Raw genomic sequence first — 56061 nt, 5'->3', positions numbered from 1 at the left:
GCGCAATGACCAGTACGAGGGCCCGGAAGGTGATGAGTGATGGCTGAGCGCTATTTCTACTACGAGCCTGCCGACTACTTCGCGTGTGAGGAACACATGGCGGAGTCGCTCGGAGCGATGTTCCCGGAAACGGCTGAGGACTGTAAGGGCTCCCTGTGGAACTACCACGGGTGGGACCTTGACGAGTTGGTGACCGCTCTTAAGGCCAGCGGGGAAATTCTCCCCGGTCACTTCACGCGTAAGGGTGTCCGCATGGGGCCCGTAGAGCGCATCTGCATGGCACTGCACTAAGGAGAAACGGAAATGTCGAATCGCGTTGGAATTCACTACAGCAGTTACGCGGCGGCAGAGGGCATCAGGTGTCAGCCGTTCTGTGAGGAACCGGTGACGCACTGGGCCTGTATGGAGCGGCAGGGAGAAAGGCACTTCGCTTGCCAGGCTCGTTGCGAGTCGCACAGGCAGGAAGGTGAATCGAATACGACTTACCGACCCCTGTAGGGGTCCTAGGCCGTAGTCGGCAGCACGGGGACACGGGTTGGGTAGGTCCGTGTCCCCTTCTGTCTACTGCGTTCGGCAGTGGCTTACTGAAAGGCAGAAAGATGGACATCTACGCAGGCGGCGCGGCAGCGGCGAACGACATTCGTGCGGGTTGGGCACTCGCCGGACTTTTCGCGTACGCCAAGGAAACGGGGCAGGACACGGAACCCGGTTGGCAGGAGGACCCGACGGCAATTGTCACGGAGGTTGCCGGGGACCTCATTGCCAGCGTATTCCACGTGGCCCGACGTCTGGACATCGATCCGGACTCTCTCGTGAGTTCTGCATACCTCCACTTCACCGAAGAAGTGGCAGAGGAAGCGCAGGAAGCGGCTATGGAGGAGCTCGAACCGTGTGCTCACGAAGCATCCGCAATGCCGACCGGTGCTTTGCACCGTGTGCGCTGGGCATTCTCTCGGGTCCGTCGGGTGTTCAGCCGTAGCGCATAACTCCCGCGCCGCAGTCGTCAGCACGGGTTCACGGGTCGGGTAGGTCCGTGAGCCCTTCTGTCTACTGCAACCGGCAGTAGGAAGGGGAGGGGAACACATGCGGTATCCGTTGGAGTTGAACGAATTCACCGCCCAGTACATCGCAACCGCTCTCGCGGACCTGAGCGATAGCGAGGAATGGACCAGGGCAGATCCGCCCATGATTGATGACCTGAGTGACGATGTCCGGCGACTCATCATGAACGACTGCCGCGCGTTTCAGTTCGCAGCCTCCGAGTACTTCAAGGGGCGCGAGGCTGACGCGGGACACGATTTCTGGCTTACCCGCAACGGGCACGGTGCCGGTTTCTGGGATGGGGATTGGCCCGAACCTGTGGCCTCCATTCTGACGGTAGCGGCCAAGGTGCGCGGAGAGTTCTGCCTGTACTACGGGGATGACGGACTGATTTACGGCCTGTGAGATGACGTGCTAGCGCGCCTGGTTGGGCACAGCTCGTGAGCCGTGCCTTTCCAAGCCTTGCTAGAGGGTCTAGCGGGTGAGTAAGGGAGTGCCGAACAGAATGAGTCAGAACGTAGAGTGCGCCAACTGCCGTATGGACCTGGGGATTCCTCAGGACGACTACAGCGGGAACGGGTACTGCGGGCACTGCGAGAACGAGCGCCACGTGTGCCCCGTTCCGGAGTCTGCCGCGTCAAAGGTTCTTCGGGACGCTATCCAGCGGATCAAGTTCCACGCGTTCGAGTGGCGTATGAAGGGGAGCGGCCCGGACTCGCTTGCCCTTCTCGGTGAGTTGGTCGAGTCCTTCGAGGAAGCGATTCCGCGGGAGGGTCAGCAGCCCTTCACGGTCGTCATGGACTGGGAATCTGACTTCTGGGAGTCGAGGGCGGACGACGTACGGGAGTACGGCCAGGACGACCCGGTGACCTTCCACGTGTGGGCCGCCAACGCGTCGGACGCGAGCGACGAAGCGGCCGCAAAGGCGGCCGAGATGTTCAAGGAAGCGGCTGAGTACCTCGGTCACATGGCAGTCCTTCACGGACACGCGCCGCTCGTAAGCGGATGCTGAGTGGTCCCGCCGCCCGGTCTGAGTGGAGGGCCGGGCGGGCCGAGCGAGACCAGGAGTTTCACAGGACTACTCAGGGGCTGACACAGCTTCGGTGCGGGTGCTGGACCGATGCCGGCCAGACCCGTCACGCCTACGTGAGGACTGTCTACACAGTCGAGTGTCTCGCCCGCGGGGGCGAGGCCGCTCACGTCCTGGACGTCACGGCTCACACGGAGCAAGGGGCCATGCGGGCGGCCTCGCGTCGCCTGCTGAGGTCCGGAATCGCCACGCGCTACGTGATGCGCGTACGGGGGCACGTTACGGCCCTAAAGGAGTGCTGTAACCCGCGTAAGCCCTGTCGGGCCTGTGACACGCGGGCGCCTTTCTGCTGCTACTGAACGGGTCTGGTGACGCATGGGCTGAAGGTAGGCGGCCCATGCGTTCGCCAAATCTGCTCACGGTGAGTGGAGATCGAAGGGAGCAAAGGTGAAGGACACTACCACGGGAAAGGTCATTCTGACCAAGGCCGTTCAGCGGGTGCGGTTCAACCTGGGCAAGTCGATTGCCCTGGTCGCAAAAGATGTGGCGCTGATGGATGACGGGACCGTACGAGTCACCTCTGTACGCACCCCGGAATACTCCCATCAGGGAGTTCGGGTAGTCACAATCAAGCTCGACAGGGCCGACTACCGGCAAGCGGTGCAGCGTATCCGCGAGTTCGAAGCCCTCTATATCACGGAAGAGCTGCCGCTGATGGTGCGGGAGGGTAAGCGCTGGGTGCCCAGTGAGCACACTAACTACGGCGCGTTCACCGTGGCTGTGCAGCTCGGAAACTTGGACCGTCCAACGTATTTCGTGGTGGACGCTCCCAGCCTTGACGATGCGTATGAAGTCCTTACCGGGCTGTCATTCTATCGGGAGCTCCTCACCGGCTGGGAGGTAGAAGCCTTCCCGTTTCTGCCGGAAGAGTCCTTCACCGGCATCCCTGATGAGCTGCCGCGCTTCGACATGCGGCGCGAGCAGTACGAGCAGGGCCGTGCCCGTTGGGTGGCGGTGACCGCGTGACTGAGAACTGGCGGGACTGGCACGGCGAGACGAAGGCCGGATGCCTTCGACAGGCGGAACGCGCGGAAGTGCACATGCGGGCCGCAGACGCGGCCGGCGACACCTTGACGGCAGAGGCATACGCGAACTTGGCGGACAGGTGGCGCGAGCGCCACAGGCGAATGCACTTCATTGACCGGCGGGAGCACCTGCACCCGCTTCGGACGCTCACCCACTACCTCTAAGGAGGCTGAATGAATCTCTGTCAGGCCCGTACGCGTAAGGGTCTCTGTCTCAAAGAGGCAACCGCGTTCGTCACGTACTTCATGGATGGCTCGGGAGGCAAATACGCCTGCGGCCCGCACATTGAGCGGGCAATGGTGGACGTGGCCACGGGAACGCACGTGGGAGAGATGAGCCTGAAGATCCGGCCGGTTGGTCGGCTCGCGGACCGCATCAGGCGGATATGGGACCTGAGGAATTAGAGACATGAGCACAGGAAAACACTACGCGGTTCTTCGCTGGACCGGTTCCGATGGAGTGACTTACGCAGAAGTCAAGGGTAGTTGGATCAGCCGAGAGAGGGCCGAGGAGGCCGCGCGAAAGTTCGCTCGTGACCTCGCACCCGATGTCAGCTATGAGGTCGAGTACCTCGGATCCAACGGAATTACTCGCTACTAGTCCCGCTCGCTAGCGGCCGGATATCAAGGGCAGGAAGGAGGTTGTACGCGTTCCGTACAGGCTCACCCCTGCCCCTGGTATCGAGCCTCTAGAACACGTCTAGGGCCCGATCAGGGGGTTCACATGAACACCGGAGAATTTAGGTACGGCAACGTAGACAACATGCAGACCTGCTGGAGTGAGGCCACACCGGGCGAGATCCACGCCACGTGGTCCGGATACAGGACTGCGTGCGGGCGGCTCGTCATCGAAGCGAAGCCCTGCCCTGATTCCACCGTGGATGAGATCACGTGTGCTGAGTGTGGAGCAACGGCCGTATTCGACCTGAACACGGCTCGCCGGCATGCACGCATCGTGACGGAAAAGTACGAGGCTACGGGCGCGCTGTCGTGGGGCGACGCGTTCAGGCTCCGCGAAACTGCCATAGAGGGCATCGCCCCGCAGGCATTCGCAGCACGCAGGCGAGGAGACTCCTGGAACGCCATTTCCACTGCGTTCCTCATGAGTACCGGGGCCGCGACAGACAACGACCCCACTTCTCGCTTCGTAGGAAAGGTGGGTCTAGCTGTCATCGACGCACTCAAGGAGTCCGAACACTTCCGCAAGTCTGATCGCTAGTTCTTGAGCTTGGGCCACAGGTATCGGGTAGGCGCCTGTGGCCTTTGTGCTGGGCCTAGAGAGGAGAGGAAGCATGGAATACACGCACATTGCCGTTGGCGTGATCGGTAAGCCTCTGGACCTGAGGGTCTCTGTGGAATGGCGAGCGGGTGAAAAGGGGGTCCGGGTCATCCTGAAGGACCGCGAAACGCTGGAAGAGTTTGGAACCTTCATCGGCCCGACCAACGAGGCGGTTCCTGGCGAGACCCTGCCGGACAAGAAGTTGGATGAGCTCGTATGGCGAACGCTCTTCCCGTATCGCTTGATGGGCCCCGGTTGGACCACGCACCCAATCAGCCTCGCGTCTCACTTCTCGCTTGAGTGGGGCTGGACTTGGACTGACGAGCGCTCCGCGCAGTAACTCGAAACAGAGGAAAGGGCATCCCCGTGAACGCTGCAATAGAGATGCTGATCACGAACACGTATGAGGATGGGACTGAGGTTGTTACGCGACCGACAGCGACGGTTCCGTTGCCGCTACCCGAAGAGGGTACGGAGGAGCGGGAAGAGTGGGAGTACGACCACATCCATCCGCACACCGGCACCGGAAAGACCCAGGGTGACGCTTGGTATGACGTGGAAATCATCGAGTCCAGCGCTGCCGAACTGCTGGGCCTGACATTCGAGTTCGGATACTGACCCGCCCTGGCCGTCCCGCTGTCCCAGTCGTGAGCATGGCCGACCGTACGCGATCCCGCGGCCGGCCGGCTGTGCCCGGTCACTGGGGCCGGACAGGAGAGGGAAGGTCATGGCTGAGAGCGACCGAATCACAATTGAGCAGACGGCCCACGGGCAGTTTCAGACAACGGCTCATCACTTCGATGGTCTCATGGCCCGATACCTGCCCGCATCGGTTGCAGACCTGCGGGCCGTGATTGCGGAAATGTCGCCTGAGATTGACTGGTCCGACGTTTCCACGGTGACGGAATGCCTGATGATTCTGGCCGAACTGCACGGCTACGCCACGAACTAGCCAGGCGAGTTCAGTTCTGCTGAACCAACGGTGCGGAGCTTTGTAACCCCGTATCGTCCTGAGATGAACTACCCAACCAAAGGAGTGCACGAAGTGCCGTACGTGGATAAGCCCGAGCTCGTAGAGATGATTCGGGTGAGCGAGTTCCTGAACGCCAATGAGGCTGTGCTCTCGGACGCGCTGAGGGAGCGTATTCAGGGCTTGGAGAAGACGGCCGCGGAGATGCGTCGGCAGTACGAGGCCGGCCAGGCAGACCCTGAGGTTCTGGCGGAGCAGAACCGCCCCGGATCCATTGTCACGAACGAGGGCTACCAGCAGCTCGCGGACAGCCAGGAGCAGCGGGCCGCGGAGATGCGCCGGGCACTGGAGGGGTTGCACGAAGTGCTGCGGTCGGACGAGTCGGAAGACGAGGAGTAGGCGTGCCTGGGAAGGCCGTAGGGATCGCGATTACCTACAAGTGCGCGGACTGCGGTGAGCAGTTCACGACGTGGCAGGACGCTCCCGCTAGGGCGGAGCAGATCACGTTGCAGTTGGAAGAAGAGCACGAGGACTGTCCGCAGGACTGATCTGAGCTGCTTTGGAGAGGCCGGCCGGGTACACCTGGCCGGCCTTTTCCATGGACGCTCAAAACAGGTGAGCGTATGACACAACTGGAGAGAGAGTGACCGCGGAGAAGACGCGTTTCGACGCAATGGCCTACGGGCCGCTCGGTAAGGCAGTGCGGGACGCGATGCCCCACACGGAGGCAGACCCCATCGGGGTCCTGGCCGCAGTGCTCGCGCTGTACTCGGCCGCACTGAACGGGAACGTCCGACAGCCCAACGGCCGCCCTGTGGTCGTCTGGACGGCCCTTGCAGGCCGCTCCAAGATCGGGCGCAAGGGGTACGCGCTGGGCACGGCTGAGGCGATCCTCTCTGACAGCGTCGGAGACTTCCTCAGTGTCCGCACTCGACAGGGCCTGTCGAGCGGGCCCGCGCTGGTAACGACCCTCTACGAGGCCGTAGAAAGCTCCCGAGCGACCGAGACCGGTCCCGACGGGCGGATCATGGTGGTTGATGAGGAGTGGTCGGCGACCCTCAAGCGCACGAACCGGTGCCCCACCTATTCAAGCGTCTTCCGGACTGCGTGGGACGGCAAGCGCGTGGTGAACACGACCAAGGGCAAGACGCCTGGCGAACGTGACGAGCAGGCTGTAGAGCGGCCGGCGCTGGGATTCCACGCTCACATCCAGCCTGGCGCCTGGGCCAAGTACATCAGCCAAGCTGAGGCGCTCGGCGGTTCGTACAACCGAATTCTTCCCGTGCTCACTGAGCGTTCCAAGCTCCTGCCCACGTCGGACGAAAACCCGCTCGACAGCATCAAGCCGTCCAGTGCGCTGCGTCTCGCCTACGAGTGGGCGTGCAAGCAGGAGCGGGCTATGACCCTGTCCCCCGCGGCTCGACGTCTGTACGACGAGCTTCGGGCGGAGTACGAGGACGAGATGGCAGAGATGCCCGAGTCCCTGTCTTGCTTCGTGGAGCGGTCCGACGAAAACGTCTTGCGGGTGGCCTGTGTCCTCACTGCCGCGTTCCGTAAGACCGTGATCACAAAGGAGGCCATTGAAGCGGCGAAGGCGTTCGTAGAGTTCAGCATCGACTCCGTGAAGCAGCTCGTTACCGAAGCTGCGTCATTCGCCGCCCGTCCCGTGATGGCCCTGGACGATCGGATTCGGAAGGTGCTGAGGGAGAAGGGACCTCTGTCCCGTACCCACCTCTACCGAGCACTCGGATCGGGTCGGTTCAGCGCTGACATGATCATGGCGGAAGTCGAGGCCATGCCGGACGTCGTGGCAGAGAAGCAGGTAGCAGAGGGGCGCTCTGGGCAGAAGCCGGTGATCTTCCGCCTGATCGAGCAGGAGGACCAGGAGCAGGAGATCAATGAGGATCTGACTGCCATCAAGACACCCGCTGCCGCGGCGCGGACTCGCTCCGCGAGGAAGGCCGCCACGAGCAAGGCGCCGGCCAAGCCGGCCACGGCTGCGAAGACACCCGCGGCTCGGAAGAGCGCGGCGAGGCCGCCGGCAAAGAAGACGGCAGCCAAGCGCACGGCGAAGAAGCCGACCACTAAGGAGCGCGAGCATGACAGCTGAGAGACGGGCGGAGGTGACCCCGGCGCTGATGCCGCTCAAGCGGCAAACCCGCCTCCGGTGCGTCCACGGACGGTACTGGAATCTGTGCCGGAAATGGGCCGATGGACAGTGGAAGGAGGGCTGATAGCATCCCCGCAACCGCACTGCTTCCGAGCAGATCCCCGCCCTGATACAGGGCTGTAGAACCCGTGTTTCCCAAGGTTTGGCCGACAGGTAGGCCGCCAAACCTCTTCACACATCCGAGCCCAACCCAAAGCGGTAGCCGGATGTCAGTGCCCTATGGCAGCATGCCAACCACCAGCGGATTTGGAAGCGGAGTTACTCGAATGGCGCAGAAGGTCATCACCCTCCTGACGGACGACATCGACGGCGGGGAGGCCGCCGAGACTGTCACGTTCTCCCTGGACGGGAAGACGTACGAGATCGACCTGAGCGAGAAGAACGCGGGCAAGCTGCGGAAGGCTCTGGACCCGTACGTGAACGCGGGCCGCAAGCAGCCGCGGGCGCAGGGTACGCAGCGCAAGCGCTCGGGGGCGCCGGCCGGCGCCGGCGACACGGCCGAGATTCGCGCGTGGGCCAAGGAGAACGGCTTCAACGTGAACGACCGTGGCCGCGTGCCGGCGGACGTTCGTGAGGCGTACGCCAACGCTCACTGAGCAGCTCGACAGAACGACAGCATGGCATAGGGGCCCCGCCAATTGGGGCCCCTATCTTTGAATTGGGGCTACGTGACCTTTCCGCAACAGGTACGTACGACACCGGTCAAGGCATGGGTGCAGGCTCGTCCCAAACTTCCCTTTCAGGTCTTGGACTCGCACCCAGACATTGAGGAAGCTCAGGTGCTTTTCGAGCGGTGCCGCGCAACGCTAGTGAAGGCTGGCAGTGTGGAGCGCTACGGACTTCACATGTTCAAGAGCCGCGGTGTATATCAAATAGCCCTCGTAGATCGTGGAGACTCCTCGAAGGAGGGGGGATTAGCGTGCAACACCAGCACACGGACGCGTGCCGTCCGACTCGTGAGGGCCGCATCAGAACGGATAGTGAGCTCGCCCATCGAAAGGCACCTTGTAATGAGTGCCCGTGGCGCAAAGACGCTCCAGTGGGGCGCTTCTCGCTGAAGCGCTTTGAGGAGATGCGGCAGACCAGTACGCAGCCTGACGCCCATGACCACGAGGCCATGATTCGTGCCGCTGCCGGAGAGCAAGAGCTCTTTGGGTGCCACAAGGGTGATCCAGCTACCGGTGAGGATCTGGCTTGCGCCGGATGGCTCGCGGTTGAAGGCCACCAGAACCTTGCCGTCCGCCTGGACGTTGCCTTGGGCCGTCTACCCGCTGCCGTTCTGCAAGCAGATGAGAGATGGCCTGAGCTATACGAGTCCTATGACGCCATGGTCGAGGCACAGAAGCCTACCGAGACCAACTGAGTACCCCAGACAACCGAACACCACCGAAGGCCCCGTCAGTCCGGCGGGGCCTTCGTCGTACCCAAGGAGAGACAGACATGGCCCGCATGGTTCAGACGATCTGGATCGATGACCTGGACGGCACCGAGACCACCAAGTCCTACGAGGTGGATACCGTCCGCTTCGGCCTGGACGGAGACGACTACGAGATAGACCTGACCCGCACCAACGAACGAGCGCTTCGTGAGCTCCTGGCGCCGTTCCTCGAAGCCGCTCGGAGCACGGTCATGGCCAAGGCCGGCAGCAGCCGGCGCCGCATGAAGCGCAGCGGAGATCCGGAGGCGGACGCGCGACAGCACTACACGCCCATCGAGGTACCGGAGTACCGCAAGAAGACGTGGCACAAGCGGACGGCTGGTCGAGGGGCCAACCTCTCGCAGCTCGTCCACGAGTGGACGCTGACTGAGCGGATTGCAGCACTGACAGACCACAACATCAAGCTTCTCGGTCAGTACATGGGGGTCCTGCCGACCAGCAGCGGCAGGCCGCCGAAGCTGAGCAGCACGGAAAGCCGATTCCGGAACCTGGAGATCATTGACTTCGACGGGAACGTGACGCCCTTCGGGCGGTACGCATACACAGTTCGTACCGCGTAGGCCGCCAACGCTCGCTAGCCTGAGGACAGTTGCCGAACGGATGGAGTGCAGTGAGCGCCAAGGTGGAGCCCCGACCGGAGACGACTCGGGGAGTGTTACTGAAGGACGCGGCACGGCCCGAGATGCAGGCACTCTTGAAAGTTCTTGAGGGTGCAGGGCTGGACCTGGCAGTCATGGGCGACGGTTCACAGGCTGTGTCCGCTGGCTACCTGGTGCGACCAGTCGGGGGCACCACGGTAGGCGCGTTCGTTGACTGGCTGAACCAGGGAAGCCAACTCGGCCAGCGCTCCAATGAGGAGCAAGAGCGTATGCGTGTCGCTGCGCTCGTTCTACGGCGCGGAAAGTGGCAGTTGCTTCCAGGCACGTGGCACGGCTTGCACGTTGGTCCGCCTGGTGGGTCGTGGTGGCCGGTCCCTGACGAGGATCGCGCACGCCTGTCCCTGGCGGAAGCGCAGGAGTTCGTGACACAGACGTACCCGGGCTGTAGTGACCTCCAGGCCGAACAGGATGATGAAGGGCACGTCATCGGCTTCACCTTCGTCGTGCCGGTGAACAACCGAAGTGAGTTCGGCTGGATCGTTGCGAAGACTCGGCACAGCGGATACACCGAGACCCACCGTGAGACAGCTCGGCGGGCCCTCCGGGCCGTCAACCGTATGCCCCTCTGAGCGAACGACAAAAAGCCCCCTCCCCAACCTGAGTCGGGGAGGGGGCTTTTTGCATTTCTCTCTCAACCCGAGACAGACCCCTCTGTCTCAGATCAGGGGGCTACTCGGCTCGCCGGCCGCGTAGCTCGTCCTCCCATGGGGAGGGGGCGTACAGGGCCTTCAGGGTCTTAGTGTCCTCGTGCCGCTGCACGGCCTCACCGAGGCCCAGGCCGAGGACGGCCGCGGCTACCGCTAGCCACGCCTCATCAGGGAGGCCAGGCCAATAGAGCTTGGCCAGGGAGGCCACAGCGCCGAGTACGGCGTAGATCCGCACAGCGTGCTTGGAAAGGAAGTCAGTCATGGGAGATCACATCCGTTGGTAGTGAGTGGGTAGATCAGGAGAAGAGCCGGCGCCACGTCTCCGGCCCCGGGTAGCCGTCCGCACCGCTGCCGGACCAGCCCTGTGCAACCTGGAAGGCGCGTACGGCCTGGCGGTCACTGTTGGTCCAGGTTGGGCCAGCACCCACGGAGTAGAAGCGGCCGTAACCGCGCTTGATGAGCTGCTGCCCGAGCTGCGTGACGTAGCTGTTTCGGGCCCCTGGGCGGAAGTAGCCGGCACCCGGGAACGGGGGCACCGCCGGCTTCGGCTCCGGCTTTGGCTCGGGCTTCGGCTTGGTTGGGGTGGTCGGCTTGCCGGCGGAAATGGTGGCCTTGATGTCCGCGCGTACCGCGTCCATATCCATCATGGTTCCGGCCTTGATGCCGGGATCCCACTTACCGGGACTGCCCCATTCGCCGTGTCCGATCACAGACCCCTCGGTCCAGTCGTGGAAGTCGCAGATAGCCGCGGCAAGCAGGCGAAGAGTCGCGTACTGCGCGCCACTCATCTTGTGCGTGCCGGAGTACCAAATCTCAACGCCGTAAAAGTGCCGGTTGCCGTCTACGGTGGATTCGTTGTCCGTGGGGATATCGGTTTCGGCCTTTACGGCTTCGAGAACGTCAGGATCACCGGAGCCGGCGTGATTCGCGCGGCCCCAGCCAATCAGATGTACCGTGCCATCCTGAGCTAGGCCGAACTGAGATAGCGGGCCTGGAAGATCCGAGAAGCCGGCATACAGCATCTCGCGCTGATCCTTAGCGTCAGAACCCGTGTGGTGCACCATGAAACCGTGCACCGGACCCCAAGGGCCCTTGTGGTTTCGGTTGTGCGTCGCCCAGTCCTTGTACTCCTGGAAAGGGACGCCAAACTTGGTCAGCTGAGCCTTGATCTGCTCAGCAGTCATCGGAGTTGCCATTAGTCCTCCACGGGGTCAGTTGCCAGCCGTACAACGGCAAGGCGGTTGGGGTCGAGAGAGGTAAGAAGCTTGATCAGCCGCTTATTCTCGGCCTCAATCCGAGAAAGGCGTTCCTTGATCTCGGAGAGAGACCCTTCAAGTCGGTCCGCACGCGCGCGTTGGGCCTCAGCCTCTTCACGCCATACGCGCGCCGAACTTGTTCGAGCGGCTGCCAGGACCACGACGACGGCCGCCACGACTGAGGCGACGGTTCCGCCGAGGGTCAGAATCTGAGTTGGGTTCATGGGCGCCCCTGAAAGGCTCTGGGCAACACAAAGCCGGCCCCTGGTAGTTGGGGGCCGGCTGCGTTGCGGTATCGGTCTAGGAGCCCTACAGGGCGTTCACGGTGAGCTTTCGCCACCGCGGGCGGTTGGCCAGGTTGCTAATGGATCCGCCAGTGAGGTGGATGTACCCGCCTCGGTAAGTCGTGTTTGTACTCGTCACCGTGACATTGGGTGTTACGTCGGTCCTCGTAATCTTCACGTTCGCAGGAGTCACGTCGACCTGAAAGGACATCCACGTATTCGCGACAGGCGCGGCCGTAGCTGCCGTGGCTAGCTGAGTACCACTCGTCACGCCAGCTGTGTGACTGAATATCTGCATGTCCCCGTTTCCACGGAATGCCATGTGATAACCGCCCGCAGAATTCGCGGCTCCGAACTGGTACGAGCTGTCATCGGCCTTGCCGAAGGCGATACCCGCGTGTTCATTCGTCGGTACCGTACCGTCGAACTTCATCTCAAAGGTCACGCGGTACCCGTTGGTCGGGAACTCCGGGATGGAGCACGAGCCAATTAGAACGGCGTCGTTGAGGACATCCATGTATGCCACTCCGGTGCCGTCGTACTTCAGGTCACGAACACCGGAGTAGTACGTGCGGCCCATGTCGCCGGGAGCCTTAACCTGCGTCGCCCAATTGTCCTTCTTCAGGATCTGCTTGGTGGAAGACACCCACTTGTACTGAGCGCACATCATGCCCCAGACACCTAGGCCGACGAGAGTATCTCGCTGGCTTCGGCGGTGTACCTCCCAGCAAATGACCTTCTTCCCATCTGGGCGAGCTACGATCTCCTGTATTCGAGCAGGAGCCATCGTGTGAGGGACGCCCCAAATATCGATGTTCGCGCCGTAGGTCGCTAGATCGGCATCCGACGTAGCATCGTCCACGTACCCCCAGCAGGTGAAGCCTCTGGATCGCATTGTTGCGAACGTCGGGGATTTGTAATACGCCTTCCAAATCACTGACTGTGCAGCGTTCGGGTAATAGGTCTGCAAGATGTTCTGTACGATCGGGGCGGCCTCGTTGCTCTTGGCCTCCAGGAAAATGACCACCTTGCCTAGAAAGCGGTCGAGCACATCACGCAGATTAGGGAGAGGCTGAGGAGCCCAGCCATTTCCAAGGATCTGCTTAGGCTGGACAGTTACCCCGTTGATGAGCGACGGGTAAACCCAGTCGATAACGGGCCCTGTCGCATTGGTCGTACGGTCAAGGGTCTGGTCATGAACACAGACCGGGATGCCCTCGGCCGTTGTATTCACGGATACCTCGATAGCTCGCACGCCAGAGGTAAGCGAAGCGTCATACGCGGTCATCGTGTGTTCTGGGTACTCCATACCCGAACCGCGGTGAGCGATGTAGGCCGGCGCCGGCATCGCAAGGAAGGCCGCCACGCTCGCCGTTGGAGGGCCGGCGCTGGGAATGTACTGGGGCGGGACCAGGCCGTCAGTGCCAAGAGGTACAAGGCCACCCGGAGCGCCAATCCGGCTTTCGAGCTCGGCAAGTGTGGCCGCCTGAGTACCGTGCGGGTCCGCGGCTTCCAGGTGACTGACCAGTCGATCACCCACGTTCGACGGAAGGATCATCGTCTTGACGCCCGAACCGAAATCGACATAGAGGCGCTCAGGCGAGCTCTCAGGCCCGTAGAACGGCGGCAGCATGCCGTAGGTGTCAGCAGTAATGAACGTAATCGGGGCGCCTTCAGTATCAAGAAGATCGGTCACCTGAACGGCACCCTCTGAGGGACCATCCCAAATGGTTCCCGTGATTCCGGGTACCCGAACGCCGGAGGAATCCTCTGCAACGTCCGCAGCGGTACCGCCAAAAAGATTTCGTGCCATTCAGGTACCTCCTAGTAGCTGAAGTTTGCCGCCTCGTAAGTGCCAGTGACGGTCATGTACGCACGCCCCGGGATAACCCCGACACCATCCATGCCCTCTTCCGGAGTCCATTTCGACTGCATGTAGAGCCACATCACGTTACTGTTGGCTCCGCGGTTGACCTTCGCGGTAAGGCTGACAAAGTTCGGCATGTCGCCGCGCTTGCCCTCGTTATTGTCCATGTGCCCGGTAAACACCTGGCCGAACTTGCCGCTAGCGGCCACGGGTAGCGTCAGGCCGCACGTCCAAAAGCCACTCTTGAGCTTCATATCGGTCCACTCAAGGTTGTGCCAATAGAGGGTGAACCACACGACATTTGGCGCGATGTACCGCCAGTGCCCCTCACGCCAGACAGAAGCCGGCGTGTTCATGTTCACGATCGCAGGAGACCATGTGCGAGCCTTTCCGAGATGCCGGGTTAGAACGTATCCATCTCGGCCGTTGAAAGCTTCATACTGACTGTCGCCGCCATTGGCGTCCAGGTCCAGCCCAATGCCGTTCGGCCCCAGGGCCTGAATGGACTCCCGAGCATTCCAGGGAAAAGCAACCTGGTCAGGCATGTTGTACGGGGCTCGCGACCCTACGACTATGGACGCATCCTGAGCAGCTACGTCCACCTCGTGAAGCACCATTTCCCAGATGCCACCCACCACCCGGCGGGCTGCCGGCGCCACTGGAGAGGCCGCGGCCGTCCCCTTCACGACAGCCAGATTGACGGCCGACTTGGCCATGTCGAGCTGAAGAACGATGATGTCCTTCCGCGGCTTCGTTCCCGAGTTGGAGGCAATCGTTACCGTCTGCATTGCGGTGAGCTGATAGAAAAATCCACCCACCCACGCCTTTCCAGGCTTGATCTCCACCTGTCGACCCGCAACCACCTTTGCGGAAAAGGGTAGGTCTCCAGCTACCGCGGAAGTGGGCAGGTTGTAGTCAACGCGGTCCGGCCCCCACATGTGGCTCATGTTCTGCCACTGAGTCTGGGAGACAATGGCCTTCCCGCCATCCGGGTTGTCCGCGTTAAACGGATAGCTGATCTCTGCCATTGCGTCACATCCTCGCTTCGAGTCGACGTAGTTTCTTCTGCATGTCGTAAACGGTCCGGTAGAGGTTCAGCGGATCCCCGGAGCCCTGTTGGCCAATCTTCGGATTCACGTCCTGAGCGTTACCGCCATCGTCAACGGAAATGACAACCTCGCGAACAAGGTCCGTGTATTCCGTGCCATCGACAACCACGGTCACGAGATCCCCAACGAAGTAGTCCCGACCGAACTGGCAGTCGGCCGTATCGATTGGGTAGACCTGGAAATTGCCGCTCTTCTCGCCATCACGTAGGGCTGCGTCTGCGGCATCGGAAACCACCTTGAGGTAGTACGCAACTGCTGTGGGCTTCGCGGCCGTCAGGGCGGCCTTGAGGTTGTTTGTGGCAGTGGTTACCGTTGCTGCCGCGGCAGTTCGCTCTGCGTCGGTATCAGCGTCTGCGTACGCCTGCTGAGCTGCCGCTAGCTCGGTCTTGCGGGTAGTTACGAGACTGGTCCAGTCAGAGCCGTCCGGCTTCTGACCGATGTCCTCGATCCCGTCGCCTCCGGTTGTGGTGACCAGGACAGGACTTCCATCCGGGCCTGTCTTCAGGGGGACATCCCGGCGGTCCACGAAGCCCTCAATTGAGCGGCCCCATTCAGCTTCTGTGGCTGTGTCGATCTTCTGCGAGATGTACCGCTCTTTGCCCTGACCCTGGCAAGCCACAATAACGCGGGTCACCTTGGGGGCGTTGAGGGTGTAGATGTACTCCCGCAAGTTTCCCAAGTCCGTGGAAAAGCGTATGGACTTGGAGCGGTCGCGAGGCTTGTAAAGCTTCAGGTCTACACGCTGATAAGTCGGGTTGTAGATGAAGCGGTAGCCGATGCTCTTCGGCTTACACCACTCCTCAAGCTTGGTGCCGATCACGTCGTACCGGAGAGTGTCTGAGACCTCTTGCCCGATCTCAGGATCAGGGTTCGAGCCGGTGTTTACATGCGGCATCCTGCGGTCAGTGAGAGCAGAGGAGCCAAGGGCATGTTCCAGCTCCCACCACATTGCCAAACTGGCCGCGCCGGCCGCACCGCGGGTATTCCAGCCCTGCCACTGCTGAGGGACTGGAATGGTGGGACTCGGGAAGGCCAGCCGTGAATAAGCAAGCTGGTTGTGGCACTTGCCGCCGATGTAGAGCGAGCCCGGCCCTGTGTGTTGAACCTTGGTCCAGTATTTCTGATAGACGTCAACCTGTCCGCTGAGTACGGGATCGGCTACGCCGTCTTGCCAGATGACGACACCCCCGCCCTTTTCAATCATGTCGGACTGAGGTGTGCCGTCCTTGATGAGGATCTGCCAGGAGCCTTCCTGACTGAAACGTACTGTGAAGTCGAGTGAGATCCACTGGTCTATCTCACCAACCCGCTTCATGTTCTTGTCGAAGACTTCTACGCGGTAGCCCATAAGCCTCCTTAGACGAACGATGCATAACGGGGTTGGAAGGAAAGGGTGACCGCGGCGGCAGCCGTGCCGGCAACAACAGAGATTGCGGCAATGGTGTCTCCGGGATCAACAGGCCAGAACTGGGGAGCGAGGTCGAGCTTCGACCAGTAGTTGACTCCCGTGTTGTCCTTGACCGTCTTCTTTCCCGGACGGGTGTCAATGGTCAGCGTGCGGCCGGCGGGAACGAGGTCAAACCCGTCTTCCGGAGGTGAAGCCTTGATGAGGTCACCGTTCGGCCCCTGAAGCGAGAAGGACTTGATTGGACCAGTCAGCCGCCATATTGGCCAGGCTTCAACGTCCCCAGGGTTAGAGATGAGGTACTCCTCATCAGGCACCCCCATGACGCCGGAGGCCACCTTCACGGGAATGAAGCTTCGGGAAGTGTGCAGGAAGGTGTCTTCAGCGCCAAAACTCCACTTGGTTGACTGGGATCGCTCAGGGTAAAACCACGGATCCATAGCCGTAAAGGTCAGTCCGTACTTTGCCCAGCGGAAGCCGGCTCCATCAACGGACTCAGACCCCTCCATGCCACCCTTGTAATAGGCATCGATATAGCGGATACGGCTCTTGCTCTCCGTGAACTGGATTCGACAGAAGCCGCGGCGCGGGTTGAGGGCCTGAAACAGCATGCGCTTGAGACCGTTAATGGTTTGGCGGTCAATTCCGTGTAGGTAGACCGGCAACATGATTTCGCGGGCCTGAGCCCGAGCTCCTCTGTAGATAGACCCGTCCAGGTTTGGGGAGTCATCTGAGAAGAGCGAATAGGGGGGCATATCAAGGCCGGTGGCCCCCGGTTGAAGAATTACGCCTGGCCAGCGGGGGCCGTCCAGCTCGGTCAGGGGGATCGGCTCCCCCTGACCGTTCTGTCCAAAAAGTGTCACGCGGGTGTGTTCCCAGATTACCGGGGTAGGTGGCACTGGCCACCGAATAGGCGGTACCGGTGCCGTTGGTATAACGGGAATCGGCATATGGCCCCCTTAGAAAGTGGTGTAAAGCGCCTCCGCTGTCTGAAGGGCCCGCATGACTGCATGAGGCGTCGGTTCGTTTCTGGCCTCGTGCACGTGGATCTCGTACCTCTTCCCTAGGAGTGCCTCAGTTTCGGCGTTGTTGTAGACCCGCTCACCTCCACCAAAGTGGACGAGTTCGCGGCCCTTCTCCCCCACCATGGCGAATCCTGGAGAGGCGGACATGGTGCCCGTGGCATAGCCCGTGGTTCCGGCAAGCACTCGCATCCAGTTCGAACCGTACCGATGCAGGGCGTAGTTGAGCCCCGCATAGATGTTGGCTAGCGGATTGACGGACGTGCCGTACATGAATGGCCCGGTGTTCCTAAACGGTCCAGCGTAGGCGGCGTAGGTTGGTCCAATTACCTGAGCGAGGCCAACCGAGGGAGTGCGATTCTGCCAGTTGATATCCCACTTGTTAACCGCGTACGGATCTCCACCGCTCTCCATGTTGATTCGGTACAGAACCGTCTGAAGAGCCGTGCTAGGGATTCCGAGCAGGGACATGGCCTGAAGAGCGACAGTGGCCCACTGGCCAGCCCCGCCGGCTCCCGCCTTGGGAGCAAGTCCCGCAGCGAAATCCGGCATAGGCGCCTGAACCTTGGAGCCGTTCTTGAAGTCGAACAACCCCTTCGTGTTTGGCATAGACTCCTGTGCGTTGCTCATGAACTCGCCGTAGACGCGCGAGGCGTATGCCATAGGCGCATCCTTGATCTCCTTGACGGTCTCAACCATGCCAATCAGGTTGTTGTAGCTTCCCGAGAGGATGTCTCCGATATCGCCAAAGGCCCCGGTGAAGGTGTCGATGGGATTCGTTACCAGATCCCAAATGGCACCTAGGGAATCGCCCACGCCCGAATACAGGTTGTCCCACACCTTGCCGAGGGTCTCCATGCTGAACAGGTGAGACATGTAGCGCTTACCGCGCTGGACGATGTTTCCATCGCCCTTCCACACGTCATTCCAGAAGTAGTCAGCCTGTACGGGGCCGAGAGCACCACCAAGAACACCGGCTGCCTGTCCGACGAGTGTTGGCACCTTCCGAAGAAGGCTGAAAACGTCGTCGGTCATCCAGTCGTACATTCCTCGGAATTTCTCGGCCGCGGCTCCACCGCCGAAGCGGGCGGCCCCGTCACCGGTTCGCAGAATGCCGCCCTGAACGTGGCCGCCAAGCCGGTCTGAAGTTCCGTCCAGCTTCATCGTCTTCAATCCGGCAGTACCGATTGGGGCGATGTTCTGGAGGCTGATCAGTTCCTTGATGGCGTCAAGGTCGAGCTTGCCGCCACCACCGCTTGTACCGCGAGCGTGCCGGGAAAGCTGACCGCGGATGGCCATTGCGTTCCACGTGTTGATGGTCTCCTCGCCAAGGTGATTGGTCACCTCTGGTCGAAGTACCGCCTCACCAGGGCTGAGGATTGCAGGGATATTGTCGACCCACGGGGAGTACCCCGGCATGACGCCGGCAAAGCTGACGTCGGACTGGCGCATCACGCCACCACGAGCCCGCTTCTTTCCGCTGCTGCTTCCTCCGCCACCACCAGGAGACTTCTTGCCGATCCGGTCAAGAGCCCCGTCCAGTCCGTCACCCTCGTCTCTCGCATTCTTCAGAGCGCGAGCGAGATCATCCACGTGCCCCTTGACGTCCTTGAGAGAGCGCTGATTAAGGAGACCGATACGGCCGGCGACGGAGCCGGCGCCGGTTCCCTGGCCTACCTTTTCGTAGACGTCGTTAGCGGCATTCAGGAGGTTCCTGAACTCCTGGATAACGTCGGTTAGTCGACGCTTGTTCAGGTTGGCGGTACGGCCGGAGGCAGACGAGGACATAGCCCCGTCTCCGATCTGGTCCGCGGCCTGTCGGGCAGCCTGAGTCAGCTCGTCAACCGACTGACGGACGTTCGTAACTCGCTTGCCGTCGAGGTTGCCGACCCTGGTATTGACCGAGGTGACTTCCTTGCCGGCAGCTTCAGCGGCAGAGCGGAGATTGTTGGCCTCGCCCGTAACCGCGTTGAGGTTCACCGCGTCCAGAGCTCGAACCTTGTCGGCCGCCTGGCCAAGCTCGGTCACAGCCTTGCGGGCGGCCTGCTCCACCTGGTCCAGCTCCTGACGGAGTTGACCGACCGAAGTCCGATTGAGCTGCTGTGCCTGCTGCTGAACGTTGTTCACGGCCTGGCCGGCCTGGTTGGCCGTCCCCTGTACGGAGTTAGCCCCGTTGCCGCCCATGGCGTCAGCGATCTGCCGGAGGGTCTGAGAGTTCAGCTCGCGCAGTTCCGTGCGTAGACGCGTGGTCTCGTCACGAGCCTCGCGGGCCTGGCGCTCAAGCTCGGCCAGTTCCTGACGCTGGGAGGCGTCTGGGCCAGACCTGCCGAGTGCACTGTCTAGGACCCGACGACCAACAGAGCGGGTGTCTCCGCCGTTGCGGTCCGCACGCCGGCGCTCATACGCCTCACGGCCAGCTCGGCGCTGGGCAGCCTCGGAGCCTCCGAAACGACGAACCTCCGCCTCGGCCTGGCGCCGGGCTTGCCTCTGGGAACGAAGATTTCCAACGCCTTCGGCACCACGGGCTACCCCGCGTGCGAGTGTCCCCAGTGGAGCGAGGGCCCGGCCGAAGAGACCGGTGACCTTGCCGAGAACCTTGGAGAGCAGTCCTACCGCGAGGATGAGTGGGCCCCACTGAATGAGGAACTCGGCTACCTTGACTACGACTTCCTTAATAGCCGGGTGCTTGTCTATGTACTCAGCAATGCCCTTGAGCGTGGACGCGAAGGTCTCTATGCCCTCGAAGAAGAGATCGAGTGCAGCGGGGATCTTGTCTCCGTACTGCTTGGCAAAGTCTTCGGCCTCGTTGAGTAGACCGCCCTCGTACGTGGTGACTTCCTGACCCCAGTGGTCTTTGCGGGTGACCTTCTTACCCATAAGACGCTGACCGAGAGCCGTGTACTCGATCTCACCAGTCTCGGAATTCTCCTTGGCGAAGAGATTGCCTAGCGCAAGCTGGGCACCTTCCCGCATCTGCTGAAGACGGCCGGTGATGGTGGCAGAGGTGACCTTGGAGGCAAAACCCTTGGTTCCGTTCTTCGCCCACGCGTCAAGGAGCGTGTCAATCATGGCCGGCCCCTGAAGGCCGCCGGTCTCCTTGGCATTAGCCATCAGCTCAAGAATCTGAGCCGCGGCCGTGTGCTTCGTCTTCTTGCCGTCCTTGCCAGTGACTACCTTGTCTTGGTAGCCCATGAGCTGTGCTAGCTCCTGGACCGGAATACCGGCCGCAGCAGTAAACTGCTTCAGGTTTCGGGTCGGCACGCGCTCTAGGTCAAGGATCATGTCAATGGCGTACATGGCGCGGGCAACCATCTGAGGATCGAGGTTACCGGCCTTGGCCGCATTGTCACCGATCATCATGACGATATCGGCAGCCTTGAGAGACGCCTTTCTACCGGCCGCCTGGCGTACGTTCGGATCCTTGGACTGAGAGCCTTCCTCGTGTGAGAAGAGGGAGCGGATGTATCGAGTCATATACATCTGCATGTCTTCGATGGAGAAAGGCGTGTCGACACCGTACTGACGGATCTTCTTCAGAGCCTCAGCCGAGTCCTTAGAGGAAACGTTGGAGCCCATAAGGCCGAGCTGTCCGAGGATCAGAGAGTCAGCACTCTTAACACCGATGGTGGTCAGCAGTCCGCCGGCCATAGCAAGTGGTGCCAGGAACTTGGTAGCGAGGATGTTGCCGGTTTCCGTGATGGAGGTGCCGACATTCTCAAAGTTCGTACCGAGCTTCCTGAGCCCACCCTCAGCACGGCTGAAAAAATTCTGCGTGCTGGTCGTGGTTGCAGTCATCTGCCGCTGAAGGTCCCGCATTCGGTCCCGCGTCTGCGTCATGATGCTCTGCTGCGAGGCTATGCCGGCGTGCAGCTGCTCGCGCTGGGCCTGAGCCTCGGACCGGATGAGTGCGATGCGCTCGCGAGTGGCCTCGCGCTGGGCCTGGACCTGAAGGCGCTGCTGGCGGTCGGCCTCGCGGGTCATCTCCCGCTGTGTGCGCTCATGGTCGCGCTGCTGCTGGCGGGCCAGACGCTCAGCTTCTCGTACACGGAAGCGCTCCGCCTCAATGCGGTCGAGTGCGGCCCGCTCCTCCTGGCGCACGGTCTCCCGTAGAGCCTGCCTCGTGGTCTGAGACGCACCCTCGGTAAGCCGCTCGTAGGACGCATAGAACTGGCGGAGCTCACGCAGCCTCTTCGCGGCCTCCTGGCCGTACTGCTGCGTGACGTGCCGCTCCAGCTCCTGAAGGGTCTGAGCGGTGTCCCTGGCTTCAGACTCAACGGCCTGCTTAGCCTTCTTAGCCTGCTTGGCCGCCTCACGAGGAAGGCCGGCGAGGCCCTGCGTCACCGCACGGTTGATGTCCTGTGCCGCGGAAACGCCGAGCTTCTGCATCTCCGCCTGAACCTTGGTGCGGAGCTCCTTCATGTCCTCGGAGGTGACCTTAGGCACGATCTCGATATAGCCCGTGCCAACCTTAATTGCCCCGCGTTCAGACGCCATGAGACCCCCTAAAGGCTGCTGATCTGCCCCAGGAAGTTCGACAGCTCCTGTGCGGAACTGAACTGCTCTACGGGCTGTTCTTCTGGCTCGGGCTGTCCCGGCCGTGGAATCGGAAGAGGTTCGTCAAGGTCATCAGAGTCTTGAGCGTTGGCCTTGAAGAAGAGGTAGTTACTTACCTCAAGAGCGTCAGAGATTCGGGCGAGGAGATACTCAGACTCGCCCCAACGGGTCCGCTCGTCCATCGCCTCAAGGAGCGTGGATCGGCCCGGCTTTTTCATGAGTGAGTTGATCAGAACACCAACTCGACGGATCGATAGCCGTCCGCGCCACAGGTCCAAGAGATCCACGCCGAAGAACTCCAAGAGGTCAGCCTCTAGTTCATCGTGGAAGTCCTGGATGACGCGGACGACTGAGATCAGTTTCCCGTGTCGGTGTCCCGGCCCTGCGCCTTAGAGAGCTTCTCAGCGAAGACGCCAAAGTCCCGGATAGTCGGGCGAGTTGCCTTGTAGGCCGCCCACTGGGCCTCACCAACGATCAGTCGGCAAGCCTCAAACTCGTCGTCGGTCTCCAGGACCTCAAGCGGGAAGTCCAGCGGGTGAGGAACTTCGAAGGTGATACCCGCGTGCTCGAAGGTAACCGGGCCCTCTTCGAGAGCCTCCGCCTTAGCCGCGGTGGTCTTGCGAGTGGTCTTGGGAGCAGTCATAGGGGTCTCCTGCAATGGGGTTGGGTGAGAGAGACTGCCGGGGACTTAGCCCGCCCCGGCTCGGGTAACTACTTACGGAGTGACGGCCTCAACGATGTCGTCATTCGTCAGCACGTAACCAAGCTGGCCGTTGAAGTCCAGGGCCTCAAGCGTAAGTTCGTACTTTCCGTTCTCGGTGCGGTTAAGCTGGATCGCACCGCGGTCAGAAATCATGGCTCGGGGGATGACGCAGCGGTATCGAATGTCACCGTGCTGCCAGTCCACGACAATGCTGATTTCCTTGAAGTCTGGGGTGCTGGACAGGTTCAGCCGGTAGTCACCAGTCGGAGTCTGTCCCGCCATAACCGGCTCCCAGGAACTTCCCCAGAAAAGCTCGGTCGTGAGCTCGTTGGTCTCCTGAAGCGTGGCCTTGAGGCTGAACGAAGCCTTAGTCACGTTGTAAAGAACCGGTACTGCTGACTGCCAGGCTTCAACCGGCTGGGTCTCCACGGCAGGGGTTAGCGTGATACCGGCAGGGTCCACATAACCAAGGGACTTGTAGCCAGTTGGAGCGGTTGCACCATCACCGACAGCAGTAGGCGGGGTAGTACCACCTCCACCTTCGACCGGTGCCGGAGCAATGTAGAGGGCACCATTGGGCGCGAACCTGATCTTGCGAGCGTCATTGGCCATACGCGGCCTCCTGAGGGCATGAAAAAAGCCCCCAAGAGGGGGCGTGACGGTTAGGGTTGGGGGGTGCGAAACGTATACGCCCTACACGGAGGAGCAGCTTCAGCAAGCCTGTTTCTCGACCCAACCGGTAATCGCCCGGCCATCCTGTCTGAGGTGGCCGTGCGGCAAGAGGATCAGGGAAAGGGCTGGGGAAGCGAGATCCTAAGGCTGGTCTGTACTGAGGCTGATGCAGCAGGCGTCACGCTGATGCTGTCTGTGGACCCAGGGCCTTACGGGCTTTCCTACGGAGACCTAAGAGACTGGTATGGCCGTCATGGCTTCGTCGGAGACTCCACCGACGACGTCATGATCCGCTTGCCTTACTGAGAGGTAAGGAAGACGGCCACCTCGCCGCCGTACATGTGCTCTCGACTGGAGTCGTCTGGGAAGTAAGCCGGAGAAGCGATGTCTTCGACATCAAGCACCAGGGCGCCGGCCACGGTCCGGCCGGGAAGATCTTCGAGGAGCTTTTCCCGTACCAGCATGGCGAGATCAATGCACACCTTGCGGTCCAGGGAGTACACCGAATATTCGATGTCTGCCCGGTCCGCGGAGTCTCGGACAATACGGAATCCTCCGCTGTGTTCCAGGTACACCGTGGTGTCTCCTGCAACATGCTCCGTCATGTCGCCCTTAGGGGCGCCGACAGGAACATCAGGAAGGGAGCGGAGATAGGTCACCAGGACCTGAACGGGATCTAGTCTCATTCCACCCTCGCCTTCAGCAGGGCGGACTTGAGGAAGCGCCGGCCTGGGTGTCGCCGGCCGGCTGGGTCAGTGAAGCCCCGTTCCTGAAGCATGGCGTGCCGTGCACGGGGGTTCGCCTCGATGACAATGCCGCCGTACCAGCCATCACGGTCCATGTTGACCACTGCATCAATCTGTTCCCGGATGCTGTTCCAGGACGTTCGGGTGCCAACACCGCGGCGGGGAGCGTCGCCCTTGGCGTACGCGTCGATGCGCTTCACGGCCAGGCGGACAGCATCACGAACTTCGGGGCCGGTAAAAACTTGGCGCTGCCAGTCCCGGTGTATGACGAGCTTCGTGCGTGCAGTCATCGAATCGACCTCCACGCCGAAAGCCGGATGTGCCGGCGGGACGTCTGCGTGTGCCGGCGGGGGTCTCCGTCGACCTCGAACCAGAGGCCATCCAGGCGGAGCCTGTCCCCGTCGGCCACGACGGCCGAGAGGGGAAGGAATACGGCCCGCCGTTCCTGGGAGATGTCGCGGGCAGGAGAGAAGGATTCGAAAGCCTTGTCAGGCTGGACGCTGCCGTGACCGGACCAGACCTTGACGGCCTGGCCCCAGTCAGGGCGGGAGGTGTAGGCCGACTCCACCTTGCGGGAGGCTCTCCAGACCTCCACTGGATCAGTCATGGAGTACATGAGGCCCCCTCAGGTCGAGGCAGGGGCCTTCACGGAGGAGCGTCATAGAGCCAGCACCGCGGCGCCGGTACGGCTTCAAGGCCGCCTTCGAAATGGGAGAGAGTGCCTGCGCCGACGAGGCTCCAGAGAAGGACACCTCTACCTCTCCAACTCGCTCCGACTCAACGCCAGGAGAGAGCGCCATCCACCGAATGACTTCAGAGCAGGAGACTGCTCGGAGCGAGGCCGGCGGAGCCTCGTAGCCCCAGGAGCCGGTAACAGTGATGGGGGCCAGGCCCCAGCCTTCGTTACGTACGAGCTGCCGACCGGTGAAGGTCCAACCGCTCAGCTCCTGGCCGTCCTGGTGGACGGAGGTGATGGTGAGGAAGGTGCAGAGCCGAGCTGGTACCGCGAGGCGGTAAGCCCCCTCCGGGTAGAGGGTGAAGGACTGCCCGGTACGCCGGTCCATGTCCCGGCCGCAGTGGTCCTCAATGAGGCCAGTCACGTCCTCAAGGAACGCCTGAATACGCGGGTGTTCGTCTGGGGTGACAGGCCGCCCTATGCGGGCGGCCACGTCATCCACGGAAGCCAGAGGCATATAGGCTGCCTCCTTGCTTACGGCGCGTCGTTTGCGGTGTTGTGGGTCGAGATCATCGCCTCAACGCCCTGAGCCACGATTAGCTGCTCTGGGCGGATTACCTTGGCGTCGTAGATGACCCGGGACTTAACCGCGTGGGTGAACTTCTTCTCTGGCTTGTACGCCTCCATCTCCGCGAACGGGATGATGAGCGAAACGGCAGAGGTCGAGCCCATGAACATGTCGACGCTGGAGAAGTCCGTGTGACGGTTCTTAACGAGCTTCTCGTTCGGGCGGGTGTGAGAGCCGAGGGTGTTTGCCACTCGGACAGGGACACCCAGGATGGTGCCGATAACGCCAGTCGGCATTACGGCCCCACCACCAAAGTGGCTCGCGTCGATGAACTTCGGGTCACGCAGAAGCGCGCTACGAAGCTTCGGGGAGATGAAGAGGTAGCGATCCTGTGGAGCACCCTTGATGTCGAGCTTCTCAAGCATGGATACAACGAAGTCGTAAACGCTGATGTCCTGAGCGGCAGAGAAGTCACCATCAACGAGCTTGGTGACAGAACCGTGCAGGGCCGGCAGACCGGAGACGGTTGCGTTCCGGTCCTCAGTACCATTCAGGTCCTTGCCGGCCACAGCCGCAAGAATGGTCTTCGCAATCAGCGAGTCAAGAGTGTTGGCCAGAGTCCGGGCACGCTGAGAAACCAGGTTGGTCATCAGGTCAATACCGGACTTCGTCTGAAGCTGGTGGAGGTTGTCAAGCTCCAGGTGGAAGGACGAGCCCTTGCCTACAGTCATCTTGATGTACTCAAGCTGAGCGTGGTCCGCGGTGCCGATGTCGCCGTACGCCTTCACGATGCCCTTGTCGGTCACGGTGTCAACGAAGTGCGGGATTCGGATTACGTCGCCCTCGCGCCGGAACTCGCCCTCATACTGGCGGTTCACGATTTCGGGAGAGCCGAGGACGAGATTGTCATCCAGGTCCTCAAGGAGCTGGGAGACCCAAATCTCTGGGATGAACTGACCGCCGGTCGTCTGAAGAGCGCCGGCGCCAGTGTTGTTACCTGGCTGGGTTACAAAGGTCATAGGCTACCTCGTGATTCAGAGGTCCCCCCTCATAAGTGCGTCGAGCCGGCCCGACTTGCGGGCAGCGTTGATCTCACTGGGGGACATACGGGAAAGGGAGTCAGCGCCGATCTGGCCGGCTGAGTAAGAGCCGGAGTCGCTCTGACGGCCAAGGCCGATCCCCTGGGCAAATTCAGGGGCCGTGGACGGCTTGGGAAGGGACTGAACGAACGCAGTGATTGCCGTGGAGTCAGGGGAACCGTCTGCACCGACAAAGCGGGAGAGGTTCAGGAACTCTGCGGCCGGGAGGGAAACACCAGCAGTAGCGGCCTGGACGCGAAGCTCTGCGTCTACAAGCCGGTTGCCAACCTCAGAAAGGGCGGCATTGCGGGCCTCACTGCGAGCCTGCTCTAGGGCCTTCTCGGCGTCCGTCATGGACGCCTCCTTGATGGCCGCAAGCTCGGTGCGAGCCTCGTTCCAGTTCTTTTCGTTCTGGCGAGAAAGGGCCTTCCACCGCTCGACGTCTGCCTGAAGAGTTGCCACGTCCGGCACGCCCTCAGAGGTCGTTGGGTCGGGGGTGGTCTGCTGGTCGTTCTGGTTCTGCGTGTCGTTCATGGGTGCCCTCCATTGCGGTGGCATGAAAAAGGCCCCCATTCCGGGAGCCGTCCTAGTGGTTGTACGAGCTAAGCGGCCTTGCGGGCCGCGTTACCTGAATTGCCCTGAGGTGGCTTGCGAGCCTTGTCCTCGTTGGCCTTCGGGTCTTGGTTCTGTTCCTGCATCGGAGCTGGGAACTTCTCCGCCAATTCCATTGCGTCCTTGGCATCCTGTTCCCGCATCGTGCGGAAGCGTTCAATCTGCTGAGGGGTGTAGCCAGCATCAGACAGGAGCTGATCCCGAGGAACGCCGATAAGCTGAAGCTTGAGTAGGGCGTCCATGTGCTGAGCCTCGGTGCGATTCTCCGGATCTCTCCAGATGACTTCAGCCCCGTGAGCATCGGCCCGCGGGTCCTTGAGCACCTTGAAAGCCAGGCGCATTACGCGCTCCCAAGCTTCACCAAAGTGCAGCATGCGTTCCCTGGTCTTAGCGATAAGGCCAGCCTCCGCAGAAGTAATTGACTCGCCGGAAGGCGCGGTGCCTCCGTTGAGAAGGAAGTAGTGGAACGGAATACGGCTGATGCTCGCCATATGCTGAACCAGCATGTTGACGAGGTTCACGTAGTTCTTGAGATCGGCGGCCTCAAACTGGCCAAACTTCACGTCGGGGTTCTCTGCCTGAAGGAGCTTGTCTACGGCTACCTTGTACGGCTCGATAGGTCGGCCCTGCTCGTCCTCCTGGATCTCCAGGCCGGTCACGTAGCGCTGTGGCCAGGCTGCGAACTCGGAGGCAATGAGTGCGTCGGCAACCGTCTTGTTGATCGCGTCTGCCAAGGGGATGACCAGCGCGAGATCAGAGATCGGCGGACCTGTGAGCCTCGCTCGGTTCTGGATAGGAATGACGGGAACCTCTTTAAGAGGGTTCGCCGCCTTCTTGTACTGGCCCCATGCTCCGGTGAGTCCAGAGCCGGTATAGACGGCATCAGCAAGCCACAGCGTGACGTGCTCGCGTCCCCAGTCATCGGTATAGAACTTGGCTGCTGCCTCGATCTCCCAACGAGAGCCAGGCTTGTACTGCACGACCACGTTTTCCGCGGACTCAACGGTGATGACCGGTTGTCCATCGGAATCAGCCCAGACAACGGCGTATGAGACTCCGTGAACCATTGCGTCCAAGTGGGCCGCATTGGACTCAGCGTCTAGGTGGTTCCGCTGCCAGATGTCCCGTGCGGCCTTGTCGCCGCCTGGCTCATCAGTCATTTGGAAACCGTCGATGAACATACGCTCATTGACCGAGTCCACGATCAGACCACAAAAGTTGTCGGCCCAGGAGTCGAAGAGCCGGCCAAACTCGCTCTGATACTTGGCCTGGGCGAAAGCCATACGCTGATGTCGGCCGTCGTAGTACCCGGAATATCGGAGTAGTCCTGAGCGTCGCATCAGGAGCTTGCTGTGTAGGTAGTCCACCCAGGCCGCCGGCGTCGCCGGTGGGGAACCAATGTCAATGTCGGCCAAGGGCTACCACCCCACTATTCGGGACCTGCGTACCTGCATTCGTCCATCAGCGATGGCATCGGCTCTGGCCTCCATGGCGAGAACAGCACAAACGGCTAGGTCAATCTTTCGCTTCGAGCGCGGCGAGTCTTTGGTGATCAGAAGGCCCTGAGGGACTTCCCGGGTAACGGCGTTGAGGATGTGTCGGCTAAGCCGGTAGTCCCCATCATGTTTCACGTCGCCGACGGTTACCGCGGTGCGGAGCCTTTCAACGGCCTGAACCATGCGAGTTGGCTTGTTCGTCCAAAACTCAAATACGGTGTCGTCGCCGTGCTCCATTGCCCAACGGCCAATGTTCTCCTGCCAGTAAGGCGGGTCGGCGTACATCCAGGCAACGCGGTAGGTATTGAACGTGGTGGCTATCGCAGCCTCCACAGAAAGTACGTCGACTTCCCACTCATCAGGCGCGTTCTCCGGACGCTCCCAAAGGCCGAGAACGAATAGCTTGGCATCTCGCATTCTGACGCCAATGAGCCCTGTACTATCTCCTCGGATACTTCCATCGAAGCCCACTGCGATCTGATCGCCAGGCTTGATCGGGTCATCCTCGGAAAGGCAGGCGTCCCACTCTGTCTTGCTCATCCAACCATCGCTGCTTTCAGCGATCTGGTTGAAGAAGAACCGGCAATAGGTGCTGTCCGGAGTAGTACGGTCGTAGAGGATCGTTCGCGTCAGGCCGTCGATGTCGGCCCAGGCCGCATCTCCGTACGACTCCACGAGGGCCGCTCTCACTGCGACCTCGTCGCGGATGTCCTCTACGCTGATTCCGCCCTCAAGGCAGTCGTAGAGCCAGTAACCCTGTGCGACCATCTCACTTTCGTGGATGATCTGAGCTACAGAATCCTCGTTGGGGTTGTAGGCATTTGTCGTGGAGACCCACCTACTACCGGCCTTGGTAGTCTTTTCGATATTCCGCTTGAGGGTCTGAAAGAAATCCGGGCCCCCGTTGGAACCAACCCAGTGATGGCACTCATCCATAAGGCAGAAGCTCGGCCGGTTACCCTCGTTGGTACGGCCGGCAGTGGCCTTCGGCTTGATGCTTCCGGGGCGTCCAGACTTGAACTGGACAACCATCTTTCCGATATCCAAGCCGTACTCAGCTTCAGCTGGCGACTCCGACAGCATGCCTCGGATCATGTCCATCGTCTGCTCGGTCTGGTCGAGTGCTGTAGCACCAACCTGAACGACGGGAAGAGGGACCGGCTTACCCACTGGAAGGCCGAAGGCGTCGAAGTGGGAGAAACGGCAGGGCCCGAGGAACTCGACAATTGCGAGAGCCGCGAGAAGAGGTGTCTTGCTAAGCCCCAGCCTTTCGCCCTTCGCAGGGTCGCGGCTGAGTAGGTCCACCCCCCATCCGGCTTGATGCTGTAGAACCACAACACAAACCGAAGTTGCTCGGGAGTGAACTGCCAGGGCTCGCCAGCCCTGTCTCCATCTGGCTGGACAATGTACTTCTGAGCCCATCGGATGATTGAGTACCCGAGAGTCTCAGACGGCTTCGGGACCCCTGCCGGCAGATTGCCTGTCTGCAAGAGCCTCACCGCCTATCTAAGAGCCGTTCAGCAGCTTGTAAAGCTCCTCGTCCATGTCAACGGCATTCGACCCCTCAGCAGGCTTCGGAGCCTCTTCGGGGGATTCGGATTCAACGGTCATACGGAGCCTGGCGCGGTCCTCGACAGTGGCGCCCCACTTAGCAACCCTCTGCCGGATCTCGCCGGCTACCTTGTGGTCCCCGAGAAAGAAGGCGTCAACAAGCTTGGTCGTGATCTCCAACTCGCCCCAGTCGGTAGCAGTCCAGTGAGCCACTTGAGGGGCAGTGCTCCATGTCTTCCAGAACCGGCGTGCGCCGGCTGTCTGTATCCCAAGAGCCTTCGGGAGCTCGCGGCCTGGCTGGGTGCCGGCGCCGAGCTCCTGAGCGTGAGCATGGGTGTTCCTGCGTACCGCGTTCTCCTTGGGGGCTGGTCCTCGTGTCACAGCCTCACCGCCGGCAGCTCGTCATAGAGGTCCTCCAGGTCATCCAGCTCGTCTAGGGCCAGCTGTCGCCAACTTCGAGTGCGACGAGCCCGGTTGGGCTCAGCCGCGTCTCGGAGGCGAGGGCCTTCGGCGGCCTGGTCATCCTGGTGCATCTCTGCATCACCCCTGAGGTAGCAACATCAATAGGAGTCACGTCCTGGTGGGCAGGCATGACGAAGGCCCCGCCCACATCGGGCGGGGCCTTGCTGGTTGTCTGGTCGGCCGGACTCGAACCGGCGGCCTCTCGGTCCCAAACCGAGCGATCTACCAACTGAACTACGACCAGGCGGTGAGAGTCCCGCCCCCGGGTTCGAACCGGGATCTCTGCGGACTGTCCCCGGGTCTCCCTTTGCGGGGGCCGGTACCGCGCACCTCTCCCTTGGGTCAGGCGGACTCTCACACGGTCTACGGGCAGGCGGGCTTACAACCCCGTTCGGCACAAGCCCCACAAGGGCAAGGGTTACTAATGGGCGGCCTGCTCGTAGAAGCCTCGTACGTCCGGCTTCACTCAGCTTCCCTCCGGACAGGGGTCGCACTGGCGCCCACAGCGGGGCGGTACGAGGTGGTACCCACTCCGAGACTCGAACTCGGAAATTCCTCGGTCTAAGCGAGGCGGCTTTGCCAATTTGCCTAAGCGGGCAATCGGGGTGACGGACTTGAACCGTCCCCCCACCTTTTCGCAATCAGGGTGACTAGCCCTGGCTACTCGGGCGGGGCTCGCCGTGAGCCTACCCCTTGTCCTATTTTTGCAGCGGTCAGGCCGCTATCGTCGGACCAGCACGGGTGGAAGGAATCGAACCTCCGCGGGCGGTTTTGGAGACCGCTGCTCTACCACTGAGCTACACCCACGTAAGAAATGGCCCGGTGCAGGGCGGGGACTCGAACCCCAGGAGGCCAACCCCCGCGCATTCGCTACGGTGCCGGCACCCGCCGGCTTACCCATTCCCTTGTCGGCCTGGAGGGACTCGAACCCTCAACATCCGGCTTGTAAGGCCGGCGCTCTCCCTAATTGAGCTACACGCCGTAGTTTCAGTGCGTTACGGGATTCGAACCCGCGTCACCTCCGAGCTGGAGGGGTCCTAAGCCACTAGACGAAACGCACAGCTCCTCCGTCCCCTGATCAGGGGGAGTTTCAGAGCCAGGGGAGCTACCCCTTTGGTTGGCTCACCCGGGCTCGAACCGGGGACAACTGGCGTATGAGACCAGCGCTCTACCAACTGAGCTATGAGCCGTTGCCGGCGCCTCGCTGGCGCCGCTCTTCCAGAGTCTTCAAACTGTGGCAGGGTTTGCAAAGGGTTTGTGCATTGGTCAGCTCCCATGTGCCACCCTGGGCTACAGGTACTACGTGGTCGACCTCCAGGCCGGCCCGCTCACCGCACTGGACGCAGGCAAAACCGTCGCGAGCCAGCGCACGAGGACGGACAACCCGGTCCCACACGCGGTTACGTGCCTGGTTGCGGGCGCTCGTTCGAGCCCAGGCCCGCTCTGCCGGAGCGTGCTCAGCGCATCGACCTGCGCGGACCGTTCGGAGGGTGCATCCTCGGATGAGACAGATGGACGCAGCTCGGGGCATAGAGACCTCCGAGATTCTTGATCAAGGGCTAAGACAGGCATAAGGTTCCGTTAGGACTAGACCTGTTAGAGATGGAGTGGCCCCGACGGCTGCTGATCTGGCGCCGGGGCCACTGCCCCCCTGGGCCTCTGACCTGGACCTCAGAGGGTCGACAGGGAGCCGCGCAGCAGGGAGGAGACTTAATCAGTGAGTCACCGATTGATTACAAGTGGACTAAGAGGTTCCCTTGATACGGATGTAATCATCCGCATATCTATGCAGATCCTTAGGAGGATCTGTCAGTAGTGACTCTCTCTTTTGCTTCTCACTATGTATGTACGTGTCCTGTGAAGGGTTTGAGGACAAGCGAACCCCCCGATGAGACGTAGGTCACATGTCTACCCGGGTAGCTGAAATACGACTGGCGGTAAGTAGGATGCTTCGGATGCGCTGACATCCCGCTTCTTTCAAATCCGAACGAACGACTTGCGAAGGAATCCTCTGGTGGCCCTCCCCGATTATGCGGACCTGCAAAAGCTGCTGTCGGCCGGCCTGACGCAGCCCGAGATTGCGAAGATGTACAAGGTTTCGCAACAAGCCGTGTCAAAGAGGATGGTTCAGCGTGACCATTACCGAAGGGGGACAAATGCGCCGGTGACGGCTGCACTCCCCTGGGACATCACTGGAAGGACCGATAAGGCCCGCCTGATGGATCAGCGCCCCTTCCGCGGCCTTCGCTACTTCGTGACCGATCGCATGGGCTTTCCGCTCTCTGAGCGAGCAAGGCAGGATCTGGCGCTTTTCGTTAACAAGGTCCGAGATGGTCACGTTCTGACGCTTGATGACGAAAAGGGCTTCGTCTACCTGCCCCGGACGCCGGAGGATGGCCAACTCGTTGTGAGGTGGCCAGACGACCCGAGCCGACCTCTGACATCAGCAGACGAAGCAATGTTCTCGCTGCCGGCGGGCGAGGAGACGACCGCGCTGAGCGGCCAGTAGCCCCACGACTGGCGGCACTTACCGGGCGGTAGGAAATCCGCCCATACCCCCTGAGGCCCAACAGGCATTGACCTGTTCGGGCCTCGTTTGGTTGTAGCGATCAAGCATCGCGCTTTTGTGACATGGGTCACAGGTTTAAGAGCGAGCACATCCAGCCATCACATGACTACAGTCGATCCCCAGGACGCCCGCACAGGCGTTCGAACGAACATCGAACGGGCAGGTGAGGTGTGCTAATGGTCTTGGGGGGGATCTCATCGCGCTGGACCACAGTGGAAGCCCTGAGGGCGAGAATCGGTCAAGCGGCTCCGATCGCACGAGCCGACGACTACCGGTCTGAGTCCCTCGTTATCACCCGTATCGCGACCAATACGGTCGGCACGTACTACATCGTCGTGGAATGTGACGTGATGACTCCGGAGGACATCACCGCCCTGGAGGGGCTCAGTGGCGAGCTGATGAGCCCCTGGCGGTCCTGCATCGTGGAAACCGATCTGTGGGGCCGCCCGCACCGGGAGCTCCCGTTGTCGAGCACGTTCATGGTTCACCTGATCCACCCGGCTTGCCCGGTTGGAACCAAACCGAAGAGGAGCGTCTTTGTCTGACCGATACAGCCGTGTTGCCACGATGACTCGCTCTGTGAGTCAGGTTGAGCAATACGAGAAGTGTGCGCATCAGTTCTATCTCCGCCGGGTGGAAGGGGTCACCCCTCGCCCGGCGGCGTGGTCTCACCAGGGCACGAGCTTCCATACGGCCTGTGAGGCCGTGGAGCGCAGCGGCCGGCAGATGTCAACCAAGGCCGCGGTAACGCTCTTCAGCAACGAGTACAGCGCCGCTGTGAACCGCGCCCTCGAAGACGAACCAGACCTGAACCGTTGGATGACGGCCGGCCCTGACGGGGCATCGGATATCGAAGCTCGGTACACCCTTGGCCAGGAGCAGACCGCAAGCTATGTTCGCTGGACCAAGGAGAACGAGCCCGAGCTCTGGAAGGCCGAAGACGGCACTTTGGGTGTCGAATTGCACTTGACTGCCGAGATAGGAGGCGTCAGAGTTCAGGGCTACATAGACCAGCTGGTCACTGAACCCGACGGCTCCATCAGAATCCGGGACCTCAAGACCGGTACGACCAAGAGCCGATTCCAGCTTGAGACCTATGCGGTTCTCGTGCGGAAGGCTCTCGGTTTGGAGGTCCACCGTGGAGACTGGTACCAAGCCAAGAAGGGCGGCCTAACCCGCCCCGTGGATCTGGCCGGCGTCACCGAAGATGAAGTAGGAGAGCGGTACATGCAGATGGATCAGAGCGTGAAGCGAGCAGAGTTTGAGCCCAATCCGGGCTTCGGCTGCCGGTTCTGTGATGTGTCGCATGCATGCCCTTTTCGTCGGCCCTAAAGGTTGTGTTTCGGTCATCTGAACCATAGAATCCAGTCCAATCCCCCACCCCTGACGGGGCTATTTTTTAGCTCAGCGGGTTGTGTTCCGGTCACGGGTGGGGGTTTACAAGAGAGGAGGGGGAGGCGTGTTCTCTCTAGCCCAGTCAGTAGGAATTCGAGGAGCAGCCGGCGAGCCGCTGCCTCACCCGTTCAAGTCGCTGTCCCGCCTCGAAGTCGAGTTCCGGCGGGCCGAGTTCTCGCTAGTCGTAGCCGGCCCCGGCACAGGCAAGAGCCTCTTTGCCGCCAACCTGGCCACGTATGGCAACATGCCGGTGATGTACTTCTCGGCAGACTCCAGTGCTGCAACGCAGACCGTACGCACCACAGCCATGATTACCGGCGGCGACGCAAAGAGCATCAAGGCCGCCCTTCTCGGCGGCGACTTTGCGAAGTACCTTGCAGAGATCGGAAAGCGCTGGTGGCTGCGGTTCAACTACTCGGCCTCGCCTGCTACGTCCGAGCTGGAGCGTGACCTTCTCTGCTATTTGGAGGTCTACGGAACCATTCCGCATCTGATCGTGGTGGACAACATCACGAACGTGGATACGGGAGCCGTGGGCGATGCCGAAAGTTATACCTTTGGGCTCGAAGGTCTTTGTGAGTACCTTTCCGAGATGGCCCGAGCGACTAACGCACACGTTCTTGGACTGCACCACGTGACGGGTGAACACTCTGATGGGCTGAACCCCATCCCCCTCTCTGGAGTCAAAGGGAAGGTTCACCGTGTCCCGTCGCTCATCTTGACCATCCATAAAGAGGTTGACGGGATGAACAGCCGAGTTCTAAATGTGTCCCCCGTCAAGAATCGTGAAGGCTTCGAGGACTCTTCTGGGGGTACCTTCGCAAGCTTCCGGCTCAACCGCGCCAACCTCCGGCTGGAGGAGATTGAAGGCGACTTCCCGACGGATTTTGCTGCTTAAAAAGTTGTGTTCCGGTCATCCTGTAGTTACCTTGGTGGAGGAAGGCGTGAAGATGAACAAGAGCGTCAAGGGCGGATTCAGAACTGAGCGAGAGTTCGGCTTCCAGCTCGCGGAGCGCTTCCCTGGGCTCGACCTCACCAAGGTCGACACCGAAGGGGTTGCTCTCATTGTTGACATCGCTAACCCGCGGTACCTGAACCTCTATCAGCTCTCCAAGGCCCTCCTTTCCGCCGCGAAGGGCGGGCTGAAGACCGCGGTAATCCACCACAGGGCCCGTGGGATAGCCGAGGCCATTCCTCTCTTCACCCTCTGGGCCCTTGTTGACGAGAACAGCGATCTCAAGGAACAGCTTCGCCTCGAAGCAGCAGTGCGGACGGCCGCCTAGTGGTTGGTCCTCGAAAGGGCTTTAGAGAGTGCACGAAGTGCGGTAAGAGCAGAGCTGAGAAGTTCTACACCTCGCCGCGAGGGCGGGTGTGCTCATCCTGTCGAAAGCAGGGCCGGCGCACAGCATCGCGAAACGCTCGGATCCAAACTACGTACGGGCTGACGGCCGAGGACTACCAACGACTCTTTGAGTTCCAAAATGGCCGCTGCGCTATCTGCCGCGAGACGCGGAAGACCAATCTGGCTGTAGACCACTGCCACAAGACAGAGGCCATCAGGGGCCTGCTGTGTGCCCGCTGCAACGGGCAACTTCTTGCCCGCGGAGCTCGGGACCGTCCCGACGTTCTGAGGCGAGCAGCGGACTATCTCGAAAGCTTTCCGGCCTGGCAGGCGCTAGGCCCTCGATACACCCCAGCGAAGGACAGCTAATGAAGAAGCCTCAGAGCTCCACCACTATTTCCCTGCGAACCTCTGCTTCCATCAGCGATGACGAAATCAGGAAGGCCGCCGAGACCATTAGCACTCTTGCGGTTCTTCTACTGCCCGATGTGGAGGTCAACGTCACTACCAGCCTTGCTGTCTCCGACCCTAAGGGTGCCAAGGGTGGATGGAGCTACGACTTCTAAGCCGCCTATCGCGGCTGTGCTCGCCCGCTACTACGGGCTAGACATAAAGGTGCAGAGGGGCCGCCAGAAAATCTGTTGCCCCCTCCACGCCGATGAGCATCCTTCAGCATCAGTCAACGTCGATGCGGATCGATGGGCCTGCTTCGTCTGCTCCGTTTCGGAGGACTCATATGCCGTCATCATGAGGGAGGAAGGCATTGGCTTCACTGAAGCCCAAAAACTTGCACGTCGCGAATTCAGTGGAGATTGGGCGGACGTATCACGAGATGTACCCCGGCAGTCCAGCCGAGGCGTACGTAGCCGCTCGCGGGCTTTCGGCGGTAGCAGCGCAATTCGGTCTGGGGTACGTCGGTTCGGCGATACCTGGACATGAGCGATACCGCAACCACCTGGCCATCCCGTACCTGAGGCCGGCCGGCGGCGAGGACGGAGCCGCCACGGTTCGATTCCGCTGTGTTGATGACCGATGCGTGAAGGACGCAGACGGCATCTATCTCTTCCTCAAGGGAGAGAAGGAGCGTCACGAGGGCCACGGCAAGTATCAGACGCTTCCTGGTGACGTACCGCGGATGTTCAATACGTCCGCCCTGATTCGGTCGAGCCCCTACCTCGTGATGGTGGAAGGCGAGTTCGATGCGATGACATGGGAGCTTGCCGGCGTGCCGGCGGTTGGGTCTCCCGGAACCGGCACCTGGCGCGACTACTGGACACCAGCATTCCGCGGTTACGAAGTTGTCTACCTCATTGCCGAGGATGCTGCCGGACTCACCTTCATGGATGAACGAGCCGCAGAGATGCCCAATGGGCGGGTTATCCAGATGGCTGACGACTTGGACAGCAATTCTACTCTACTGACGCACGGGGCTGACGTGCTTCGAGGAAGGATCGGCCTGTGAAGTACAAGGCAGGTGACAAGGTGAGGGTTACCGCTGATCGCGGCGGCTTCGGGTTCGTGGGAGTGCGGGGAAAGGTGTACTCGGTGAACTCTCACACCACCGCCCCCTACCCCTACGGAGTGAAGCTCTATTTGGGTGGGCGCGTGGAGTACAAGGCATTTGCAGAGGACGAGATAGAACCTTTGGGCATCGAAGAGGCGGACTACTCGGCCATCGACAGCCCGGGCCACTACACGTGGCTTCCCAACGGACTTCAGGTCATCGACCTGACCGAGCACATGAATTTCAGCCGAGGCAACGCAGTGAAATACCTGTGCCGTGCCGGCCGCAAGGACCCTTCGACGGAACTGGAAGACCTGCGTAAGGCTCTTTGGTACGTGCAGCGAGAGATTGCGAGGCTGGCTAAATGATATACAGCGAGGAGTGGAAGACCCGAAAGGGGTTTCCGTCTGAGTTGAACAAGGGTCGAGTGGTTGCACTGGTTCGATGCCCTATCTGCGACTCGCCGGCAAAGGATGGCTGTCAGCGGGTCAATGGCCTTCCGCGCGGTCAAGTACATGAAAGGCGCTGGGAGCGAGCGCACGAGTTTCTCACCAAGATCGGCGGGTACGGCCAATGAAGCGAATAGTTGTCATCTCTGATACTCAGATCCCCTACCACGATCCACGGGCACTGAAGAGCGTCGTCTCTTTCGTGGGTGACTACCAGCCTGACGAGCTGTATCAAATTGGTGACCTTAACGACTACCCCACCCCCTCACGCTGGAGCGAGGGCACCAGACTTGAGTACCGGCAGCAAGTGCGGGAGGATTCCGATGCCACCAAGAAGCACCTCTTTGAGCCCCTCCGCAAGGTCTACAGTGGCCCCTTCGGCATTCTCGAAGGGAATCACGACCTCCGCCCTCGTACTTACCTCTCTAATCGGGCCCCGGCACTTGCCGAATACGCGGATGAGTTTCACTTTTCCAAGCTCCTGGACTTCGACGGATTCGGCATCGACCTGACGCCGCCATTCCACGAGGTTGGACCGGATACGGTTCTCATCCACGGGCACGAGATCAAGGGCCTGTCGCAGGAGGCCGGCAAGACGGCACTACGGCACGCGCTGAAGGCCGAAGTCAACGTAGTCATGGGCCACACTCACCGCCTGGGCGTGATGCGTGTTGGCCGCGGGCACCGCGGCAAGGAAACAGTCCGCTGGGGCTTCGAGGTCGGAAACCTCATGTCGCGCCGAAAGGCGGAGTACCTGGGCGCCGGCGGCGTGGCCAACTGGCAGGCCGGCTTTGGAATCCTCTACGCCACGGCGGACCACGTGGCTCCCTATCCGATCGACATCAAGAGGGATGGCAGCTTCGTGGTAGAGGGCGAAGTCTACGGAAAGAGTGCCCGGGGCACTAACGGACGATTCGTGAAGGGGGTAGCTGCATGACGGAAATTGATTGGGTCTACATGGCCGAGGTTGCTGACAAGGTGGGAACCTCCGTGGCTCGCTCCTGGAACATCGTGGAGAAGGATGACGTTAAACAGCACATTCTTCTTCACGCCTACGAGCGCCGGCCGATGCTCGAAGAGCACTTTCACAACGAGGTCTTTGTCTGGGAGTTCTGCCGAAAGGTAGGGCGACAGTTCGCGTCCGCCGAGCGCGATGCCAGGGACGTAGAGGATGGGCGGTACTACTACACGCCTGACGAGGCCAAGATGGCGCTTGGAACCTTCATCTACACCGATGAAGAGATGGGCGGCATGCTGGGCAAGCGGGATGACCTCCTGTCCTGCCGAATCACGGACAACCTGATGTCGGCTCGCAATGACGCCAAGATGGCTTTCAACCGCCTTCAGAAGGCAACACAGGCCGTACTCATGAAGCGGTATGTGTACGGACTACCTCCGGTGAATGACACCGAACGCAAGGCTAGTAACAGGGCGCTTGACGCTCTTGCAAGGCAGATGAATCGAGACATACGAAAGGTGGCCGCATGACCTTTGCGACCGAGACAGCACGAACGGTTTTCGAGCGGACTTACTCCCGAGTGAAGCCGAGCGGCGAGCAGGAGACTTGGGAAGAGACCGTAGAACGGGTGGTAGACGGGAACCTCGCGCTTGTAGCGGATCGCTACGTTGAACCCACAGAGCGGGTTGCCCTTCTGGACCTGATCGGCAACCTGAAGGTTCTGCCAGCAGGCCGGCACCTCAAGAGCAGTGGCGTGAATGACTTCGCCTTGAATAACTGCTGGGCCGCGGGCTGGGACAAGGAGCGGCCTGAGGAGCACTTCACCTTCACCCTTCTCCGCCTGGCCGAAGGCGGTGGCGTCGGCGCCAACTACTCGTCCCGCTACCTCGAAGGGTTTCCCAAGGTCACGGTGCCTGTAGAAGTACACATCGTGTGCGATCCGGACCACGCTGACTACCTCGACCTCGTTGAGGCCGGTCTCATCTCCACCTCGTACTCTCACGAGTGGACCGGGGCTTACGAGGTAGGTGACTCTCGGGAAGGCTGGGCTGAAGCCCTCGGGGACCTGATCCGCACCTCCATGGACCCTGCCACGAGGCACAAGCAGCGCGTGTATGACGTTAGCCGTGTCAGGGCAAAGGGAGCTCCTCTCAAGCGGTTTGGCGGTACAGCCTCCGGGCCGGCGCCGTTCGCAGCAATGATGAAGGCCGTGGGCCTGGTCCTCGCTGAGCGCGTCTGGATCGACCCTCAGGCCGATGGTGGAGAGCGCTGGATCGGCCAGGAGCTAACCGGCATTGACGCTATGAGGATCGACCACGAGATTGCTTCGGCCATCGTGGCCGGCGGAGTCCGTAGGTCGGCCCGCATGAGCATCATGCATTGGTCCGATCCACACATCTGGACCTTCTTGCGGATCAAGGCTCAGGGAGGCCACTGGACGACCAACGTATCGGTGGAGATCGATGCCGACTTCATTCGATACCTGCGCAAGTTCTCCTCTCCCTCCATGCCCATCCTTCGGGAGATCGCTAAGGGCATGCTCCGAAATGGCGAGCCCGGAATCTGGAACTCTTCGCTTACCGCGAAGGGTGAAGTGGATGGAACGTACACGACCAACCCATGTGGTGAGGCAACGCTGACTCCCTGGGAGCCATGCAACCTTGGTTCTGTGAACCTGGGCGCGTTTGTTGGCGAAGATGGAGAGGTGGACTGGAACGGAATTACCGAAGCTCACCGTTATCTGACGCGCTATCTGATTCGAGCTACTTTTGCCGAAGTGGCAGACCCCAAGTCGGCTGCTGCAATTGCTCGGTACCGCCGTATCGGTGTGGGGCATCTCGGCTTTGCCGACTACCTTGTGAAGCAGGGGATCAGGTACTCAGATGCCGGCGCCGATAGTTCGGTCTCCTGGGACCTTGCAGACATGGCCAAGGTCGTAGACGAAGCTGCGGACGAGTATTCCAACCTGCTGAGGATCCCTCGCCCCATCAAGACACGCGTAGTTGCTCCGACAGGCACCACTTCGAAGCTTGCCGGCGCTTCAGGAGAAGGTATTCACCCGCCGTTCGCCGGCTACTTCATCCGGCGTATGCGCTTCTCGGATCTGGAGCCGGGTGAGAAGGTCCAGGTGGAGGAGTATCGACAGAAGGGGTACCACGTTGAGCCCGACAAGTACGCGGCTAACACCTCCGTGGTCTCCATCCCAACCAAGGACCCGCTTATTGATGCCGGAGAGGACGTGTTTGAGCATGCTGGTGATCTCTCCGTAAAGAGCATGCTTGCAGTGCAGTCCCTCTATCAGGATGCGTGGGCGGATCAGGCAGTGTCGTACACGGCAAATGTTGATCCGGCTAAGTATTCGGTTGGCGATCTGGTAGAGCTGCTGACACCGTTCCTGCCTGAGCTCAAGGGAACCACAATCTTTCCGGAACGGAGCTTCGAGCAGCCGCCTTATGAGCGGATCACCAAGGCGGAGTACGAGCGCCTTACCGCGGAACTTGGCATCGAGACCGCGGATACCTCCTACGACGAACTGTGCGCCTCCGGCGCATGCCCGATTTAGCTTGCCCTTTAAGCTGTGTTCCGGTCACACCGAGAGCACTGAACAAAGGAACTGACGGAATGACCTTTCCCAGTCCATTCGATGGCGCCTCCCCGTGGGGCGAACCGAACCAGCCAACCCCAACGCCTCAGGAGAGTGTGCCTATGACGACTGCCCCCGTTTCCGCCCCAAACCCGTTCAAGATCGGCATGACCCTGAAGGCCGCTTCCGGCTATGAGGCTGAGTGGCTGACGCCTTCCGTGTACGGCGGCACAGCCGACGAAACGGCACAGCGGGCCGTCGACCTCATCAAGGCCCTTGCGGACCGCGGAGTGATCGAGATGGTCTCTCACGCAGCCGTAAAGATGCGCGACACCCACCAGGCGCCGGCTGGCCGTGGTGGCGGTTCTCCGAAGTTCCAGAACGGCCGAGTGCAAACCCAGCAGCAGGACCAGGCCCCGGCCGGCGCCGCAGGTGTGGCCGGCGACAACTGCCCGCACGGACGTACCCACCGAACCGGCAGCAGCGCTAAGGGCCCTTGGGAAGCGATGTTCTGCTCTGCCCCGCAGAAGCACCAGCAGTGCAAGGCCCTGTTCCTTCAGAAGGACGGTTCTTGGACCTAACCGAGGCCAGTTAGTCACTGACGGGGGCCGGGGAAACTCGGCCCCCTTCTCTTTGGAGTAACCATGAAGAACCGTAGTGACATTACGGTGCAGCTCGTCAACGTAAACGCCCTTGATGAGCATGTCGTTCAGGCCGCCCGCGTCTCTACTCAGGGATCGGACTCCATCACATCCACGGGAAGCCCCGCAGGACTCATCAACTTTCTGATGCGTGATCGACACGGCAGTCCATTCGAGCACACCTCTTTCACCTTCCTCGTGGAAGCCCCGGTTTTCGTAGCTCGTGAGCACATGCGCCACCGGGCCGGCTGGTCGTACAACGAAGAATCTGGACGGTACAAGGAGCTGGAAGGCGTCTTCTACATCCCATCCCTGAGTCGACCGCTCTTGCAGCGCGGGAAACCAGGGGCGTACGAGTTCGTCAGCGGAAGCGATACTCATTTCTCGCGAATGGTCGCTGACCTCTTCTATGCCTACGGCGCCTCCTATGACGCCTACAAGGACATGCTGAAGGCTGGTATTGCACGCGAGATTGCCAGATGTGCTCTACCCGTTGGCCTCTTCACGTCCTACTACGCCACATGTAACGCCCGATCACTCATGCACTTCCTTTCTCTGCGAACTCGCTCCGCAGACGCCACTTACCCATCTTTCCCACAGCGAGAGATCGAGCTGGTTGCCGAACAGATGGAGAAGACATTCCAGGCTCACATGCCAAGCACTCACGCCGCGTTCGTGGAACACGGCCGAGTAGCCCCCTAACCAGACGGCAACGACTCTTCTGGTTCTGCCTGGGGGTGACTGCCTCGAACTGCGTTTTCATCGGCGCAGCCGCTTATCACAGGTACTTCTAGGGGGAGCCCTTGCGCCACATCAGTTACCGAATCAAGGGTCAGCCGGTCAACATTCGAGTTGTCGAGACGCCCGATGACCTCGAACCCTTCAATGAATGGGTCTCCCGGCAACGAATAGTCGGCTTCGACACCGAGACTACGGGCCTTGACTGGTGGAATGCTGACCGAGGGTTCCGGCTGAGGCTGGCTCAGTTTGGCACCGGCTCTGAGACCTGGGTCATTCCAGTAGAGAAGGGGCCGGCCTACGGGCAGGCAGTTCGGGAAGCTCTGCACCGTCTCGAATACCTAGTAGCCCACAACGGAACTTTTGATCTTCACGTGGTCGAAGCATGCTTGGGCATCCCCATGGAGGAGCTTGCTCAAAAGATGTGGGATACCAAGTTGCTTGCTCACCTCGTGGATCCGCGGGCCGTTAAGGAACGTGGGCCCGGCCTAAAGCTGGAAGAGCTGACTAAGCACTATCTGTGCTCCAAGACGGCTGAAGAGGTTAAGGGCTCGATGCGCGAGCTCGCCAAGAAGTACAAGACGACCAAGGACAAAATTTGGGCCCTGGTCGAACTGGGAGATGAGGACTACAACCGCTACGCCGGCATGGATCCTGCCCTCGCATACAGGCTTTTCCAGATTCTGTATCGGCTGGTCCCTGTTCGCTCGAAGGTCAAGGGGCTCATTGGGTGGGAACATCGCCTTGCGCACGTGACAGCCAAGCTCGAACGTACGGGATACCTGCTTGATGTCGAGTACGCAGAAAAGCGATGTGCGGAGCTGACTGCTGACCAAGAGCACTGGGAGACGGTTGCTCGGTCGTTCGGTGTGGAGAATCCGAACTCGAATCAGCAGCTCATCTCAGCCTTCGAGGGGTTCGGCCTCAAGCTGACCAAGCGAACTGCCAAGGGGCAGCTTGCAATGGACGACGAGGTTTTGACCTCCCTCAGTCACCCGCTGGCCGAGGCAGTCATCAAGGGCCGCAAGGCGGGTAAGTGGCGGAAAACCTGGTTTGAGAGTGCCTTGGAGTCTAGGGATTCACAGAACCGGGTGCGGGCGTCCATAAATAGCCTCCAGGCTCGCACGTCAAGGATGAGTATTTCCGGGGCTGTGCCGGCACAGACGTACCCCGCCGGCTCGGGTTACGTACGGCATATGTGGCTAGCCGAAGAAGGGCACGTAAGTTGCTCCATTGACTTCGGAAACATGGAACTTCGTTACCTGGCTGCCTTTTCCCGTGACCGAACAATGCTGAACGCCTTTCTGAACGACCTCGACCTACACCAGATAACCGCGGATGCGGCCGGGGTCATTCGCAAGGTAGGTAAGATGGCCAACTTTTTGACGGTATATGGGGGCGGTTGGAAGGCCCTCATGAGTCAGGCCGGCGTCGATGAAGCAACGGCCCGGAAGACGCTGGAGGCATTCAATGCGACGTATCCGGGTGTTGCCGCCTTTGCCAAGGAGCTAGCCGACGAGGCCAAGCGCACCGGATTTGTCTTCACGGCCACGGGCCGCCGGCTTCCTGTGGACCAGGGGCGTTGGTACGCAGCTCTGAACTACTTCGTTCAGGGCGGGTCCCGGGATGTCACTGCAAGGGCCCTGCTGGAACTCGACAAGGCAGGCTTTACCCCCTTTGTTCGCCTTCCAATTCACGATGAGGTCGTATTCAGCTTCCCAGAGAATGAAGCCCCTGAGATGGCCCGCGAAGCAGCACGAATCATGCAGTTCCCCGTACAAGGGCTGATGATCCCGGCGGATGCCGAGATTGGTCAGCGCTCCTGGGGGTCTGTGCTCGAACTTGAAGAAAGCAAGCACTGAGGAGAAGGCATGAAGCTATCTGAGCTGGTTAGCAAAGCCGAGAAGGTTCTAAAGGCTCACGGGGACATACCAGTGATCACCAACGATTCAGGGTGCGGCTGCTGTTCGTACGGCAAGGTCTTGATTGGAGGCGGCGAAGTGCTTATGGACGTAACCGCTTCCAATTACGGGACTGAACCCACAACATACCCGGCTGTCTTTTTCGTTGAGTAGAGGAACCCTAGGAGGGCCCATGGATGAGAACACCTTTGACGAGCTGGTGAGCGGGATTGAGGACCAGATGAACAGTGAGCGACTTCAGAAGCAGGGGGCTTACGCGGTGACGTCGGCTCGGATTGCTGGTCTCGTCTTCACTGAGGCCGTGGCCGGCGGTGTGCCGGCCTCCCTGGCTCAGGAGATGTCGGCAGATACCTGGATCGGCCTCATGGGTCTTCCGGTCGTTAGCTCGGAGGAGAACGACTGTGAGTGAACTCCCTACCCACCTGATTGAGTCCAGCAGGTACGGCTACAACCAAGGTGGACGGCATCGCCTCGCATATGGGAATGAACACGTACGCCGAAGCCTGCGTGGGCTCCTGGCCCGATACCCCGACGCACGTATCCGGGTTCTCTCGCTACCCGGCCTCTCTGAAGTGTCGTGGCACTTCCTTGTTGGCCGTTCCGCTGGTTTTCAGCATGAAGGAGAAGGACTCTGAGTAAGTCGATGCAGAGCGAGGCGCAGAAGTCGTTTATCCGGGACCTGAATGACCTCGTGAAGCGCTATGGACTGTTCATTGAGGCTGCCGGCTGCTGTGGGGAGCTGCTCGTTCTAGGCGGAAAGGGGCCGCTGGATCTGCGTTACGACTACGAGGAGAACGCCTACCGTGCCTTCTAATCGCCCGCACTGGGACGAGTGGGCTCTAGGGGTGGCGGACGCCGTAGCGGCCCGCGGGGACTGCACTCGATCTCAGGTCGGTGCCGTCCTCCTGGATCGCCGGCGCCGGCTCTGTGCGGCTGGCTATAACGGCACTCCGCCAGGAGAGAAGGGCTGTCTCTCGGACGGTTGGTGTCCTCGGGGCCGGCTCAGCTACGAGCAGATACCCAAGGGCTCAGACTACGGAAACTGCATCAGCATCCACGCAGAAGAAAACCTGTTGATTCACGCCAACCGCGAGGACCTGATGGGCGGAACGGTCTACATCACCCGGGCCCCGTGTTACAGGTGCCTCCCTCGCCTTCAGGCGGCTGGGGTCTTTCGCGTGGTGTGGCGCACTGAAACCGATTGGGAAGCGAAGGTGTTGGACTGGAAGAGAAAGCCGTGAACAACACCGGCGAAGAGGAGAGAGAGCCACTAAGTATTTCTGAGTGCGACTCAGAAGGCAGATTGGTTACCTGGGTTGCGACGGAGGCTCTTGGATCTCTGGCAGCCCATCGCCGCATCCTTGATCTCTTGTTCTCCCCGTAAGGCTTGCACCGCTGACGTATGATCAGGCCAACCACATGGGTGACCCCGGCGGCGCTCCAACGCCCCGGGGTCTGGCCAGTCTGGAGGGACTGACATGGGTAAGTCTGTCATATCTGCGATCAATGTTGCATCACGCATGATGCAACAATCGACGCTCCGCGCCGTTGACTACCTGCGGGTGTCCACCGAGGACCAGACCAAGGGTTACGGCATTGCCTACACCGGCAAGCGGACTGCTGCCCACATCCAGAAGAAGGGTTGGGCCCACGTTGGCACCTTCACGGACGAAGGCGAGTCCGGGACGCTGCCGTGGGAGGAGCGCGAGGGCGCTACCAAGATCATGGAGCTCGCGGTTCAGGTACCGCGACCCTTCGATCTCGTGTGTGTCTACGAGACACGGGCCATCGGCCGGCAGAACCGCGTCTTCTGGGAATGGGTCTGGAAGCTCCAGGATCTTGGAATCTTCGTGGCGGTTGTTGATGAGGATATCGACAACACCACTGAAGAGGGCGAGTCTCGTATGCGCGACAAGGCGAACGAGGCTTTCAAGGAGCTAGCCAAGATCCGGAAGCGCACGCAAGGCGGAATCCAAGAGAAGGCTGAGATGGGTGGCTTCCCCGGGGGCCAGGCTCGGTATGGGTATCGCATTGCTAACAAGGGCCTGAAGGGTGAGCAGGTACTCGTTCTTGATCTCTGCGACGGAGGCGAGGCGTGTACTCGTGCGGATCCGTGCGAGGCTCTGCACGAGGCCGAGACTCTGCGGCTTGCTCGGAAGATCGTGGTGCGGGAAAAGGGCAATTGGCGACAGACAGCCCTGTACCTAAACGCCGAAGGCTTCGTGACTCGGTCCGGTGTGCCTTGGACTCACGCCAACCTTCGAGGCCGCCTCATGGACGAAGACCTCTTGAACGGCCGGTATGTGTTCCGCAATCCGAAGAACGCACTACTTCAGGCGGATGGAACCCCTGTTTGGGGGCCTTCCATGACCATCGACATCCCCAGAATGTTTACGCCTGTGGAGGTAACTGAGCTGAAGCAGGCCACTGCGAAGCCGATGCGCAAGTCTCCCATCCCAGGGCGGGTCTACGTCATGTCTGGTCGGCTGAAGAGCCTGTGCGGTGGCCACTACGTAGGCAGCACCTCGTCAAGCTCCGGGAACCTGATCTACACCTGCAACGGCAAGTGGGAGCAGTACGCCGGCTCAGGCGGATGCAACTGCTCGCAGATTGCCGCCGACGGAGTTGAGAAGTGGGCTTGGGGGGCTGTCTGCAATCTCCTCGGCAGCGGTGATCGGCTTCAAGCGTTGGCAGAGGAGTGGGCCGGCAGCGCGAAGAAGACAACCGTGGACTTTGCATCGCGTCTGGCATCTCTTGATCAGAAGGTGGCCGAGAAGGATGACGCGATTGATCTCATGATGGCGGTTGCTGTGAAGCAGGTGACCCGCCAGGGGCTTACGGGCAACGAGGCTGAGGCCGCTGTAGAGCGGAAGCTCAAGCCGCTGTATGACGAGCTTGAACAGCTTCGCAAGGAGCGGGACGAGGTTCAGGTGTGGCAGGCGGAGGCAGCCACCGCGGATCAGCGAATGAAGGATCTTCAGGCGCTGGCCCGAACTGCCTCAGGCCGGCTTGACAGGTTCACCAGGGAACAGCAAGCGGAGTGGATGAACCTGCTCGACATCAAGATCAAGGTTCTTACTCCCCCGCCCCCCATGCACCGGGGTCTTCTGTGCCCTATCGGTGAGTGGTTCCGGGACAACGACAGGGAGGTGCCGATGCTCTGTGATCACGTCTGGGATCACATCGTTGAACTGGAGCGCTTTCCGCACAACGGCCTTGTGCCCCGTCAACGGGGAGGGCTCGCCCCTCGGACGGTCCTGGAGGCGTTCCTTGAGAAGGCGCGCACAGGGGTGGCTTGGCCTGAACTTGACGCTACGCACGGTTCTACGGGGCTAATAGGTCACTGGAGGCGCTGGAGTAAGTCAGGTCGATGGGAACGCGTGATGAGGGCCATGGAGGACTGCGACAGGGGGCCTGTGGCCCCCCGTCAGCAGCTTCCCAAGTTGGAGATGACCGGCAAGGTTCGGCCGGGTGTCATCCTCGCCGCAACTAGCGCCCGCGAGGCGGGCGAGCGGAACCACCACGCCCAGGAATCGGGCCCTTCGGCAGCGGCATGTTCGACATCAGGTCCCCCATGGCGCGCAGCTTGTCGTTCACCTGGGTGATCTGGGGACCGACCAGGACGCGGGGCAGCTTCAGCAGGGTGGTGCGCAGCTTCTTGAGCGGCACCTCGCCCTCGCCCGTGCCCACGATGAAGTCGTGCACCGGCACGCTGTCGGGCAGGATGCGGCCCATCTTCTTCTTCTCGTTCGCGAGAAGGAGCTTCACCCGGTTCGGGTTGCCCTCGCCGATCAGCACGACGCCGGCCTTGCCGACGGCCCGGTGGACGATGTCCTGGCTCTTGTTCATCGCGACGGCCGGGGTGGTCGTCCAGCCCCGTCCCACGTTGTCCAGTACGGCCGCGGCCGCTCCCGGCTGTCCCTCCATCTGCCCGAAGGCAGCCCGCTCGGCCCGTCGTCCGAAGACGATCGCCATCGCGAGGAACGCCACCAGGAAGCCCAGGATGCCCAGGTAGACCGGAGCGTCGATCAGGAAGCCGATCGCGAGAAAGACACCGAAGGTGACGATTCCCACGCCCGCGACAATCAGACCGACCTTCGGGTCGGCCTTGCGCGTCATCTTGTACGTCAGGGCGATCTGCTTCAGTCGCCCGGGGTTCGCAGCAGTCTCTGCGTTTGACTTCCTCGCCATAAAGCGAAGTTTACGTGGCCTGCGGGGTCCGGGTCGCCGCGGCCTCAAGTACGTGTTCGGTTTCGACCCGGTCCTTGGCCCGACGCCGGTCTTCGAGGACCGCCGTCCAGGCGTTCCGGCGGGCGCCGCTCATCAGCAGCGATTCGAGGCCCCGGAAGGCGTCTGACAGGGACGGGATGGCGATGGCGCGTACGGGCGCGGCCTGCATGATGTCGATCCCTTTCACGGTGCCGGTGTGTGCGGTGTGTGGATCCAGCGTCACTGACTGGTGTTACCAGCGCATGACCGGCGGGTCAATCGTGACGAAAGTTTGACGCGGCCCGCCGGGCTCTCCCTCGAGAAAGAGCCTAGGGGCCGCGTCGATGCGGTGTTACCCGTTAGTAATGCTTTGTGCGCGAGTTCACACGCTCGCGGCGTGCTTCTCCGTCATGTTGGTCGGCTCCGCCTCGTTCCTCGGGCGGACCCGCAACCTACGCTCCGGCTCGGCTGCGCTTCTCCATCGCCTGGGTGTACAGACGTCCAGCGCGGTAAGACGACCGGACCAGCGGGCCGGACATCACGCCGGAGAAGCCGATCTCCTCGGCCTCCTTCGCCAGCTCGACGAACTCGTCCGGCTTCACCCAGCGCTCGACGGGGTGGTGCCGCGGCGAGGGCCGCAGGTACTGGGTGATCGTGATGAGCTCGCAGCCGGCCTCGTGCAGGTCCTTCAGGGCCTGCGAGACCTCCTCGCGCTCCTCGCCCATGCCGAGGATCAGGTTCGACTTGGTGACCAGGCCGTAGGCGCGCGCCTTGGTGATCACGTCGAGGGAGCGCTCGTAGCGGAAGCCGGGGCGGATCCGCTTGAAGATCCGCGGCACCGTCTCGACGTTGTGCGCGAAGACCTCGGGGCGGGAGGCGAAGACCTCCTCCAGCAGCTCCGGGACCGCGTTGAAGTCGGGGGCCAGCAGCTCGACCTTGGTGTGGCCGGCCTCGCGGCCCGCCGTCTGCTGGTGGATCTGACGCACGGTCTCCGCGTACAGCCAGGCGCCGCCGTCGGCCAGGTCGTCGCGCGCGACGCCCGTGATGGTGGCGTAGTTCAGGTCCATCGTGACGACCGACTCGCCGACGCGACGGGGCTCGTCCCGGTCCAGGGCCTCGGGCTTGCCCGTGTCGATCTGGCAGAAGTCACAGCGCCGGGTGCACTGGTCGCCACCGATGAGGAAGGTGGCCTCGCGGTCCTCCCAGCATTCGTAGATGTTCGGACAGCCGGCTTCCTGGCACACCGTGTGCAGTCCTTCGCCCTTCACCAGGGCCTGCATCTTGGTGTACTCGGGGCCCATCTTCGCCCGGGTCTTGATCCACTCGGGCTTGCGCTCGATGGGGGTCTGGGCGTTACGGACCTCGAGGCGCAGCATCTTGCGTCCGTCGGGTGCGACTGCGGACACGACCGGCTCCCTGTGACTTCGATTCTTCGGCGCCCACCAGGGTACGCCCGTAATTCGTACGCTCTTACGTCCGGCCAACCTGCGGGGGACCGGGCTCATTCCCCTCGGCTAGCCGCCGACGGCGGGCTCTATCTCGCGCGGCTTCAGTTCCGCGTGCTCCAGTACGCCCTTCAGGTGACGCTCGACGACCGGCAGCACCTCGGCGATGGTGACCTCGCGGCCCAGTTCGTACGAGAGCGAGGTCACACCGGCGTCCCGGATCCCACAGGGGATGATCCGGTCGAACCAGGCGTTGTCGGGGTTCACGTTGATCGCGAAGCCGTGCATCGTGACGCCCTTGGCGACGCGGATGCCGATGGCGGCGAGCTTGCGGTCCTCTCGGCGCTGGCCGGCGTTGGACGGGGCGTACTCGGGGCCGTGGAGCCGGGCGTCGAACTCGTCGTCGCCGGTGCGCGGGTCTTGAACGGGCGCAGTGGAGACGGGCGCGCCGAGGTCGAGGGTGAGTCCGCCGAGCTTCGGGCGCTCCTCGATCGGGTCGCCGAGCACCCAGACCCCGGAGCGGCCCTCGACGCGGGTGGTCTCCACACCGAAGTCGGCGGCGGTGCGGATCAGGGCCTCTTCGAGGCGGCGCACGTGCGCGACCACGTCCACCGGGCGGGGCAGCTTCATGATCGGGTAGCCGACGAGCTGGCCCGGACCGTGCCAGGTGATCTTGCCGCCGCGGTCGACGTCGACGACGGGGGTGCCGTCGAGCGGGCGCTCGCTGGGATCGGTGCGCCGGCCGGCGGTGTAGACGGGCTCGTGCTCCACCAGCAGGCAGGTGTCGCCGATCTCGTCCGCGAAGCGCGCCGCGTGCACCCGGCGCTGCTCTTCCCAGGCCGCGGTGTACTCGACGGACTCCGGTCCGAAGCCCAGATGGACAAACCCAAGCTCAGCCACCGCAGCGCCTCCTCGTTGAACCTGCTGTGTGCACGTATCGCACTCAGCAAGGGTACGGCGGCCCCGCGGGTGGCTCGGCGGGGGTGGGCGACGGGGGATCCAGCGGGGGCCACGGCAGCTGTTTCGGCCTGCGCCGGCCCTTCGGCGGGCGGTCCGGGTCCTCGTCCGCGCGCGGCAGCCGCCGGTGGCCCTCGGAGTGGTCGTTGACCCAGCCGCACACCCCGCACGCGTAGCGGCCGTCGAGCCCCGCGATGTAGGTGCCGCAGCGCCGGCACTCGGCCTCGGTCAGCTCGGGCGGAGGCAGCGGAGCGGTGGATTCGGGGCGCTCCTCGGGAAGGTGCGCCCGGTGGGGCCGACGGGTCATGGGCGGCAGCCTATGCGGGTGGAGGGGGTCGGTCCGTAAAGAGCCCTACGCATTCTGCACACGATCGGATGAATGTGGGGCAGAGAGGGCGGTGTGAGCGGAGTTCGCCGCTACATTCACGCCGTTCACAGGGCCGGGACTCCGGTCCGTCACGTCAGGAGACCGTGGAGCCGATGACGGAACGACCTGCCCAGCGCGTCCCCAACCGGCAGCTCGCGGCGCTGATCGCGGAAGCCGGGTTCTCCAACGCCGGGCTAGCCCGCCGCGTCGATCAGCTCGGCCTGGAGCACGGTCTCGATCTGCGGTACGACAAGACCTCCGTGACCCGGTGGCTGCGCGGGCAGCAGCCGCGCGGAACCACCCCGGCGCTGATCGCGGAGGTCTTCACCCGACGCCTCGGGCGGCGGCTGTCCGCGCAGGACCTGGGGCTGGACGCCTGCGCGCCCGTGTACGCGGGGCTGGAGTTCGCGGCCACCCCGGAAGAGGCCGTGGACATCGCGAGCGGCCTGTGGCGCAAGGACTCCGGCTCGCACGCCGAGCTGCGGAAGATCGCCTTCACCCCGGCCGGGCTGGTCGTGCCCAGCCGGGACTGGCTGATCGGGCGGGCCGACGAGCGGGTCGGCCGCGGCGCCCAGCCGACGACACCGCCGGCGGCGGCCCGCGTCCCGGTGCAGGGCCGGGCCTCGGTGCCCCGGCAGCGGCAGATCGACCGGGGTCCCGGGCAGCGGGTGACGGGCGGGGACATCGCCGCCCTGAGATCGGTGAGCGAGCTGTTCCGCACGTTGGACCAGGCCTACGGTGGCGGGCACGCCCGGCAGGCGCTGGTGCGCTACCTGGAGCACGAGGCGGAGCCGATGCTCCGCGGGACCTACGGGGAGACCACCGGGCGCCGGCTGTTCGCGGCCGCCGCCGATCTGACCCGGCTCGCGGGCTGGACCTCCTACGACATCGCCGCGCACGGGCTCGCGCAGCGCTACTTCGTGCAGGCGCTGCGGCTCGCGCAGGCCGCGGGCGACCGGCCGTACGGGTCGTACGTGCTGGTCACCATGAGCCGGCAGGCGGTCTACCTGGGCCACGGCCGGGAGGCGGTGCAGCTGGCCCGCGTCGCCCAGCAGGGCGTCGGCTCGGGCCCGCCGCCGGTGGTGCAGGCGCTGCTGCACTCGGCGGAGGCGCGGGGGCACGCGGTGCTCGGCGAGGTCCGGGCGGCGACGGCCTCGCTGGTGCGGGCGGAGCGGGCGCTGGGCGCGGCCCGGCCGGGGGACGACGTGCCCCACTGGGCGCGGTTCTACGACGAGGCGCAGCTCGCGGACGAGTTCGGGCACTGCCATCGGGACCTGCAGCAGTACCGGGCCTCGGCGCAGCACGCGGAGCGGTCGCTGCAGTTGCGGGCGCCGGGGTACGCGCGCTCGCGGCTGTTCTGCCGGGTGGTGCTCGCGACGGCCCGGCTAGGGCTGGGCGAGCTGGACCAGGCGTGCGCGCTGGGCGCGGAGGCGGCTCAGCAGGCGATGGAGATGCGGTCGGTGCGGGCGGTGGAGTACGTACGGGACTTCGAGCGGCGGCTGGAGCCGTACCGGGACGCGTCGGCGGTGCGGACCTATCGGGACCGGGTGGCCGCGTTGTCGTGAACACCGGGAGCGGAATGCCCGGCTCCTCTGGCGTGAAGATCATCCTCTATGCGACGGTCCGCACATGAGAGATGCGACGCGCCGCAAGATCGGCATCGTCGCCGGGGTGTACCTGGCGATCGCCCTGCTTCCCGGACTCTGGGTCGAGGGCTTCGTCGGCGAGGATCCGGAGTTCGCCGACGTGGCCCTCGAGGGGATCATGGCCACCGCCGTGCTGGTCGTGCTCGGACAGATCATCCTGATCAGCCCCAGCTCCGACTGGCGCCGGGCCCCGGTGGGCGCCGTTCTGCTCCTCTCGCTACTGGGCTACGTGCAGGACTTCCTGCTCTGGCTGCTGATCTCCTGGGCCTTCGCGGAGATGGGGTCCGCGCTGCACGTGGACGGCCTCGGCACCATCGCCCTGGCGGCGCTGCTCACCCGGGGCCTGAGCCTGGCCCTGTTGTTGCTGCTGCCGCCGAGCACGGAGCACCGGGAGGAAGCGGTCGCGGAGACCGCATGAGATGAGGCCCGGCCCCGTTGCGAGGGGGCCGGGCCCGGCGTGGGTGGTTCTCAGGCCGCCACCGGGATCGCGGGCTCCGGGGTGGCCGGGAGCGGGATGCCGAAGTCGCGCAGGACGGCGGTGGTGGCGCGGCGGGCCGAACGCAGGGCGCCCTGGACCGTGTTGGTGTCGCGGTGGTCACCGCACACGTACAGCCCGGCCAGTACCCGCACCGGGCGTCGCGGATCGCGCGGCGGGGGCATGGCGGGGACGGCCTCCGGGGTGTGGTGGAGGGCCAGCAGCTCCCAGTCACGGGTGGCGCACTCGTAGAGCCGGGCGAGGCGCGAGGTGACCGTACGCAGGGGCGGCGGCGGGCCGAGCACGGTGGTGGTGACCAGGCTCCGGCCGCCCGGTGCCCGCGTCGGGTCGACCGCGCTCATCACGGTGGTGTGGGACACGGGCCACTTGGGGTCCCCGTCCAGGAGCAGCGAACCGTCCCAGGGCAGGGGTGTGGCGGTGGCGTGGTGCAGGACGGTGACCTCGTGGAACTCGGGCACGCGCAGGCCGGGCAGGAGCTCGGCGGCGGCGCGGGCGCCGGTGGCCAGGAGGACGGAGCGGCAGCTGAAGTCGCCGTGTTCCTCGGTGGTGACCAGGTTGGTCGCGACCGAGCGGACCCGGACGCCGGTACGGACGGTGCCGGGCGGCAGGGACTCGGCGAGCAGGTCGGGCAGGACCGCGGCCCCGCCCTCGGGCACGGCGAGCCGGCCGCGGGCGAAGGTGCGCAGGGCGAGGTCGGCGACCCGGCTGGAGGTGGTGAGTTCCGGGTCCCGCAGCAGGGTGGCGAGCAGGGGCCGGAGCACTCCGTTGACGGTGCGCGGCGGCAGGCCGCGGGAGCGCAGGGCGGCGTGGGCGGTGCGTTCGGGTCGGGCGAGCAGTTTCTCCTCGGGCAGGGCGGCGAGCCGACCGAGGGCCGCGCTGAGCCGCGCCTGGTCGAGGGAGCCGCTGGCCAGGGCGCGGGCGGGGGTGAGGGCCCCGGCCCTCAGTTGCCTTCCGTCGGTGTGGACGAGCACCCCGGGCGCGAAGGGCCGCAGGGTCAGGGCCTCCAGGCCGGGGGTGCGTTCGAGCTCCGTGTAGGAGGTGTTGAGCAACTGGCCGACCCGGTCCAGCCGGAAGCCGTCGGCCGACACGGTGGCCATCCGGCCGCCGGGGTCGTCCGCGGCCTCCAGGACGGTGACGGTGACCCCCGCTGCGATCAGGTGGTGCGCGGCCGCGAGTCCTGAGACTCCGGCTCCTACGATGACTACGTCTGCGTGGTTCGAGCTGCTGAGCACGTGCCCCTCCCCGAGGTCGGCGCGGCTGTGTGGGAATCCTCCTTCCCCCAACCGGCTCCGGGGGAACCCGAGTTCGGTGTGGTATTCCGGTCTGTTCCGGTCGCACGACGGTCGCATCCGGGTCACGAACGGTCGCACGCGGTCGCACGCGCTGCGGAACAGGGAGTTCAGAGGGCGGAGCGGATGGCGTCCTCGATACCCGGGTCCCGGAAGGCGAAGCCGGACTCCAACAGCCGGGCGGGGCGGGCCCGCTGACTGCCGAGCACGTCCGAGGAGAACTCCCCCAGCACGATGCGCAGCGCCAGGGCCGGCACGGGCAGCAGCGCGGGCCGGCGCAGCATCCGGGCCATGGCCGCGGTGACCTCGCGGTTGGTCAGCGGCTCGGGGGCGGTGAGGTTGACGGGGCCCTCGATGGAAGGGGTGTCGATGATGTGGCGCAGCGCCGCGACCTCGTCCCGGAGGGAGATGTACGACCAGTACTGGCGGCCGTTGCCGAGCCGGCCGCCGATGCCGGCGCGGAAGATGGGGAACAGCCGCCCCCAGGCCCCGCCCTCGCGGGCCACGACCAGGCCGGTACGAGCGAACGCGGTACGGATCCCGGCCTCCTGGGCGGGGGCGGCGGCGGCCTCCCACTCCACGCAGACCGAGGGCAGGAACCCCCCGCCGGCGGGAGCGCGCTCGTCGACTGGCCGATCGCCGGTGTCGCCGTAGTACCCGATGGCGGTCCCCACGACGAACACCTGCGGCGGCTCGTCCATCGCGGCCATCGCCCGCGCCAGGGCGGCGGTGCCGAGGACCCGGCTGTCGCGGATCTCCTTCTTGTACGCGGCGGTCCACCGGCGCTCGCCGACCCCGGCCCCGGCCAGCCCCACGACGGCCCCGCAGCCGACCAGTCCGGCCGGGTCCACGTGGCCGCGCGCCGGGTCCCACCTCACCTCGTCGCCTGCGGCGGGCTCGCGGCGGACGAACCGGACCACCTCGTGCCCGTCCTCCCGGAGGGACCGCACGAGTGCACTGCCGATGAGCCCGGTCGAACCGGTGACTGCGATGCGCATGCGCTCATCTTGCCCGGCTCCGCCGGGACCTGGGGCTCCGCCCCAGACCCCGCGCCTCAAACGCCGGCGAGGCTGAAAATTGCGGGCGGTTTGGGGCCGGGGGGGGGGTCGGCGGCCCCGGGCCGCGGGGCCGCCCCGGTCATATTGGGGGCGGCGGCCCCGGGGCGGTGG

The 56061-nt window shown here is 62.5% G+C and carries 63 protein-coding genes and 6 tRNA genes (1 of these 69 only partly in view); 37 read left to right on the top strand and 32 right to left on the bottom strand.

The annotated features are described in order from the left end of the window. From ACFV9H_RS05925 to ACFV9H_RS05850, 16 genes are all read left to right on the top strand, one after another. A protein-coding gene (locus tag ACFV9H_RS05925; RefSeq protein ID WP_385393868.1) for a hypothetical protein crosses the window boundary here: on the top strand, positions 1–40 show its end. It extends 182 nt beyond the left edge of the window; only the last 40 of its 222 coding nucleotides appear in the window; its start codon lies off the left edge, out of view; its stop codon occupies positions 38–40. Beyond that, positions 40–291: a hypothetical protein gene (locus ACFV9H_RS05920; RefSeq protein ID WP_385393866.1), complete on the top strand. Its 252-nt coding sequence runs from the start codon at positions 40–42 to the stop codon at positions 289–291. Before ACFV9H_RS05925 ends, ACFV9H_RS05920 begins: the two co-directional genes overlap by 1 nt. 308 nt (positions 292–599) lie before the next feature. Continuing rightward, the gene (locus tag ACFV9H_RS05915) at positions 600–986 is read left to right on the top strand and encodes a hypothetical protein (protein ID WP_385393863.1); all 387 of its coding nucleotides are present in this window, start codon (positions 600–602) and stop codon (positions 984–986) included. A 115-nt stretch (positions 987–1101) separates the two neighbouring features. Then, positions 1102–1446 (top strand): hypothetical protein, encoded by a 345-nt coding sequence (locus ACFV9H_RS05910; RefSeq protein ID WP_385393860.1) that lies wholly within the window; start codon positions 1102–1104, stop codon positions 1444–1446. Between the two features lie 100 nt (positions 1447–1546). After that, positions 1547–2053 (top strand): hypothetical protein, encoded by a 507-nt coding sequence (locus ACFV9H_RS05905; protein ID WP_385393858.1) that lies wholly within the window; start codon positions 1547–1549, stop codon positions 2051–2053. 465 nt (positions 2054–2518) lie between these two features. Beyond that, complete coding sequence (locus ACFV9H_RS05900) at positions 2519–3097, top strand: hypothetical protein (protein WP_385393855.1); 579 nt, start codon at positions 2519–2521, stop codon at positions 3095–3097. A 783-nt stretch (positions 3098–3880) separates the two neighbouring features. Next, positions 3881–4375 carry a hypothetical protein gene (locus ACFV9H_RS05895; protein WP_385393853.1) on the top strand — a complete coding sequence of 165 codons (495 nt, stop codon included), beginning with the start codon at positions 3881–3883 and terminating at the stop codon, positions 4373–4375. A gap of 73 nt (positions 4376–4448) precedes the next feature. After that, entirely contained in the window at positions 4449–4775 is a 327-nt protein-coding gene (locus tag ACFV9H_RS05890) for a hypothetical protein (RefSeq protein WP_385393850.1), read from the top strand. Positions 4776–4801: 26 nt separating this feature from the next. Then, positions 4802–5053, top strand: a complete 252-nt coding sequence (locus tag ACFV9H_RS05885) for a hypothetical protein (protein WP_385393848.1) — start codon at positions 4802–4804, stop codon at positions 5051–5053. A 109-nt stretch (positions 5054–5162) separates the two neighbouring features. Continuing rightward, positions 5163–5387, top strand: coding sequence for a hypothetical protein (locus ACFV9H_RS05880; protein ID WP_385393845.1), 225 nt, complete (start codon positions 5163–5165; stop codon positions 5385–5387). 63 nt (positions 5388–5450) lie between these two features. Then, positions 5451–5804: a hypothetical protein gene (locus ACFV9H_RS05875; protein WP_385393843.1), complete on the top strand. Its 354-nt coding sequence runs from the start codon at positions 5451–5453 to the stop codon at positions 5802–5804. Between the two features lie 244 nt (positions 5805–6048). Continuing rightward, complete coding sequence (locus ACFV9H_RS05870) at positions 6049–7515, top strand: hypothetical protein (RefSeq protein ID WP_385393841.1); 1467 nt, start codon at positions 6049–6051, stop codon at positions 7513–7515. Positions 7516–7841: 326 nt separating this feature from the next. After that, complete coding sequence (locus ACFV9H_RS05865; RefSeq protein WP_385393838.1) at positions 7842–8171, top strand: Lsr2 family protein; 330 nt, start codon at positions 7842–7844, stop codon at positions 8169–8171. Positions 8172–8368: 197 nt separating this feature from the next. Continuing rightward, positions 8369–8938 carry a DUF6283 family protein gene (locus tag ACFV9H_RS05860; RefSeq protein WP_385393836.1) on the top strand — a complete coding sequence of 190 codons (570 nt, stop codon included), beginning with the start codon at positions 8369–8371 and terminating at the stop codon, positions 8936–8938. 77 nt (positions 8939–9015) lie between these two features. Next, on the top strand, positions 9016–9573 hold the full coding sequence (locus tag ACFV9H_RS05855; protein ID WP_385393834.1) for an Lsr2 family protein: 558 nt from the start codon (positions 9016–9018) through the stop codon (positions 9571–9573). 50 nt (positions 9574–9623) lie between these two features. Then, positions 9624–10241, top strand: a complete 618-nt coding sequence (locus ACFV9H_RS05850; RefSeq protein ID WP_385393831.1) for a hypothetical protein — start codon at positions 9624–9626, stop codon at positions 10239–10241. 100 nt (positions 10242–10341) lie between these two features. On the opposite strand, the gene ACFV9H_RS05845 is transcribed toward ACFV9H_RS05850, so the two are convergent. The 25 genes from ACFV9H_RS05845 to ACFV9H_RS05725 form a co-directional block, all read right to left on the bottom strand. Next, the gene (locus tag ACFV9H_RS05845; protein ID WP_385393830.1) at positions 10342–10581 is read right to left on the bottom strand and encodes a hypothetical protein; all 240 of its coding nucleotides are present in this window, start codon (positions 10579–10581) and stop codon (positions 10342–10344) included. A gap of 34 nt (positions 10582–10615) precedes the next feature. Then, on the bottom strand, positions 10616–11503 hold the full coding sequence (locus ACFV9H_RS05840) for a peptidoglycan-binding protein (protein WP_385393827.1): 888 nt from the start codon (positions 11501–11503) through the stop codon (positions 10616–10618). A gap of 381 nt (positions 11504–11884) precedes the next feature. Beyond that, positions 11885–13555: a glycerophosphodiester phosphodiesterase gene (locus ACFV9H_RS05835; RefSeq protein WP_385393824.1), complete on the bottom strand. Its 1671-nt coding sequence runs from the start codon at positions 13553–13555 to the stop codon at positions 11885–11887. Between the two features lie 128 nt (positions 13556–13683). Beyond that, positions 13684–14754, bottom strand: coding sequence for a hypothetical protein (locus ACFV9H_RS05830; protein WP_385393822.1), 1071 nt, complete (start codon positions 14752–14754; stop codon positions 13684–13686). 4 nt (positions 14755–14758) lie between these two features. Then, positions 14759–16183, bottom strand: a complete 1425-nt coding sequence (locus tag ACFV9H_RS05825) for a siphovirus ReqiPepy6 Gp37-like family protein (RefSeq protein WP_385393819.1) — start codon at positions 16181–16183, stop codon at positions 14759–14761. Positions 16184–16191: 8 nt separating this feature from the next. Next, the gene (locus tag ACFV9H_RS05820) at positions 16192–17103 is read right to left on the bottom strand and encodes a phage tail domain-containing protein (protein ID WP_385393816.1); all 912 of its coding nucleotides are present in this window, start codon (positions 17101–17103) and stop codon (positions 16192–16194) included. Positions 17104–17199: 96 nt separating this feature from the next. Beyond that, a complete protein-coding gene (locus tag ACFV9H_RS05815; protein ID WP_385393813.1) occupies positions 17200–21756 on the bottom strand; it encodes a hypothetical protein in 4557 nt (1518 codons plus the stop codon). A gap of 8 nt (positions 21757–21764) precedes the next feature. Beyond that, positions 21765–22118 (bottom strand): hypothetical protein, encoded by a 354-nt coding sequence (locus tag ACFV9H_RS05810; protein WP_385393811.1) that lies wholly within the window; start codon positions 22116–22118, stop codon positions 21765–21767. A 53-nt stretch (positions 22119–22171) separates the two neighbouring features. Beyond that, positions 22172–22459: a hypothetical protein gene (locus tag ACFV9H_RS05805; RefSeq protein WP_385393808.1), complete on the bottom strand. Its 288-nt coding sequence runs from the start codon at positions 22457–22459 to the stop codon at positions 22172–22174. A gap of 72 nt (positions 22460–22531) precedes the next feature. Continuing rightward, the gene (locus tag ACFV9H_RS05800; RefSeq protein WP_385393805.1) at positions 22532–23131 is read right to left on the bottom strand and encodes a hypothetical protein; all 600 of its coding nucleotides are present in this window, start codon (positions 23129–23131) and stop codon (positions 22532–22534) included. Between the two features lie 359 nt (positions 23132–23490). Next, positions 23491–23850: a hypothetical protein gene (locus ACFV9H_RS05795; protein WP_385393802.1), complete on the bottom strand. Its 360-nt coding sequence runs from the start codon at positions 23848–23850 to the stop codon at positions 23491–23493. A gap of 23 nt (positions 23851–23873) precedes the next feature. After that, entirely contained in the window at positions 23874–24227 is a 354-nt protein-coding gene (locus ACFV9H_RS05790; protein ID WP_385393799.1) for a hypothetical protein, read from the bottom strand. Positions 24228–24536: 309 nt separating this feature from the next. Continuing rightward, positions 24537–25130, bottom strand: a complete 594-nt coding sequence (locus ACFV9H_RS05785) for a phage gp6-like head-tail connector protein (RefSeq protein WP_385393797.1) — start codon at positions 25128–25130, stop codon at positions 24537–24539. A 17-nt stretch (positions 25131–25147) separates the two neighbouring features. After that, positions 25148–26200 carry a hypothetical protein gene (locus ACFV9H_RS05780; protein ID WP_385393795.1) on the bottom strand — a complete coding sequence of 351 codons (1053 nt, stop codon included), beginning with the start codon at positions 26198–26200 and terminating at the stop codon, positions 25148–25150. A 15-nt stretch (positions 26201–26215) separates the two neighbouring features. Then, positions 26216–26794, bottom strand: coding sequence for a hypothetical protein (locus ACFV9H_RS05775; protein WP_385393792.1), 579 nt, complete (start codon positions 26792–26794; stop codon positions 26216–26218). Positions 26795–26862: 68 nt separating this feature from the next. Beyond that, a complete protein-coding gene (locus ACFV9H_RS05770; RefSeq protein WP_385393951.1) occupies positions 26863–28212 on the bottom strand; it encodes a phage portal protein in 1350 nt (449 codons plus the stop codon). Between the two features lie 78 nt (positions 28213–28290). Next, positions 28291–29673 carry a hypothetical protein gene (locus ACFV9H_RS05765; RefSeq protein ID WP_385393790.1) on the bottom strand — a complete coding sequence of 461 codons (1383 nt, stop codon included), beginning with the start codon at positions 29671–29673 and terminating at the stop codon, positions 28291–28293. A 201-nt stretch (positions 29674–29874) separates the two neighbouring features. Then, positions 29875–30132 (bottom strand): hypothetical protein, encoded by a 258-nt coding sequence (locus ACFV9H_RS05760; RefSeq protein ID WP_385393788.1) that lies wholly within the window; start codon positions 30130–30132, stop codon positions 29875–29877. 420 nt (positions 30133–30552) lie between these two features. Then, a tRNA-Pro gene (locus tag ACFV9H_RS05755) sits at positions 30553–30625 on the bottom strand. A 277-nt stretch (positions 30626–30902) separates the two neighbouring features. Further along, positions 30903–30979 (bottom strand) — tRNA-Leu (locus ACFV9H_RS05750). A gap of 138 nt (positions 30980–31117) precedes the next feature. Then, positions 31118–31188 (bottom strand) — tRNA-Trp (locus tag ACFV9H_RS05745). Positions 31189–31289: 101 nt separating this feature from the next. Further along, positions 31290–31363 (bottom strand) — tRNA-Val (locus tag ACFV9H_RS05740). A gap of 7 nt (positions 31364–31370) precedes the next feature. Next, positions 31371–31441, bottom strand: a tRNA-OTHER gene (locus tag ACFV9H_RS05735). A 54-nt stretch (positions 31442–31495) separates the two neighbouring features. Beyond that, positions 31496–31571, bottom strand: a tRNA-Met gene (locus tag ACFV9H_RS05730). Next, on the bottom strand, positions 31562–31912 hold the full coding sequence (locus tag ACFV9H_RS05725) for an HNH endonuclease (protein ID WP_385393786.1): 351 nt from the start codon (positions 31910–31912) through the stop codon (positions 31562–31564). Before ACFV9H_RS05725 ends, ACFV9H_RS05730 begins: the two co-directional genes overlap by 10 nt. A 483-nt stretch (positions 31913–32395) precedes the next feature. On the opposite strand from ACFV9H_RS05725, the gene ACFV9H_RS05720 reads away from it, so the two are divergent. The 19 genes from ACFV9H_RS05720 (at position 32396) to ACFV9H_RS05630 (ending at position 48088) form a co-directional block, all read left to right on the top strand. Continuing rightward, positions 32396–32890 (top strand): hypothetical protein, encoded by a 495-nt coding sequence (locus ACFV9H_RS05720; RefSeq protein ID WP_385393783.1) that lies wholly within the window; start codon positions 32396–32398, stop codon positions 32888–32890. Positions 32891–33529: 639 nt separating this feature from the next. Then, on the top strand, positions 33530–34282 hold the full coding sequence (locus ACFV9H_RS05715) for a RecB family exonuclease (RefSeq protein ID WP_385393780.1): 753 nt from the start codon (positions 33530–33532) through the stop codon (positions 34280–34282). Between the two features lie 127 nt (positions 34283–34409). Beyond that, positions 34410–35243, top strand: a complete 834-nt coding sequence (locus ACFV9H_RS05710) for an AAA family ATPase (protein WP_385393777.1) — start codon at positions 34410–34412, stop codon at positions 35241–35243. Positions 35244–35289: 46 nt separating this feature from the next. Then, positions 35290–35628 carry a hypothetical protein gene (locus ACFV9H_RS05705; RefSeq protein WP_385393775.1) on the top strand — a complete coding sequence of 113 codons (339 nt, stop codon included), beginning with the start codon at positions 35290–35292 and terminating at the stop codon, positions 35626–35628. After that, a complete protein-coding gene (locus ACFV9H_RS05700; RefSeq protein WP_385393773.1) occupies positions 35628–36056 on the top strand; it encodes an endonuclease VII domain-containing protein in 429 nt (142 codons plus the stop codon). Before ACFV9H_RS05705 ends, ACFV9H_RS05700 begins: the two co-directional genes overlap by 1 nt. Next, positions 36056–36253 (top strand): hypothetical protein, encoded by a 198-nt coding sequence (locus ACFV9H_RS05695; RefSeq protein WP_385393956.1) that lies wholly within the window; start codon positions 36056–36058, stop codon positions 36251–36253. Before ACFV9H_RS05700 ends, ACFV9H_RS05695 begins: the two co-directional genes overlap by 1 nt. Further along, positions 36174–36626 (top strand): CHC2 zinc finger domain-containing protein, encoded by a 453-nt coding sequence (locus ACFV9H_RS05690; protein WP_385393949.1) that lies wholly within the window; start codon positions 36174–36176, stop codon positions 36624–36626. Before ACFV9H_RS05695 ends, ACFV9H_RS05690 begins: the two co-directional genes overlap by 80 nt. After that, a complete protein-coding gene (locus ACFV9H_RS05685) occupies positions 36520–37149 on the top strand; it encodes a topoisomerase (RefSeq protein ID WP_385393771.1) in 630 nt (209 codons plus the stop codon). Before ACFV9H_RS05690 ends, ACFV9H_RS05685 begins: the two co-directional genes overlap by 107 nt. Beyond that, on the top strand, positions 37146–37559 hold the full coding sequence (locus tag ACFV9H_RS05680) for a DUF3310 domain-containing protein (protein WP_385393769.1): 414 nt from the start codon (positions 37146–37148) through the stop codon (positions 37557–37559). The genes ACFV9H_RS05685 and ACFV9H_RS05680 overlap by 4 nt, the downstream gene beginning before the upstream one ends. Positions 37560–37764: 205 nt before the next feature. Then, the gene (locus ACFV9H_RS05675; RefSeq protein WP_385393767.1) at positions 37765–38577 is read left to right on the top strand and encodes a metallophosphoesterase; all 813 of its coding nucleotides are present in this window, start codon (positions 37765–37767) and stop codon (positions 38575–38577) included. Continuing rightward, entirely contained in the window at positions 38574–39128 is a 555-nt protein-coding gene (locus tag ACFV9H_RS05670) for a hypothetical protein (RefSeq protein WP_385393765.1), read from the top strand. Before ACFV9H_RS05675 ends, ACFV9H_RS05670 begins: the two co-directional genes overlap by 4 nt. Next, the gene (nrdJ, locus tag ACFV9H_RS05665; protein ID WP_385393762.1) at positions 39125–41161 is read left to right on the top strand and encodes a ribonucleoside-triphosphate reductase, adenosylcobalamin-dependent; all 2037 of its coding nucleotides are present in this window, start codon (positions 39125–39127) and stop codon (positions 41159–41161) included. The genes ACFV9H_RS05670 and nrdJ overlap by 4 nt, the downstream gene beginning before the upstream one ends. 143 nt (positions 41162–41304) lie before the next feature. Continuing rightward, positions 41305–41763, top strand: coding sequence for a hypothetical protein (locus ACFV9H_RS05660; protein WP_385393759.1), 459 nt, complete (start codon positions 41305–41307; stop codon positions 41761–41763). Between the two features lie 63 nt (positions 41764–41826). After that, on the top strand, positions 41827–42525 hold the full coding sequence (thyX, locus tag ACFV9H_RS05655) for an FAD-dependent thymidylate synthase (protein WP_385393755.1): 699 nt from the start codon (positions 41827–41829) through the stop codon (positions 42523–42525). A gap of 101 nt (positions 42526–42626) precedes the next feature. Then, complete coding sequence (locus tag ACFV9H_RS05650; protein ID WP_385393752.1) at positions 42627–44423, top strand: DNA polymerase; 1797 nt, start codon at positions 42627–42629, stop codon at positions 44421–44423. Positions 44424–44655: 232 nt separating this feature from the next. Then, on the top strand, positions 44656–44892 hold the full coding sequence (locus ACFV9H_RS05645) for a hypothetical protein (RefSeq protein ID WP_385393749.1): 237 nt from the start codon (positions 44656–44658) through the stop codon (positions 44890–44892). Positions 44893–45126: 234 nt separating this feature from the next. Continuing rightward, positions 45127–45297 (top strand): hypothetical protein, encoded by a 171-nt coding sequence (locus ACFV9H_RS05640; protein ID WP_385393747.1) that lies wholly within the window; start codon positions 45127–45129, stop codon positions 45295–45297. Continuing rightward, the gene (locus ACFV9H_RS05635; protein ID WP_385393745.1) at positions 45287–45724 is read left to right on the top strand and encodes a deoxycytidylate deaminase; all 438 of its coding nucleotides are present in this window, start codon (positions 45287–45289) and stop codon (positions 45722–45724) included. Before ACFV9H_RS05640 ends, ACFV9H_RS05635 begins: the two co-directional genes overlap by 11 nt. Before the next feature lie 237 nt (positions 45725–45961). Further along, positions 45962–48088, top strand: a complete 2127-nt coding sequence (locus tag ACFV9H_RS05630; protein WP_385393742.1) for a recombinase family protein — start codon at positions 45962–45964, stop codon at positions 48086–48088. Here ACFV9H_RS05630 and ACFV9H_RS05625 read toward each other — a convergent pair. From ACFV9H_RS05625 to ACFV9H_RS05605, 5 genes are all read right to left on the bottom strand, one after another. Beyond that, positions 47973–48674 carry a DUF4191 domain-containing protein gene (locus ACFV9H_RS05625; RefSeq protein ID WP_385393740.1) on the bottom strand — a complete coding sequence of 234 codons (702 nt, stop codon included), beginning with the start codon at positions 48672–48674 and terminating at the stop codon, positions 47973–47975. The two genes, ACFV9H_RS05630 and ACFV9H_RS05625, sit on opposite strands and share 116 nt — an antisense overlap. Positions 48675–48684: 10 nt before the next feature. Then, positions 48685–48882, bottom strand: a complete 198-nt coding sequence (locus ACFV9H_RS05620; protein WP_365168322.1) for a hypothetical protein — start codon at positions 48880–48882, stop codon at positions 48685–48687. A 262-nt stretch (positions 48883–49144) separates the two neighbouring features. Further along, the gene (lipA, locus tag ACFV9H_RS05615) at positions 49145–50098 is read right to left on the bottom strand and encodes a lipoyl synthase (RefSeq protein WP_385393738.1); all 954 of its coding nucleotides are present in this window, start codon (positions 50096–50098) and stop codon (positions 49145–49147) included. Positions 50099–50206: 108 nt separating this feature from the next. Beyond that, the gene (gene lipB / locus ACFV9H_RS05610) at positions 50207–51037 is read right to left on the bottom strand and encodes a lipoyl(octanoyl) transferase LipB (protein WP_385393735.1); all 831 of its coding nucleotides are present in this window, start codon (positions 51035–51037) and stop codon (positions 50207–50209) included. A gap of 43 nt (positions 51038–51080) precedes the next feature. After that, on the bottom strand, positions 51081–51401 hold the full coding sequence (locus tag ACFV9H_RS05605; RefSeq protein WP_385393733.1) for a hypothetical protein: 321 nt from the start codon (positions 51399–51401) through the stop codon (positions 51081–51083). Between the two features lie 173 nt (positions 51402–51574). Between ACFV9H_RS05605 and ACFV9H_RS05600 the strand changes: the two genes are divergently transcribed. Next, positions 51575–53026: a regulator gene (locus tag ACFV9H_RS05600; RefSeq protein WP_385393731.1), complete on the top strand. Its 1452-nt coding sequence runs from the start codon at positions 51575–51577 to the stop codon at positions 53024–53026. 64 nt (positions 53027–53090) lie between these two features. Next, positions 53091–53525: a hypothetical protein gene (locus ACFV9H_RS05595; protein ID WP_385393729.1), complete on the top strand. Its 435-nt coding sequence runs from the start codon at positions 53091–53093 to the stop codon at positions 53523–53525. A gap of 50 nt (positions 53526–53575) precedes the next feature. Here ACFV9H_RS05595 and ACFV9H_RS05590 read toward each other — a convergent pair whose 3' ends face one another. Then, the gene (locus tag ACFV9H_RS05590; RefSeq protein WP_385393727.1) at positions 53576–54835 is read right to left on the bottom strand and encodes an FAD-dependent oxidoreductase; all 1260 of its coding nucleotides are present in this window, start codon (positions 54833–54835) and stop codon (positions 53576–53578) included. Between the two features lie 167 nt (positions 54836–55002). Beyond that, positions 55003–55890 carry a TIGR01777 family oxidoreductase gene (locus ACFV9H_RS05585; protein ID WP_385393724.1) on the bottom strand — a complete coding sequence of 296 codons (888 nt, stop codon included), beginning with the start codon at positions 55888–55890 and terminating at the stop codon, positions 55003–55005. Positions 55891–56061: the final 171 nt, after the last annotated feature.

Origin of the sequence: Streptomyces sp. NPDC059874 (assembly GCF_042731135.1) — a bacterium.
Classification (GTDB): domain Bacteria; phylum Actinomycetota; class Actinomycetes; order Streptomycetales; family Streptomycetaceae; genus Streptomyces.
Note: the sequence above shows the minus strand (reverse complement) of the source record. Positions and strands in the feature narration are given on the sequence as shown.

Coding starts and splice junctions, on each gene's coding strand:
- ACFV9H_RS05915 (WP_385393863.1), top strand. CDS start 600: ATGGACATCTACGCAGGCGGCGCGGCAGCGGCGAACGACATTCGTGCG.
- ACFV9H_RS05905 (WP_385393858.1), top strand. CDS start 1,547: ATGAGTCAGAACGTAGAGTGCGCCAACTGCCGTATGGACCTGGGGATT.
- ACFV9H_RS05695 (WP_385393956.1), top strand. CDS start 36,056: ATGAAGAAGCCTCAGAGCTCCACCACTATTTCCCTGCGAACCTCTGCT.
- ACFV9H_RS05600 (WP_385393731.1), top strand. CDS start 51,575: ATGACGGAACGACCTGCCCAGCGCGTCCCCAACCGGCAGCTCGCGGCG.
- ACFV9H_RS05630 (WP_385393742.1), top strand. CDS start 45,962: ATGGGTAAGTCTGTCATATCTGCGATCAATGTTGCATCACGCATGATG.
- ACFV9H_RS05875 (WP_385393843.1), top strand. CDS start 5,451: ATGAACTACCCAACCAAAGGAGTGCACGAAGTGCCGTACGTGGATAAG.
- ACFV9H_RS05865 (WP_385393838.1), top strand. CDS start 7,842: ATGGCGCAGAAGGTCATCACCCTCCTGACGGACGACATCGACGGCGGG.
- ACFV9H_RS05660 (WP_385393759.1), top strand. CDS start 41,305: ATGACGACTGCCCCCGTTTCCGCCCCAAACCCGTTCAAGATCGGCATG.
- ACFV9H_RS05595 (WP_385393729.1), top strand. CDS start 53,091: ATGAGAGATGCGACGCGCCGCAAGATCGGCATCGTCGCCGGGGTGTAC.
- ACFV9H_RS05640 (WP_385393747.1), top strand. CDS start 45,127: ATGCAGAGCGAGGCGCAGAAGTCGTTTATCCGGGACCTGAATGACCTC.
- thyX (WP_385393755.1), top strand. CDS start 41,827: ATGAAGAACCGTAGTGACATTACGGTGCAGCTCGTCAACGTAAACGCC.
- ACFV9H_RS05605 (WP_385393733.1), bottom strand. CDS start 51,401: ATGACCCGTCGGCCCCACCGGGCGCACCTTCCCGAGGAGCGCCCCGAA.
- ACFV9H_RS05845 (WP_385393830.1), bottom strand. CDS start 10,581: ATGACTGACTTCCTTTCCAAGCACGCTGTGCGGATCTACGCCGTACTC.
- ACFV9H_RS05775 (WP_385393792.1), bottom strand. CDS start 26,794: ATGAACGACACGCAGAACCAGAACGACCAGCAGACCACCCCCGACCCA.
- ACFV9H_RS05805 (WP_385393808.1), bottom strand. CDS start 22,459: ATGACTGCTCCCAAGACCACTCGCAAGACCACCGCGGCTAAGGCGGAG.
- ACFV9H_RS05725 (WP_385393786.1), bottom strand. CDS start 31,912: ATGCCCCGAGCTGCGTCCATCTGTCTCATCCGAGGATGCACCCTCCGA.
- ACFV9H_RS05825 (WP_385393819.1), bottom strand. CDS start 16,183: ATGGGCTACCGCGTAGAAGTCTTCGACAAGAACATGAAGCGGGTTGGT.
- ACFV9H_RS05920 (WP_385393866.1), top strand. CDS start 40: ATGGCTGAGCGCTATTTCTACTACGAGCCTGCCGACTACTTCGCGTGT.
- ACFV9H_RS05815 (WP_385393813.1), bottom strand. CDS start 21,756: ATGGCGTCTGAACGCGGGGCAATTAAGGTTGGCACGGGCTATATCGAG.
- ACFV9H_RS05800 (WP_385393805.1), bottom strand. CDS start 23,131: ATGGCCAATGACGCTCGCAAGATCAGGTTCGCGCCCAATGGTGCCCTC.
- ACFV9H_RS05785 (WP_385393797.1), bottom strand. CDS start 25,130: ATGCCTCTGGCTTCCGTGGATGACGTGGCCGCCCGCATAGGGCGGCCT.
- ACFV9H_RS05840 (WP_385393827.1), bottom strand. CDS start 11,503: ATGACTGCTGAGCAGATCAAGGCTCAGCTGACCAAGTTTGGCGTCCCT.
- ACFV9H_RS05830 (WP_385393822.1), bottom strand. CDS start 14,754: ATGGCAGAGATCAGCTATCCGTTTAACGCGGACAACCCGGATGGCGGG.
- ACFV9H_RS05690 (WP_385393949.1), top strand. CDS start 36,174: ATGTGGAGGTCAACGTCACTACCAGCCTTGCTGTCTCCGACCCTAAGG.
- ACFV9H_RS05790 (WP_385393799.1), bottom strand. CDS start 24,227: ATGACTGCACGCACGAAGCTCGTCATACACCGGGACTGGCAGCGCCAA.
- ACFV9H_RS05880 (WP_385393845.1), top strand. CDS start 5,163: ATGGCTGAGAGCGACCGAATCACAATTGAGCAGACGGCCCACGGGCAG.
- ACFV9H_RS05620 (WP_365168322.1), bottom strand. CDS start 48,882: ATGCAGGCCGCGCCCGTACGCGCCATCGCCATCCCGTCCCTGTCAGAC.
- ACFV9H_RS05685 (WP_385393771.1), top strand. CDS start 36,520: ATGTACCCCGGCAGTCCAGCCGAGGCGTACGTAGCCGCTCGCGGGCTT.
- ACFV9H_RS05585 (WP_385393724.1), bottom strand. CDS start 55,890: ATGCGCATCGCAGTCACCGGTTCGACCGGGCTCATCGGCAGTGCACTC.
- ACFV9H_RS05670 (WP_385393765.1), top strand. CDS start 38,574: ATGACGGAAATTGATTGGGTCTACATGGCCGAGGTTGCTGACAAGGTG.
- ACFV9H_RS05895 (WP_385393853.1), top strand. CDS start 3,881: ATGAACACCGGAGAATTTAGGTACGGCAACGTAGACAACATGCAGACC.
- nrdJ (WP_385393762.1), top strand. CDS start 39,125: ATGACCTTTGCGACCGAGACAGCACGAACGGTTTTCGAGCGGACTTAC.
- ACFV9H_RS05770 (WP_385393951.1), bottom strand. CDS start 28,212: ATGCGACGCTCAGGACTACTCCGATATTCCGGGTACTACGACGGCCGA.
- ACFV9H_RS05645 (WP_385393749.1), top strand. CDS start 44,656: ATGGATGAGAACACCTTTGACGAGCTGGTGAGCGGGATTGAGGACCAG.
- ACFV9H_RS05855 (WP_385393834.1), top strand. CDS start 9,016: ATGGCCCGCATGGTTCAGACGATCTGGATCGATGACCTGGACGGCACC.
- ACFV9H_RS05675 (WP_385393767.1), top strand. CDS start 37,765: ATGAAGCGAATAGTTGTCATCTCTGATACTCAGATCCCCTACCACGAT.
- ACFV9H_RS05625 (WP_385393740.1), bottom strand. CDS start 48,674: ATGGCGAGGAAGTCAAACGCAGAGACTGCTGCGAACCCCGGGCGACTG.
- ACFV9H_RS05780 (WP_385393795.1), bottom strand. CDS start 26,200: ATGACCTTTGTAACCCAGCCAGGTAACAACACTGGCGCCGGCGCTCTT.
- ACFV9H_RS05890 (WP_385393850.1), top strand. CDS start 4,449: ATGGAATACACGCACATTGCCGTTGGCGTGATCGGTAAGCCTCTGGAC.